We start from the raw sequence: 57,671 nt of genomic DNA, 5'->3' as shown, positions 1-57,671 counted from the left end.
CTTTATTGGTAAATCCCCCCGCGAGAAGAGTCTGACCGTTGTAGGACGTGCTATTGGCGATATTGTCCAAAGACTCCATCAAACGGCTGATGTCGGCCTGAATCGCTTTACGCGACGTCGTTGTCTGACCGTCTTGCGCTGCCTGAGTCGCTTTAGTTTTAATGGTGTCCAAAATCTTAATTTGCTCATCCATCGCTTTGTCGGCGATTTGAACGATACTGATTCCGTCGTTCGCGTTTGAAACCGCCTGACCAAGGGAACTCGCCTGTGAACGGAGCGCATCGGCGATCGCCATACCCGAAGCGTCGTCTGCCGCCGTATTAATACGCAAACCCGAGGAGAGTTTGGAAAGTGCCCCATCGATATTACGGTTGTTCATCGTTGCATTGGCATGGGCGTTCATCGCCCCGACATTGGTATTAATTCTAAAACCCATGATAAATCCTTATTTGGTAGTTTCGCGTCCATGCGCTTTTCAGACCAAATAGAAGCAAAAAGAGTTCCACTATTAAAACAACGGTGCAACCAGATGAAAACTATTCGACTGATTTCGAAAATAAAGGGTAATAAAAAGATTGGGGGAAGAAGAAAGTGGCCGTATCAAGCGGGTACGAAAGGGGAAAGGAGAGTGCCCCAGGGCACTCTCACGGTACTATTGGAGCAATCGAAGGACGTTTTCACAGAAACGTATTACGCAACCGAAAGGTTGCTATACGATCTTGCTACTATTGTAGCAATCTCAATACATTTTGCTGAGTGGCATTCGCCTGACTCATCGCATACGATCCCGACTGCGCAAGGATATTGAATTTGGAGAAATTCGCCGACTCCGCCGCGAAATCGACGTCACGGATTTGAGATTCCGCCGCTTTGACGTTAACCTGTGTCACCGTAATGTTGTTCACGGTAGAGACCAACTGATTTTGAACCGATCCGAGGTCTGAACGGATTTTATCGAGCAATTTGGTCGCCGATTCGGCAATCGTCATCGTCGCCATCGCGCCGCGAAGAGAGGTGACCCCCGCTCCGATACCGGTTGAGATATCGGTCAATGAAGAGGAGTATGCATTCGCACCGATCGACTTCGCATCGGTAGATTCGATATTACCCCGTACACTGCCGAGATTCAGAACCGAAGCGGCCAAAGTAGAAACCCCGGCCCCTGTTCCGGAAACAACGATCGCACGGGCATCCAGACGTGAAAGGGTCAATTGACCGATGTTTTCACCCTGTGTAATACCGGTGGTTGCGGCACTTGCTGAAAGCAAAATAGCACGACCGTCCATTGATTTCAAATGCAACGAACCGCCTTGGTCTACAGATGCTTCAACTCCGGTCAAATCTTTAACCGCATTGATCGCATTGACCAACTGTCCGTCCGAATCGTTTGCTTTCGCGCTGTTAATCGCCCCGATAACGATACCGTTAATCGTAAGCCCTTCGATACTTCCCGCCGCAATCGCTTCAGACATAACCGTCTCAACGCGGTACGATGCACGTACCCCCGTCTGATCTGAAATATTGTTAATCGCGTCAGCTACCTTGTTGATCCCGTTGGCCGCACCGTTACTGACGGTGATCGCCGCCATCGTAATCGATTTGGTACCGGTACTGAAGACCAAAGAAACAGCACCCTCAGCCGACATAGCCACACCCGTCGCAAAACTGGACGTACCGATTTTACTCGATGTTGTATTCCCGATCGAAGCGGTTACGGTCTGGTTGCTGTAGGCACCGACTTGGAACTCTTTATTGGTAAATCCGCCCGCAAGGAGGTTTTGACCGTTGTATGAAGTTGTATTGGCGATATTGTCCAAAGACTCCATCAAACGACCGATGTCCGCTTGAATCGCTTTACGAGAACTGGCCGTTTGACCGTCTTGCGCCGCTTGCGTCGCTTTGGTTTTAATGGTATCTAAAATTTTAATCTGCTCATCCATCGCTTTGTCGGCAATCTGTACGATACTGATTCCGTCATTCGCATTTGAAACCGCTTGACCGAGTGAACTCGCCTGTGAACGGAGCGCATCCGCGATCGCCATACCCGAAGCATCATCTGATGCGGTATTAATACGAAGACCCGAAGAGAGTTTAGACAATGAATTGTCAATATTACGATTGTTCATCGTTGCATTAGCGTGAGCGTTCATCGCCCCAACGTTTGTATTAATTCTAAAACCCATGATAAATCCTTTTATCGCAAGAGGCTAAGCTCTTAAGTTATTTCAGCATCCTTGCTGTTACTAACTATATCGGATAATAAATAAAAAGTTTTAACAGATTTGCCGCTTTTTTTGTTACACTTTCGAAATTATATTAATTATAGAACGGTAAAGGGGCAAAGCCCCCTTGCCTACGCTTGCTGCACATGGCACTGAAGCTTGCCTCTAACGAGGCAGAAAATAACAACATTAGGACCAATTTTTTTGAAACTCATTATTGTAGAGTCTCCGGCCAAGGCCAAGACCATTAAAAACTTCCTCTCCAAAGATTACGAAGTGATTGCTTCCAAAGGGCATATCCGTGATCTTCCCAAAAACCGTTTCGGCATTAAGATCGAAAATGAGACGATCCTCCCCGAGTACCGTGTCAGCGAGGAGAGTACCGCCACCGTCAAGCAAATACAGGAACTGGCCAAAAAGAGCGACACCATCTATATCGCGACCGACGAAGACCGTGAAGGGGAAGCCATCGGCTGGCACATTGCCCATGCGATCGGCAAAGATCCCGAATCACTCCCTAGAATCGTCTTCCATGAGATCACCAAAAATGCGATCACCCATGCCCTCGAAACCCCCCGTTCCATCGATATGGACCGGGTCAATGCCCAGCAGGCACGCCGTCTGTTAGACCGCATTGTCGGCTACAAACTCTCACCGCTGCTTGCCAGCAAGATCCAAAAAGGGCTCTCAGCGGGACGGGTCCAATCCTCTACCCTGAAAATCGTCATTGACCGCGAACGGGAAATCCGCGCTTTTATCCCCGAAGAGTACTGGAGTATCGATACCCTCTTCCGCCCTGATATCGAAGCGACGCTGACCCTTTTCGAGGGGACCAAAATCGACAAACTCACCATCAAAAACAAGGAAGAAGCGGCCCGAATCGTAGAGAGTCTCAAATTTCAACACTACACCATCGGTGAAATCGAAACCAAAGAGCGTAAATCCTCCACCCCTCCGCCGTTTATGACGTCAACGCTCCAGCAAAGTGCCTCATCTCAGCTGGGATTCTCCCCGAAAAAGACGATGATGGTCGCCCAAGCCCTCTATGAAGGGGTCAAAACGCCCGAAGGGACCAGCGGAGTCATCACCTATATGCGTACCGACTCGCTGAACCTTGCCGCCGAAGCGGTCGAAGCGGCGCGCGAACTCATTCTCGATCGCTACGGCAAAGAGTACCTCCCCGCCGCACCGAAAGTGTATGTCAAAAAAGCCAAAGGGGCGCAAGAGGCGCACGAAGCAATCCGTCCGACGATGCTTGCCTTTACCCCCGAAGTCGCAGCCACCTTTCTCAAACCCGATGAGATCAAACTCTACCGCCTGATTTATAACCGCTTTGTAGCCTGCCAGATGAACGATGCGCGGTTTGAACAGCAAAGCATCACATTTGAAAGCCCTGATGCGCAGTTCAGAGCGACCGGGCGCAGACTCTTGTTTGACGGCTTTTACCGTGTCGTGGGAAGCGATGACAAAGACAAACTCCTGCCGCCGTTGACAACCGGCGATCCCATCGATTTGCAAAGCATTGCTACCGAACAGCATTTTACCGAGCCCCCTTCACGTTATTCGGAAGCGAGTCTAATCAAAAAACTTGAATCCGAAGGGATCGGGCGGCCATCAACGTATGCACCGACGGTATCCACCCTGCAAGCACGCAACTACATCGAAATCGAAAAGCGTGCCATAATCCCGACCGAAATTGCCTTTACCGTCACCGAAATGCTTGAAAAACACTTCGAAGAGATCGTCGACGTATCGTTTACCGCAACAATGGAAGAGACGCTTGACGAGATCGGGGAAGAGGGAAAATCGTGGCATAAAATTATCCTCGATTTTTACACCCCGTTCATCGCAAAAATCGATGAGGGGAAAACCTCAATCGTAAGTTTGAAGATGGCCAAGCCGCTGGGACGCAACTGCCCGCAGTGCGGGAGCGAACTGCTGCTGCGTTCAGGCCGTTTCGGTGAGTTTATCGCCTGTAGCGGTTTTCCGAAATGCAAATACACCGAACAAACCGAAGAGAATCAGAAAGAGGGTTCTACCCCTGCGGATGAAATTAGCGAAGAGATGTGTGACAAATGCGGCAGCCCTATGGTGATTAAAAACGGCCGTAACGGCAAATTCCTCGCCTGCAGCGCTTACCCCAAATGCAAAAACACCAAAACCCTCGCGGAGCAAAAAACCTCCGACGTGCCGTGTCCGGAGTGCGGCGGGAAACTGCTGTGGCGTCAGTCACGCCGAGGGGCATTCTGGGGATGCGAACACTACCCGACATGCAAATTTATCTCCAAATTCGAGCCAAGTGACAAAAAATGCGAAGTCGAAGGGTGCGGCGGAGCACTTGCCCCGCGTACCTATCGAAATAAAGAAGTATACGAGTGCACCAAATGCAAAGACCGAACACCGCGAGAAGAGGCAGATGAATAGCATTCAAGCACGCAAGCGTGCGCGGGCCTGCTGCCGAAGCAAAACAAGGGTACCGCTCGGCGAAGTCGATGTTTCCTCGAAACGCAGCGTAGCCGGGCGGGGCTTTGCTCCGTCGGCGTGTCAGGAATCAAAATGAAAATCGGCCTTTTGTCCGATACCCATACCAAAAAAGGGCGTTCCCAAAAAGTGATTGACCATCTTAAAAGGGAAGGGGCCGAATTTTTGATCCATGCCGGAGATATCGTCAAACCGGAAATTCTTCAGCAGCTCAAAGCCAGCGATCTTCGTTACATTGCCGTCTACGGCAATAACGATGCAGCGTTGTATTCCTATCACGACAAATTTCATCTTGTCCAAGAGCCCCATTACTTTAAACTGAGCGGGGTAACATTCAAATTAATGCATCTCCCTTTTTACATGAGCGCCGACGCCGAAGTCGTTATTTTCGGGCATACCCATATCTTTGAGTGCGACTTTAAAAACAAAACCCTGTTTCTCAATCCCGGCGAAGCGTGTGCCAGAGACAAGCCCTATTCAAGCTGTGCCATGCTGGAAGTTACCGACACTGCTTTTAAAGTGATCCACTATTCACGTGCTCTGGGAACGGAAGTTTTCGATGCACGCACCTATTTATTTGAGAGATCCTAATCATGTCCACTAAAATTTTCCTCTGCTCTATCTGTAATATCAACAGCGGCACCTGCAACGAAGACTGCAAATTCTGCTCCCAAAGTGTCAAGTACAAAGCCGATATCGAGCGCTACCGTCAAAAACCGATGGATCAGATTCTGGAAGAAGCACGCCGTCTCGAAGGGTTGGGGGCTCTGGGTTTTTGTCTCGTCACGGCCCAAAAAGGGCTGGATGACAAAACCCTCGAATTTGTCTGCAACGTCGCACGTACCCTCAAACACGAAGTTCCCCGTCTGCGTCTCATCGCCTGTAACGGAACGGCATCTCTCGAACAGCTGCAAGAGCTTAAACGCGCCGGAGTAAGTGCCTACAACCACAATCTCGAAACGAGCCGTGCATTTTACCCTGAAGTGTGTACGACCCATCCGTGGGAGGAGCGGTATGAGACCTGCGAAAACGTCAACCGCTCCGGACTTAAACTCATCAGCGGCGGAATTTTCGGAATGGGAGAGACGCAAGACGACCGCCTAAGTATGCTCCACTCTCTCAAAGAGCTTAATCCCGTCTCGGTCCCCCTCAATTTCTACCACCACAATCCGGCACTGCCGCTGAATCCGAGCCCTCTCTCGGTCGATGAGGCGCTGGAGCTGATCACCCTCTCCCGTAACATTCTCGATCAAGCCGATCGGATCATGATCGCGGGGGGGCGTGAAATCACTTTCAAAGAGCGTCAGCACGAAATTTTTAAAGCCGGAGCCAACAGCATTGTCATCGGCAACTACCTCACAACAGCCGGACGTGAAGCCCATACCGATCTCCGGATGCTTCAGGAACTTGGATTTGAAATTGCCCTCTCACCCGACGATAAGTGAGTTACTGACTTTACGCACCTTTTTCAAAAGGGGCGAAATAGGTCAGTAATCTCCCGTATCCGAAAGATGCGGGTAGCTTCAGGGGGTTGTAGGGACGTCCGTCCCTGCCACTTTCTGGGCTTTGCTCAGAAAGTGCGTAACATCAGTGAGTTATAATAGCAGTAAAGCCAAAAGGGGAGTCTTTCAATGTCACAATCGGTATTGTTGAGCCTTGCCCGTAAATCGATCGAAGAGGTGTTAAGAGCCGAACGGACGATCAATCGGACGGAGTTTTTAGAGAAGTACCCTATTTTAAACGAAATCATGGGGACCCAGATTACCCTCTATCTAAACGATAAAATACGGGGGCGCGCGACGACGCAATCCCCCACCCGTTCGCTGCTGGACGATATCATCTACAACGCCAAGATTGCCGCATTTCAAGATCCCGTATTTACCCCCATCGTCACCTCGGAATATCTCTCCATCGCTATTGAGCTGATACTGTTTACCGCCGAGGGCCCCCTCTCTCATACCGATACCCCTATTTTAAAAGAGTAACGGATATTGGGCGTTGATGTTACGCACTTTCCGGGCAAAGCCCGTAAAGTGGCAGGGACAAATGTCCCCTGCACCCCCCTAAAGCTACCCGCATCTTTCGGATGCGGGAGATTAACCGATCTAACGTCATGCACTTTTCTAATACGGGAGGTGAGACGGACTTAATCCATTTGACGGATGATGTAATTTGCAATGGCGTAACCGTGATTCAATCCAAGGGCAATCGAACCACCCGATTCTTGGGTAATATCTCCGGCGACAAAAAGGCCCGGAATATTGGTCTGATAGTTTTCATCATGCACCGGCTTCCCCTCCTCTTCTTGTATTCCGCTGCTTTGCAAAAATCCGCTCGGGGTCGTCCCGCCGATTGCATAGACCAGACGATCGAATAATTCGGTGTTTCCGCCGCTAAAGAGCACCTTGACTTTTCCGCTTTCGCTTTCAAGTTCCGTAATCTCGGTATTTAACAATGGGCGCACGCACCCTCCCGCTACCGCTTTTTCGATATCGGCCTGATTGGTCGGATTGGCCCGACGGAAAGTACCGCGCCGATAGCAGATACTCACCTCGTTTTTTTCACACAAATCCACCGCATATTCAATCGCCGAATCCCCTCCGCCGACAACCATAATCTTCTCCCCGGCACCGCACTCATCTAGGGTATAATGAATTTGATTTTTAATCGAAGGGGGGATCTTGTAATCGGGTTTGTTCGGTTTTCCCATCCGTCCGATCGTTACGACGACATATTTTGCGTGAATACTTCCGCCGGCGATAAAAACCTCAAATCCGCCTTCTTGTTTAACAATTTTCTGCACTTCCGTGTGAGTCCGAAGCTCCAACGATTCATGATCCAGCAACTGATCGAAAAAATCCAGGGTACTCTCTTTCGTCCCGTCCATAAAATAGATGGTTCCGTCCAGTTCTACCTTCTGCCCTTTCCAATCTTTGTCGACCCGTTTCTTGTCTTTATAAAATTTTCGTATCGTTGCGTTATGGTTCTCGTCTTTTTCCAGCAAAACAATATCGCGCATCCCCAGAACATAACTCTCGATTGCCGTTGCAATTCCGGCAGGACCGGCGCCTATAATGACCAATTCATAATTATTTTTCATACACCGTCTCCATGACAAAAGTAGAGTACTCTATCACAAGAGGGATAAAATTCAATTTATGCTATTATGCTTCGCATGTATTATGTTATCCAGCGCCATCAAGGTGATCCGAAAAAGCACTATCTTGCCTACACTGTTCCAAGATATATCAGTTCTAAAAACAGTCAGAACGTTATATTTGAATTTCAGGTGGAGGGAAAAATCAAACGCAAATGGGCGCCCAAAACCGAAATCATCCTCCTTACCGACAACCGTGAATTGTTTAAAACCACCCTCAACCGGCTTGAAACACTGAAACAAACCCACCTTGAAAAAATTGATACGGCTCAAACACTGCTCAACAATGAACTTTCAGCCCTCCTCACTAGCATGCAAGAAGAGTTTGAAAATATCAAAAAATCGGTTGAGTGACAATTAGCAACCTTTTTTCACACGATTTTAATCTATAACATGCGATACTTCCGTTAACTATATTAACAATAGGCCAAAAAAGTCTTGAGGAGTCTTAAATGATGAAAAAACTAGCTTTGTCCGGTTTGCTTGCTGCAACATTAGTAAGCGGCGCCGAATACAATTATGAAATCAGCCCGATGGCAGGGATCGCTATCCCGAATGACGGACAATGGATGAAAAATCATGGTGTGTACGGTGCAGAGATGCAGTTTAATGAGTGCGGAACCTCTTTAAAACCGGAGCTGTCTCTCCTTTACAGCAATGCCGATTACGTTAACGCCGCAGGCAGTACCAATATTTTCCGTTCCGCCCTGAACGGCGTGTATGAGCTTCCGAAAAGCAACGGCATCACCCCTTTCCTAAAAATGGGTTTCGGGTATGAAATGATGAGCAATCATCAGTTCGACAACCATAACGGAGCGTTTGCCGATGCCGGCGCCGGAGTTAAAATCGGTCTGGCCGAACAGCTTGCGTTGAAACTGGAAGCAATTAAAATGTTGAAAAACAACAACTTTAGCGGTGATAACAACTTGCTGCTTATGGCAGGATTGAGTTTCGCATTCGGTGAAAAGCCACAACCGGTTATCCCGGTAGCCGCTGCGGTAGTTGCGGCCCCGGTGGTCGTCCCTGTACCGGAACCGGTTCCTGAGCCGGTCGTCGTTCCCGCTCCGGTGGTGGTTAAAGCGGCCCCGGTGGTTGCAGCACCGATCGATAGTGACAAAGACGGGGTGTTCGATCCGCAGGACAAATGTCCGAACACTCCGGCCGGGTTCAAAGTGGACACCGACGGATGCCCTGTCATTACCGCCACCCTAGAGTTGAAATTTGCCGTCAATTCCAATGCTGTTGACGCGGAAGGGACCGAAAAAGTAAAAGTATTCGCGACGTTCATGAAAGATATCCCTGAGTATAAAGCGGCCATCGTCGGACATACCGACAGTGACGGGTCGAATGAGTTTAACCAAAAGCTTTCTGAAAAACGGGCGAATCATGTTAAATCAATGCTTGTTAAAGAAGGGGTTGCCGAGAATCGTCTAACCACAAGCGGCAAAGGGGAATCCATCCCGGTCGCTACCAATGCAACCAAAGAGGGGCGTGCGCAAAACCGCCGTATCGAAGTTGAGTTGAGCCGCTAAATTATCTTTATTTTATTCCCGCATCGTGCGGGAACCCTACTTTTTAGCTTTATCTTTGAATTTACCCATAAACTTCTCTATTTTCGGCGCAATCACCATAGCGCAATACCCCTGTGTCGGATGCTCGCTGTAATAATTTTGATGATACCCTTCCGCTTCATAAAACTCCGGAGCCGGTGACAACTCCGTCACTATCGGATCTTCCCAAATTTTCTGCGCCTTTTCAATCGAACAAAGAGCCGCATTTTTTTGCTCTTCATTATAATAATAGATCACCGACCGGTATTGCGTCCCTTTATCGGCCCCTTGGGCATTGAGGGTGGTCGGGTTGTGAATTTCCCAAAAAATTTCCAAAATCTCATCGTAACCGATCACATCCGTATCGTACGTGATTTCTACCACCTCGGCATGCCCGGTAGCTCCGCTACACACCTGTTCATAACTCGGATTTTTGCGGGGGCCTCCGGCATAGCCGCTGATCGCGGCATCTACCCCCTCTACCCGATTATAAACCGCTTCAATGCACCAAAAACATCCGCCCCCCACTAAAGCTTTCCCCTTTTGTCCCATCCTGGTCTCCCTAAATTTTTCACAGATTATCGGCTTTTTTCACTGCAAAGGGGCTCAGACGATTCAGTCAGCTCAAATTTTTAAGTTGCCGGTGCGCACCTGTTATCCTTCGGTAATCTTTTAGCGTTACGATTCGATTGTTACATTACCGGAAAGGAAAAATAATGGAAAAGTTAACACCGTTTGAAAAAATGTTGCTTAAAAAATTGCGTCAATCAAAACGTGGCCGTTGGATGGTCGATTAATCCTCATGGTACGTGCAGGCGTATCTCTTAGCAATCGCTTCTCTAATTGACTTACCTCTCTTCAATTGACTATAATCGTATTATTCATCCATAAAAAAATTTATTCTTGTTATATAAAGGTCTTATGAAAAAAGTCGTGATTTTAGGCGGAGGTATCGCCGGTGTCGAAGCAGCCATATATTGTCGCAAAGCGGGATTTGCAGTGGAGCTGGTCAGCGAACGCGATTATCTGTTCGTCTATCCGATCGCCATCTGGATTCCGGTCTCCACCCTCCCTTTTGAAAAAGCACTTCTTCCGTTATCCCGGTTGGCACAAAAGCACGGGTTTACCCTCACCATCGATCAGGTCCGGGCAATCAGTAGCGCACAAAAGCAGTTTACCCTTGAAAAAGCGGGGGTGCGTCACGAAGAGATCGTCATCATTGCCCTCGGTGCCGGTAAAATGAAACCGCAGGGGGTAGAGCATACCCTCAGCATCTGTGGAGATCCCGAACAATCCCTCCTTCTCAAAGAAAAAATCGATTCCCTTATCGCACAAGGATACGGGAAAATAAACTTTGGCTTCGGGGGGAACCCCAAAGATATGAGTGCCGTACGGGGAGGACCCGGATTTGAACTTTTTTTTAATCTTCACCACCGTCTCAAACGCCTTGGAATACGGGAAAAATACGAGATGACTTTTTTTGCTCCGATGGCGGAACCGGGAGGACGCATGGGGGCTAAAGCCCTCTCTATGTTACGCACGATGTTCGAGTCCAACCGTTTCCACACCCGTTACGGCAAAAAAATCAAACAATTTGAATCCGAAAAAATCATTTTTGAAGACGATACGGTATTAGAAAGCGATCTAACGATGTTTATTCCGGCAGGATCCGGACACCCTTTTATTTTAGAATCCGATCTTCCGAAAAACGGTGCGGGCTTTATCCGGATCGATTCGACGTGTCAGATCGAAGGGGTAGAGGCATGGTATGCGATAGGAGATGCCGCAGCGCTCGAAGGGCCCGAATGGAAAGCCAAGCAGGGGCATATTGCCGAAGTAATGGCCCGCCATGCAGCGCATAATCTCGCCGTCACCTATCTGGGACGAGAGGGGAACAAACAGACCTATCATGAGCATCTGAGTATTATATGCCTCATGGATATGGGGGAGGGTGCCGGGTTCATCTATCGCGATCATACCAAAGCATTTTTTATCCCGATCCCCTTCATCGGGCACGGGATGAAACAGCTGTGGGGACACTACTACAAGCTCTCCAAGAAAGGGATTATCCCGCGAATCCCCGGTCTGTAAAGGGGATCTCATGGAGATTCTGCTTTAACCGGATAATAAAATTGGCCCCGTAAGGGGTATTTTCGACACTTAAATTACCGAAAAAATGTTTCTCGATAATCATTTTTGCCATATACAATCCGATGCCCGTCCCCTGCGATTCAAATTTGGTGGTGAAGTAGGGATCGAAAATTTTGTCTATAATTGACGGAGGGATCCCCCCTCCGGTATCTTCGATCGATATCCGGTAATCAAGCCCCTCTTTATCGCACCGTATCCGAATCATCCGCAATTCATTGTGCTGCTGTTCAATCGCTTCACGGGCATTATTGACGATATTGATAATCACCTGTTTCAGCTCATTCGGATAGATCATGATGGCGATGGTCGGATCAATCTCTTTTTCGATTATAATTTTTTTACGTCTCAATAGCGGTCCCAAAAGGTTTTCAACATCGGCGATAAGGGTATCAATATTGACCAACGACAATGTCCGGTCTTGTTTGAAAAAATTACGGAAATCATCAATCGTCTGGGACATATACTGTATCTGTGTCTCCGCAATTTCAATCGCTTTTCCCGCATTACTGTTGGCATCCATTCCATAGCTCAAATTTAACTGTGTCATGGTTATGCCCAGAATATTGAGCGGTTGACGCCATTGATGGGCAATGGATTCAAGCATCGAACCGATCTCAGCCATCTTCGCCTGCTGCATCAGCAGTTTCTCCTGAACACGATTTTTTTCGACCGCTTTTTCAACCTCATTTTGCAGACGCAGATTAAACGATTCCAATTCATCGGTCCGTTGCCGAACCAGAGTATCCAATCGCCGATTCTTATAGGCAATTAATAAAAAAACAAACAAAACAATAGACGCCACCATCCCGATTTTTTTATAATCGACCGGCTCTTTTTGTTCCATCACCAACCAGTTACCGTGAATTTTTTCGTATTCTTTGGCGGTAACCGATACCAAAACCTTATCGGCAATTACGGCGAGGAGCCCCCAATCACTGCGAAAGCCAAATCCGAATTCATATTGATACGGCGTTTCACCCACTACTTTAAGATGCTTCAAATCATGCCGGTCAATCAGGTAACTGACGATATTAAGCCCCTCTACGCACCCGTAAACCTCTCCGTTAGCCACTTTCTGAAGTGCTTCAAGGGGGGTATCGACCACTACCAAATGCAATTGGGAATAGTGTTCCCGCAAAATCTCTTCGGTTGCATTTCCCCGAACTACCGCTATGGTCTCCCCGTCAAGATCGTACAGATCATTAACATACCCCACCTTGGAATTGGCGACAATAACCATGGACTGCTTCATGTAGGGTTTGGAATAAAGAATATCGGAATGATCTTTTCTGGTAATGGCGGCACAGGAGAGCATATCCAGTTTTTTATTCTCGACCGCTTTGCGCGCATCGCTCCAATGCTGGTAGCTGTAATCGACCTCGAACCGTATTCCTAGCCGTTTTTCCAATACTTTGAGATACGATGCACTGATCCCATAATGCTTCCCCATATCATCTACAAATTCAACCGGAGGGCGCTCTTTATCAATGCCGATGTGAATAACGGGGTGATTTCTGAGCCATTTTTTCTCATTTTCACTTAAATGCACTTCGCTGTTTTTATAGATAATCGGCTCTGCCGAATACAGATCATTCACGATCCCCATCAGCCGATACCCTTGGGCCATCATCTCCAGACGGACCGGATCGAAGGTGCCAAAAGCGACATTGGGGCGGAATGCGAGCTCTTTGAGAACTTTCCCCTCGTAAATCAGACTTTCAAGCGATTTATGTTGCGGATTGTAGTTATGATAGATGATTTCAGCCGTCTCTTCGATGTGATCGAATGCCCAGCGCCATCCTTCCATGCTGGCATTGTAAAATGCCCCCATCCGTTCCGGATGTTTCGTATATTCGTTTTGACTCGAAAACAAAATATCGCTGTAAAAATCGAACCCGTAATCTTTTGGATGGATAGCGCGGGTTTTTACCCCTTTTTTTTCAAGGATAAACGGTTCGTTCGACAGATACGAAGCCATGGCATCCGTTTCATTACGTTCCAACGAACTCGCACTGTAAGAATGGGGCTGATAGATATAATCGTGGGTGCCGATACCGACACTGCGCATCATTGCCTGGATTTCGGCTCCGTTGGCCACATCGCTGGTCAGCATAATCCGTTTTCCCCGCAGATCTTTGGCTGTTTTGATCCCCGAATCTTCCCGAACCAATAACATCATCGGGGAAGATTGAAACATTGCCGCCATCAAAACGATCGGCTTCCCCTTCAAACTGTCGACAATCAGCGACGTATGCCCCACGGCATACTGAGCCTTGTTTTCCATGACCGCCGTCAGTGGGTTAATCTTGCTCCGGGCATCATGAATCGTCACCTCCAAATCGGCATCACGATAATACCCTTTCTCTTTGGCAACATAAAATCCGGCAAACTGAAACTGATGGAGCCAGGAGAGCTGGAGGGTTACCGACTCTTTTGACCATATCGGTGAGGTTAATAGCATAACGATCATCGCACTTTTTATCATATCTTAAGTGTACCGAAACAATTATCTTTTGTCCCTTAGAACCTCTTATGTTCCATTAGGGTAAAATCGCGTTTAAAGAGTGTTATTATCTATACTCACACTTGCCCGATCCGGGCAGAATTTCTATCGAAGGTCATTTATGTCGGTTAAATACACTCTCCTTGAAACCATTCAAAAACGCCCCCTCATCATCGACGGAGCCATGGGAACCCAGCTTCAGGAACGTGCCGACAAGATTCCCGATAGCGCTTGGGAAGGGTTGGAGGGGTGTAACGAACTACTCAATGTCACCTGTCCTGAGGTAATGAGTTCCATTTTTCACGCCTATCTCACTGCGGGAGCCGACCTGATCACCACCAATACGTTCGGTTCTTTTGACTGGGTTTTGGACGAATACGGGATCGGCCACCGCGCCTACGAACTCTCCCGCGCGGGAGCCGCCGTATGCAAAGCCGAATGCGACACATTCTCCACCCCGGAACATCCCCGATTTGTCCTCGGTTCCATCGGGCCGGGAACGAAACTCCCCTCACTCGGACACATTCACTATGATGAAATGTTTACGGGATATTTGGAGTGTTGCTTAGGACTCATCGACGGCGGATGCGATATTTTCCTCCTAGAGACCTGCCAAGACCCGTTACAGATCAAAGCGGCTCTCCACGCCTGTGAAGCCGCCAACCGTGAGCGAGGAACCACCCTCCCCATCATGGTCTCCGTCACGATCGAGCTTGCGGGAAGCATGCTCATCGGAACGGACGCACAAACGATTGCTGCCATCTTGGAGCCTTTCGACATCATCAGCCTCGGATTCAACTGCGGTACGGGGCCGGAACAATACGGCAAACACGTCAAAACCCTCTCCGAAGTGTGGGGAAGAGCGATCTCGGTTCATGCCAATGCGGGACTTCCCCAAAATCGCGGCGGATATTCGTACTATCCGATGGGACCCGATGAGTTTGCCCAGTTTCAATCCGACTTTTTAAACTACGACGGTGTCAGTTTTCTCGGCGGATGTTGCGGAACCACCCCTCAGCATATCCGCGCCCTCGTGAATAAAGTCTCTGCTCTCATTCCGAAAAAACCAAGCGGAACAATGAACCCCTCTATCGCATCGCTCTTCAACACAGTAGAGCTGATCCAAGAACCCTCACCGCTCCTCATCGGGGAACGCTCCAACTCTACGGGATCGAAAGCGTTTCGCGAACTCATCATCGCGAGTGATTACGAGGGGACTCTCAGTGTCGGTCAGGCACAAGTACGTGACGGGGCCCACTGTCTCGATGTTAACGTCGAGTTTGCAGGACGTGACGGTGCGGTCGATATGGCGCACGTTATGCGGCTCTACAACCAAAAAATCCCCCTCCCCCTCATGCCTGATGCGACGCGGGTCAATACGATGGAAGAGGCCCTCAAATGTATCGGCGGAAAACCGATCATCAACTCCGTCAACCTCGAAGACGGGGAAGAGCGTCTGGACGCCATTTGCTCCCTCGCCAAAAAATTCGGAACCGCCCTCGTGTGTCTCGTTATCGATGAAAAAGGGATGGCAAAAACGACGGCGGATAAAATGCGGATCGCGGAGCGCATCTATGATCTGTGTGTCAACCGTCACGGGATCGATCCTAGAAACTTGATGTTCGATATGCTCACCTTTACGGTGGGAAGCGGTGATGTGGAGTACCGTGACGCCGCGATCCAAACCCTCGAAGCGATCCGTCAATTGCACGCCAAGTATCCGAATGTCGGCTCAACTTTGGGGCTTTCGAATATCTCGTTCGGTTTGAGTATGAATGCGCGGGTTTATCTTAACAGCGTCTTTTTACACCACTGTCTCGAAGCGGGGATGACCTCGGTCATCATCAATGTTAAACACATCGTGCCGCTTGCCAAAATGTCTGATGAAGATCGCTCTATCTGTGAAGAACTACTGTTCCATCCCGATGATCAGTCCCTCTTTAAATTTATCAACCATTTCAGCGATAAAACGATCGATAACTCTAAAAACGATGAAGCCTATGAGGCGATGAGTGATGAGGAGAAAATTGCCAAACTTCTCCTTGATGGGGACAAAGAGCGGATGATTCCGTTGGTGGAGAAAACGCGTCACACCATCAACCCCGACCGCATTGTCAATGAGATCCTCATCGATGCGATGAAAGTGGTCGGTGAGCTTTTCGGATCGGGAAAAATGCAGCTGCCGTTTGTCTTGCAAAGTGCCGAAACGATGAAAACGACGGTCGATTATCTCAACCCTTACCTCTCAAAACAAGAAAAAGAGACCGATACCACCCTCGTGATCGGCACCGTCAAAGGTGATGTTCACGACGTAGGGAAAAATCTCGTCGATATCATCCTCTCCAACAACGGCTTTAAAGTGATCAATATCGGAATCAAAACCGAACTCGAAGAGTATTTGGACGTAATGAAAACCAAAGAGATTCATGCCATCGGAATGTCGGGGCTCCTCGTGAAATCAACCCAAGTGATGAAAGACAATCTTGAAATCATGGCTTCCCGTGGGATTACGACCCCTGTTTTACTTGGAGGGGCGGCGCTCACCCGAAGTTTCGTCGATGATTTTTGCCGACCGATCTATACCGGAGCAATCTTTTATTGCCGCGATGCATTTGACGGCGTTATCGCGATGAGTCGGATCGAAAAATACAATGCCGATCCGAGTGTCGGGCTTGATACCCGTTTAGGCGGTGATATGGTTGAGAAGCCGGCCAAAGAGGTGATCGAAGTCATTATCCCCCCATATCATACGCTCAAAATGCCGAGTGCAGTCAAAATCCCGACTCCCCCGTTTTGGGGACGACGGGTGCTTCGTAAAGAACAACTCGATTTTGAGATGGTGTGCGGTTGGATTAACAAACGGAGCCTCTTCAAAATGCACTGGGGATACAAACGCTCCGGCATGGCGGTAGAAGAGTATAAAAAACTCCTCGAGACCAAAGTCTATCCCGCGTATGAGCGAATCAAAAAAGAGATAGTCAAACGGGGCTTATTTGATCCGACTGTCATTTACGGATATTACCCCGTCCGAAGCAGTGATCAAGAGATACTTATTTTCGATGAGAGCTGCGGATGGAATATCGATGACAATGCCAATCGTCAGCCGCTGGACGATGTGATCGGAAATGCTAAATACGTTTTTGAATTTCCACGTCAACGCAAATCCCCTCACCGTGCTTTGAGTGATTTTTTCGCTCACACGAGAGATGATGTATTACCGCTAACGTGTGTTAGTGTGGGGGATAAATTCAGCGAGTACGAAAAAGAGCTCTACGCCAATAATGAGTATTTGGAATACAATCTGGTACACGGTTTTGGGGTGGAACTTGCCGAAGCGTTAGCCGAAGTGGCACACAAACAGATCCGTTTGGATCTTAATATCGCGCATGAAGATGAGGGATACAGCCTACGAGATGTCCGTCTCAACCGTTACGCAGGTGCGCGGTACAGTTTCGGCTATCCCGCCTGTCCGGATCTCGAACCGACTCAGATTATCTTTGATTTGCTCAAGCCTGAAGAGTTTGGAATCACCCTCTCGGAAACGTTCCAAATCCATCCGGAGCAAAGCACAACGGCTCTCGTCGTCCATCACAAAGAGGCGACGTACTATAATATTTAACGCCGTTCGCCCTGAGCGAAGGGTGAATTCATGGTTCGACAAAACATAGGATCAGACTACGTCACTCATCCATTCATTCTGATTGAAGATACCTAAAATAACGATATTGTCACCGTCGATCAAATAGGGAATTGTGTAACCTTTGTGGATTAATTCGCGGTCGCCGTCTTCAGTTGGTCTCCCTTTTCGGGGATGATCTACTAAACTATCCAAATGTTCCATTAACTCATAGTAAAATCTCTCGGCATTTTTCGGATTTGATTTTCCGATGAATTTAACTGCCTGTTTGATCTCTCTTTTGAAGCGATTGGATTTTCTAACTTGCAACAGCGTTGATCTCTTTTAGATAATCTTCGATCTCTTCCATTCCCTCATGCAATGGAGTAGTCTCCATTTTACCGCTTTTATACTCTTCGATACGGCGTTTCACCTCATCCGTATACCACGGCTTTGGGTCTATCGTAACCGCTTCTTCCGGTAAAGTACTCAAAAGTTTTAACGCTTCTTCGGCATAAAGGTCGTTTACTCGTATTGTCATAACGTCCCCTTTTTTGTATTGGGAAAATTATAACACGGTTTGAAAATATTTGGACGTAGACTATGATTAAGAATGCCATTCAAAACATCACTCTTTATTCCCCCACACCTTCTCTATCCATTCCCCCATCTTCGCTGTTACTTTTATACGCGATCTGAACAAAGTCCAGATTCGCTACGCTAACGCTGAGTTCTCTTCGGCAGAGTGCCCGCGCAAAGATGGGGAACTTATTTCTTCCACACCTTCTCTATCCATTCCCCCATCTTCGCTTCATAGCCGCTGTTTTTAAACTCGACAAATTTGAGCGGTTTTGAGAGGTACTTCTGCTCTACCCATCCGCCGAAGTCGTGCGGATAGAGATACCCCTTATGCTGCTGTCGTAAATGTTCGGGAATATCGAGGATTACTCCGTTTTTAACGGCGCTTTGCGCCGCATTGATCGCATTGTAGGCGGTATTGGATTTTGGAGACGCACACAGATAGATCACCGCTTGAGCGAGGATGATTCGCGATTCGGGATAACCGATCATCTTGACGCTCGTCATAGCCGACGTGCAGAGGGTCAGGGCTTGAGGATTGGCATTGCCTACATCTTCGGAGGAGAGGATCACGAGACGCCGTGCGATAAATTCGGGAGGTTCTCCCCCCTCGATAAGGCGGGCGAGGTAATAGATCGCCGCATCGGGATCGGAACCTCGGATACTTTTGATGAGGGCGGAGGCGAGATCGTAATGAACCCCGGCTTCTGAACTCCCCAGCGATTGCGCGGCGGGACGGAGCGATTTGAGCAGCTCCGGGGTTATCGGCTTTTTGAGGGCGCTCCCAACTTCGAGAAGCTTGAGCATCGCCCGTGCATCCCCTCCGGAGCTGGCAATCAGATAATCTTTCCCTGCCTCATCGATCACGAGAGCCTCTTTTTCGCAGGCGATTTCCAACAAATCCGCTAACGCATCAAAAGAGATTCCGTACAACTCAAACAGCAAAGAGCGTGATCGCATCGCCGCCGTCAACGAAAAATAGGGGTTTTCGGTGGATGCGCCGATCACTAACGCACTGTTTTTTTCCATCACCGGCAAGAGCACTTCCTGCTGGTTTTTTGCAAGACGGTGCACTTCGTCGATAAAGATCAGCGGTTTCGTGAGGGCATTGTCGTACTGCTCAAAAATTTTGCGCAAATTTTCAATTTTGAGAGAGGTGGCGTTCAGTTCATAAAACGGGAGGTCCATGACCGATGCGATGATGCGGGCCAGCGTTGTTTTGCCGCACCCGGGAGGGCCGTAAAAAAAAGAGTGGGTTAGATTTCCCCCCTCGACCAATGTACGCAAAGGGGCGCCGACACCGCACAGATGCTCCTGCCCGACCACTTCATCGAAGGTTTGCGGACGAAGAAGGTAGGTAAAATCCATTGTTTAGACACGAGACGGGAACGCAGTCCCCGTCTCTACGCTGAGCGCTAAGCTACTAAAGCTTCGCCACTGCGGGCGAGAGATTCCCATCATCCGGCAATCACTTTGATGATCACTTCACGAGTCTGACGCGGACCGTCAAATTCACCGAAAAAGACCCCCTGCCATTTTCCAAACATCGGGCGTCCTTCGACCACCGGAATACTCACCGATGCTCCCATCCGCGAAGACTTGAGATGGGCCGCCGCATTATCCCCGACATGGCTGTACTTTTCATCACTAGGGACAACTTTGCTCAGTGCCGCTAACAAATCCCGGCGAAGATTTTGATCGGCATTTTCAAACAAAAAGACGCTTCCGGTCGTATGCGGCGTGAATACGACGCATATCCCCTCTTTAATTCCTGATTTGATCACGGCCTCTTTTACTTCAGCACTGATATCCATCAACTGTGTTTTATGGCTCGTCGGAAACTTTAATATTTTCATTTTTTACCCTCCCATTTTCCAAATTTTTTCTCAGGTTTGTATTTATTGGTGGAAAAGGAGTCCTGTTCCGGTTTCGGTTTGGTTTTCTCTTTGGTAGAGGGTTTGCGTTCGGGCTTGCTCTTCTCTTTGGAGAACTTTTTCTCCGGTTTGCGTTCAGAATCGGAGAGTTTTTTCGCCGGAGCGTATTCCCCTTTTGAAAACTTTTTCTCCGGCTTACGCTCCCCTTCTTGAAGTTTTTCGTTCCGCTTTTGTTTCTCTTTGATCGAAGCCGCTTTCTCTACCCCATCCAAAAATGAGCGCAGAGAAGTATATTCGTTACGCTCCAAAAAGCGCACCTTTCCGGTCGGGAGATTGTTAAGCTCTATCCCGCCGAAGCTCAGCCGCTTCAAATCGACCACTTCGGCATTAAAATGGGCAAAAAATCGGCGGAGTTCACGGTTTTGCCCCTCTCCGATGGCCACTTTTAAAATCGAGTAATCCCCCTGATCTTTTTGTACCTGATAGGCATAAAAGGGGGCAAAATTCATCGACTCCGTCGTTGAAAGTTCATGGGCTCCCGCACTCGCGTCGTCGAGCTCCAGCCCCTCACCCATCGCCACTTTCATCGCTTCGGTAACGGGCCCTTTGATTTTGATCCGGTAAACCCGTTCCATCTTGGAGGTCATCAGAGCCGTCGCGACCCGTGACGCGTCGGTCAGGAGAAGGAGCCCTTCGGAAGCATAGTCGAGCCGACCGACGGGGATAAAGTGACGGTAGTTTTTCGAGAGCGAATCGTAAATGGTTTTACGGTTTTGCGGATCTTTTTTGGTCACCAGCTCTCCGCGCGGTTTGTTATAGACAATCACCGTAAATTGATCGTTCGGAACAATCTTGTTCCCGCTGACGGTTACATTGGCATGACGTTCGTCCACCTGAACTGCGGGATTTTTTTCAATCTCTCCGTCAATCCGGACATATCCGTCCAAAATAGCCTGATCCGCCTCACGGCGTGAATAGGTTGAATAGTGGGCAATGAATTTATTAAGGCGCATCATGAGATACCTGCTTCCACGAGGGTATGAAGATGCAAAGCACCTTGGATAACGCCGGCAGCATCGGTCACCACCAGCAACTGTATTTTTTTATTCTCGATCAATACCAGCGCGTCCGAAGCCAGCATCGTCGCATCATTAATCGTCAACGGATGGAGAGTCGCAAACCCTTTGGCCGGAGCGTCAAGAGAAAATGACGGACTCAGCAGTGCGCGACGAATATCGCCGTCACTCAACAGTCCCGACAATTTCCCTTCGCCGTTTTGCAGCAGGACCGTTCCGAGTCTCCCTTCACTCAGGGCCAGAATCGCCTCTTTAAGCGAAATCTCTTCATCCACGATAGGGAGGTTTTCCGTCCGCATCAGATCGCTTACTTTGACAAACAGCCGTTTGCCCAGAGCACCGCCGGGGTGAAACGAAGCAAAATCCTCTTTCTTAAAATTTCGCGCCCTCATCAGGCACACCGCCAACGCATCGCCCATCGCAAGGGTCAGAGTCGTCGAACTCGTCGGGGCAATATCCAAAGGGCACGCTTCTGCCGCAACGCTGATGTTAATCACCTCATCGCTGTAGCGCCCGAGGGTTGAAGCGCTGTTTCGGGTCATCCCGATCAGCGGAATAGCGAATCGTTTGATGTGCGGCAGGATCGAGCTCAACTCTTCGCTCTCACCGCTGTAGCTGATGGCGAGCACCGCATCATCCGGCCCGATCATCCCCAAATCGCCGTGAAGCGCTTCGGTCGGATGGAGAAAAAAACTCGGCGTCCCGGTCGAGGCAAACGTCGCGGCGATTTTGGCACCGATCAGCCCCGATTTACCGACCCCCGTTACTACCAGCTTCCCTTTGCAGGCAAAAATGATCTCCACTGCACGGGTGATCTCATCACCCACCCGTCCCACCGCTTCATTCAGGGCGTTCGCTTCGATTTCAAGTGTCTTTTTGGCTATTGCGATATAATCGTTGTTCATAAAAATATTATACTCCAATAACCCTTTAAAACAGGTGTAGAATCAATGCAAAACCTTTATTTCGAAGTCTCCACCCTCGACCGACGGAGCGTTGAAAACTTTGCCCTGAGCGAAGAGCTCATGATGGAACATGCGGCAATCGCCATCGAACGCTCCATCCGCGATCGTTACGATCCGGGTTCTTCCATCCTGATCGTCTGCGGAAGCGGTAACAACGGGGCCGACGGACTGACTTTGGCACGCCTGCTGGAGGGGGATTATCCCCTTACGCTCCATCTCCCTTTCGGTGCGAGCTCTCCGCTTTGCCGCCTTCAGCGGGAACGTCTGGAAAAACTGGGGATACAAAATGAAACTCCCGGGGAGCACTACGATGTCATCGTCGATGCCCTCTTCGGAAGCGGTCTAAGTCGCCCTCTCGGCCCCGGTGCCATTGATCTTTTGGATTCTCTCAATACGATGAACGGGTACAAAATCGCCTGTGACGTCCCCAGCGGTCTCTACCCCGACGGCACGGCCGATAGCCACGTTTTTTACGCCGATCTTACCGTCACGATGGGGGGGCTCAAACGCTCTCTCTTCAGCGATACGGCCAAGGAGATCGCGGGAGAGATCACCGTTGCCGATCTCGGCATTCATCGTAAGCGCTATGAGCTCCCAAGCCCGTGGCAGCTTCTGGAAAAAAGCGATTTGCGATTACCCGTCCGAACCCGTATCTCGACGCACAAAGGGAGCTACGGCCATCTGGCCGTCGTTTGCGGCGAAAAAACAGGGGCTTCCGTCATTGCCGGTTCTGCGGCACTCCGCTTTGGAACCGGACTCGTAAGCCTCATCAGCAACGAAAACGTCTCCCTCCCCTATGATCTGATGCAGAGCCATTCGCTTCCCGAGACGACGACGGCTATCGCACTCGGGATGGGGCTGGGGGTCGAGTTTTGCGATGATGAATTGACCCACTTGCTGGACAATTCCCATCCCCTTGTACTGGATGCCGATATTTTTTATCATCCGATGTTTCCAAAACTTCTGGATAAAAAAGAGATTATCCTCACCCCCCATCCCAAAGAGTTTACCCAAATTTTACGCGTATGCGCTCTCGCCGATATTGATGTAGCGACACTCCAGAACAACCGTTTTTCGTATGCGCAACGGTTCTGTGCCGCCTATCCCGATACCGTATTGGTTCTCAAAGGGGCCAATGTCATTATCGGCCGGAACGACCGCTTCTTTATCAATCCGCACGGTACCGTCGCTCTGGCAAAAGGGGGAAGCGGCGATGTCCTCTCCGGCCTCATCGGTGCCCTTTTGGCACAAGGGGGCGATGTACTGGATGCCGCGATTCAGGCCTCCCTCGCCCACACTCTCGGAGCGCAGAGATGGGATCGGCACAATTATGCCCTCACCCCTTTCGACTTAATCGATACCATCAGCGCCCTCTGCCTCGAACAAAACAGCCGGCATCACCGTACCCGACAAGGTAGTGCCGAAATTTCAAAAGGAGTCCAATGAAACGAATCGTCATCCTCTTTAGCGGCGAGGGGACCAACCTCGCCAATCTGATCAACAAAATCCATCTCAAACATGCGGCCATTGTCTGCGCCATCACCAACAATCCCGATGCCGGAGGGATTGCCAAAGCCCGCGCTGCCGGGATCCCGGTCGAAATTCTCGATCACACCCTCTTTGAAAGGCGTGAAGCTTACGATGAGGCATTGGTCGACACCATCCGCGACTACAATCCCGATCTCGTCGTACTGTGCGGATTTATGCGGATTTTAACCCCCGTCTTTACATCACAAATCCGATCCATCAACCTCCATCCGGCCCTCCTTCCCGCTTTTAAGGGAGCACGCGCCATCGAACGAAGTTTCGAAAGCGATGAGAAGGTATGCGGGGTAAGCGTCCACTGGGTCACCGACGAACTCGACGGAGGAGAGATAATCTTGCAAAAAAGTTTTACCAAAAATTCTTCGGATACTTTAGAAGAATTTTCGGCTAAAATTCGCGAAATTGAGCATGAGATTCTCCCCCTCAGCGTAGTAAAAATTCTCAACGATTAACGAATAAAGGACAACGATGCACACTTTACAGATCGGAAAATATACTCTCGGCAGCCGCCTTATCGTCGGTAGCGGCAAATACGACTCGTTTGAAACGACCAAAGCGGCAACCCTTGCGTCAGGATCGGAGCTGATCACCGTAGCGGTTCGCCGCCTCAACATTACCAATCCGAACGAACCGAACCTTCGCGATACCTTTGCGGGGACCAACGTCAAATTCCTCCCCAATTCCGCCGGATGTACCACCGCCGAAGAGGCCATCACCCTCTTTCGCCTCACCCGTGAAGCGACGGGAATCGACCTGATCAAACTCGAAGTGATCGGGGATACCCAAAAAACCCTCTATCCCGATGTGCTGGAGACGATCAAAGCGTGTGAAGTGTTAGCACGTGACGGATTTACCATTATGGCCTACACCTCAGATGATCCGATCATGGCACGCCGTCTCGAAGATGCGGGTGCCCACGCGATTATGCCTCTTGCCGCACCGATCGGAAGCGGACTGGGTGTCCAAAACCGCTATAACATCGTGTTTGTACGCGAAGCGGTCAAAGTCCCCATTATCGTCGATGCGGGAATCGGATGCGCTTCGGATGCGGCATTGGCAATGGAGCTGGGAGCGGATGGAGTATTGACTAACACCGCGATTGCGCAGGCACAAAATCCGATGATGATGGCTGAAGCGATGAAGAATGCGGTGATCGCAGGGCGTCTCAGTTACCTCGCGGGGCGAATCGCTAAACGCCCCTATGCAACGGCTAGTTCACCCGTCGATGGGATGATCCAGTTTTAATACCTGACCTTTCCTTTTGAAAAAGGGTAAAAGCGCAGTAATCTCCCGCATCCGAAAGATGCGGGTAGCTTCAGGCATCAGCTGATAAAAGATACCCTGCTAAAATCAGTTCCTTATCGGTGTATTTTTCCATTTTGGAAAGAAATCTTTATTTTTTTTACAAATTTCAAAAAAACTCTTGACATTTGACCGAGTTTCAAATATAATTTCGCCTCACTAATTAAGCATTAGTTGCTGATTAGGAAGGTCGGGGCGTAGCTCAGTATGGTTAGAGTACTTGGTTTGGGACCAAGGGGCCGGAGGTTCGAGTCCTCTCGCCCCGACCATGTTTTGTTTTGTATCATTTCAAACCGATTTTTACATAGATGGTGGAATTAGCTCAGTCGGTTAGAGCATCAGGTTGTGGTTCTGAGGGTCGTGGGTTCGATTCCCATATTCCACCCCATTTGTTTCTGGTTTGAAACTCTTCTGATACGCGATGTTTTAGAAGGATTGTGCGTTCGTAGCTCAACTGGATAGAGTAACGGACTTCGGATCCGTAGGTTATAGGTTCGAACCCTATCGGGCGCACCATGTTAACTCTCGCGTCCTTAGCTCAGCTGGATAGAGCAATGCCCTTCTAAGGCATCGGTCAGAGGTTCGAATCCTCTAGGGCGTACCACCTTAGATTTTTATGCGCGGATGTGGTGAAATTGGTAGACACGCCAGACTTAGGATCTGGTGCCGCAAGGTGTGAAGGTTCAAGTCCTTTCATCCGCACCATCGGTCGAAAAACCCCTACTGTAGGGACTTCGGTAGATTTTATCTTCCTTCTTTTAAGAAATCTCAAAAATCATTTTTTACTACAAGCTCTATTATTAGCTCATACTTTTCAAAGCAAAGTAATTTTCTTTCTTCAACTGCAAATTAAACTTTTCAATCTTAATTATTCTACTTTTTGAATGTACTTGCCACTTTTGCGTTTTAAATATAATTACCTCTATTTTAAGTATACTATAGCCTCACAGCATAACCATTCGACAATGCTAAAACAAGGTTGAAAAAATGACCAAAGAACGCGTTGCAACGATTCGTTTGACACTCTTATTTTTAGCAGTTATGGTGAGTTTAGGCCTGTCCTTTTGGCTAACCAGTCTGAATTTGCGATTCGTGAATGTCCCTTTACATACAATGATGGAATCTGTTGTCGCCATTCTTTCCCTACTCGTCGCTTTTTTTATCTACAAATTCGATGAAGGGGATAGCCGTTTCGACCGTTATCATGCACTCGCCCTCTCGCTGATCGCGATCGGAATGCTTTCGTTTTTTCACGCCGCCAGTCCGGAGCACTCGGTATTCGTTTGGCTTTATGTGATGGGAAGAATATTGGGATCGCTCCTTCTCTTGAGTCTTTTTCTTCCGGAGAGACAACTCTCTACTCCCATTTTTCGAGCACTTCCCTATGGAGTCATCGGGGTGTCGGTCAGTATTGCCGTGGCACTTCTTTTTCTCAGTATGGTACTCCCTGCAAGTGAGTTGAACCGAGAATTTAATATCTGGGAGAAGTGGGCCAATAACCTCTCGGCTCTCTTCTTTTTTCTGGGCTCTTTGGTTTTTTTCCGCCACTACCGTCGTGAGTATCAAGATGCCGATTTTTATTTCGGCGCATTGCTGCTGCTCCTTTCCTCCGCTTCGTTTTATTTCCAGTTTTCCCATCTGTGGGACGGAGCATGGTGGTATTGGCATTTTATCAACGTCTGTGCGTTTGGTCTCATCCTCTACTATTACATCGGTTATTTCGACGAACAGAAAAAACAGTGGATGGAGAGCAAAATCGATGAGGAGAGAATCAAATTCGTGGCCACGTTTGAGCAAGCCGCCGTCGGCATCGCCCATGTAGCACCGAATGGATCATGGCTGAGAGTCAATCACAAACTCTGCGACATTGTCGGTTACAGCCGTGAGGAGCTGTTAGCATTAACATTTCAGGACATTACCCATCCTGACGATCTCCAGATTGATATGGGATACGTCAACGAGATGCTTATGCGTAAACGGACAAGTTATAAAATGCGAAAGCGCTATTTTCATAAAAATGGTTCTATCGTGTGGATTGATTTGAGTGTCACGTTGATATGGAAAGACGAGAGTACTCCTGATTTTTTTATCGCTGTCATCGTCGATGTGGGAGAAGAGGTAAATGCCAAAGAAGCACTTCAAACCCTCAATGCCGAACTGGAGCACAAAGTATTTGAGCGGACAGCGGCTCTTCAAAATACGTATGATGAGATGGAAGCATTCACCTACTCCGTGTCTCATGATCTACGCTCACCGCTTCGGGCGACCGACGGTTTTTCTCAGGCACTCCTCGAAGACTACGGGGAGAAACTGGACGAGACGGCCCGTGATTATCTCTCCCGTATCCGCGCGGCAAGCCAAAAGATGGCGCGGCTTATCGACGATCTGCTCCAACTCTCCCGTCAAACGCGTACAGATATGAAACCCCAAACGATAGATCTAGGATCAATGGCGCGTAAAATCACAGCGGAACTCTCGACGCAAGAGCCTGAAAGAGCGATTAATATCATCATCGGCGAGGGATTGAATGCCTACGCCGATCCCCATCTGATGAACGTCGTCTTGACGAATCTACTGGACAATGCGTGGAAGTACACCTCTTTACATTCGCATGCTGTCATTGAGTTTGGATCGATGATCGAAAATGGCGAAATAATCTTTTACGTTCGCGATGACGGAGCCGGTTTTGATATGGCGTACGTCGATCAACTTTTCAAACCGTTTCACCGTCTCCATAGCGCACAAGAATTTCTGGGAAACGGGATCGGGCTGACAATGGTAAATCGGATTATTAAGCGTCATTTCGGGCGAGTTTGGGCACAGGGAGAGGTGGAAAAAGGGGCAACAATCTATTTCACCCTCGGACTGAATAGCAAGAATCAATCTACACAGGAGCACTAATTATGACTACCAAATATATCCTTCTCGTCGAAGACAATCCTGATGATGTTCTTCTCACCCGCAGAGCACTTACAAAAGGGCATATTATCAATGAGCTGCGAGTTATGGAAGATGGTGCCAAAGCACTTGATTATCTTTTTGGTAAAGGGGAGTTCAAAGGGCGTGATACCGCCGACTCTCCCGGACTGATACTCCTCGACCTGAAACTTCCCAAAGTGGGAGGATTCGAAGTACTCGAAGCGATCAAAACAGATCCCTTCCTAAAACGAGTTCCGGTCGTCATCCTCACCTCCTCGCGCCAAGAAGAGGATGTTGTGCGAGGGTACGACATGGGGGCAAACAGCTACATCCGCAAACCGGTCGATTTTGAAGTATTTGTCGAAACAGTCGCGCAGATGGGGATGTATTGGCTCATGATGAACGAAGCACCAACGGAGTGATGCAGATGGAGAAAGAGCCCCTTCGTATTTTGATAATTGACGATTCACCGGACGATACTCTCCTGCTGGAGCGGGAGCTTCGCAAAGCGGAGTGGGAGATTATCCTCAGACGAGTCGACACTGGTGAAGCTATGATGCAGATGCTAGAAAAAAAATGCTGTGATCTCATTCTCTGCGACTATATGATCCCCGGATTCGGAGGGATGGAGGCACTGGAGATTTTCAAAACCTACAATCTGGATATCCCTTTTATTATGATATCGGGAAAAATTACCGAAGAGATGGCGATTGAAGCACTCCTAAACGGGGCACAGGATTTTGTCCTTAAACAAAATCTCCCCCGTCTCATCCCTGCTATCCGTCGGGGGATCGAGCGTATTAGGATCATTTCCGAGCGTAAACAGGCAGAGGAATCTCTTAAGAGTGAAGTGCATCGCCGCCGCCGAATGATGGAAAGTTCGAATGACGGCATTGCTATCTTTAACCAGAGCCATCAACTCGTCGAAACCAACGGCCGTTTTGCACAGATGCTGGGCTATACGATGGATGAGATGCTGAGACTGCATATCTGGGATTTTGAAGCGACGATGAGTAAAGAGCAGATATGCCAGAATTTTGCGGACATTTCGACAATCAATACGACGATCGAGACCCGCCATCGGCGTAAAAACGGCACCGAGTACGATGTCGAGGTGAGTATCGGCGGTGCGGTAGTGGATGGCGAGGCGATTTCTTTCACGATCAGCCGGGATATCACCGAACGCAAAGAGGCAGAAAAAAATCTGCACAACAGCCTGATCGGAACCGTCCGCGCTATCTCCGATATCGTCGAGATGCGCGATCCCTACACGGCGGGGCATCAAAAACGGGTCGCATCGCTTGCCTGTGCCATTGCTAGAGAGCTGGGAATGGATGAAGATCAGATAGAGGGATTGGCTCTGGCGGCACAGATCCACGACGTCGGGAAAATCCAGATTCCTGCCGAAATCCTCAGCAAACCGACCCAGATCACCGAGATCGAGTATATGATGATCAAAACTCATCCCGAAGCGGGATACCAAATACTCAAAGATATCCAATTCCCCTGGCCAATAGCAGAGATGGTTCGCCAGCATCACGAAAAACTCGACGGTTCGGGTTATCCACACGGATTGAAAGAGGAAGATATCCGCTTGGAGTCACGTATTCTGAGTGTTGCCGATATTGTCGAAGCAATGGCGTCGCATCGTCCGTACCGTCCATCCCTTGGGATCGAAGTCGCGCTTGAAGAGATTTTACATGAGAGGGGAACCAAACTCGACGCGGCCATCGTCGATGCGTGTATCGCGCTGTTTAGAGAGAATCGGTTTACCTTTTAAAGGGCATAAGATTCACTTTTTTTGCGACCGTCCCATCCGGATGGTTGTACCATCCCGGATCGGTATAATCCCCTTTTCCTTGAGCTTTGCGAACTTTTACGAGGGTGAACATCCCCCCCATCTCGATCGGACCGAACGGCCCTTCTCCGCTCATCATCGGCAAAGTATTTTCAGGCAGTTTCATCCCCATCTCTCCCATATCCTGCATCTCCGCCATCCCATTTTTACCCATGGGCATATACATATACTCGGGCATTAAATCGCTGATTTTTTCGGTGAGGTCGTCTTGTTTGACCCCAAGCATATTGGGGACACTGTGCCCCATAGGTCCCATCGTGTGATGCGACTTATGGCAATGCAGTGACCAGTCCCCCTCTTCGGTAGCGATAAATTCAAAGGCTCTCACCTGCCCCACGCCGATATCGATGGTCACTTCAGGCCAACGGGCCCCTTTTGGAACCCATCCCCCATCGGTACACGTCACCTCGAACGGATGGCCGTGCATATGGATCGGATGGTTCGTCATCGTAAGGTTTCCGACGCGGATACGGACACGGTCCCCGACCCGGACATTCATCGAGTCGATCCCCGGAAAGACACGGCTGTTAAAACTCCAGATATTAAACTCGGTCATGGTTGAAGGATTAGGGGTATAGGTTCCCGGCGCTACGTCGTAGCCGGCAAGGAGAAAGCAAAAATCACGGTCTGCTTTATGCTCTTTTGGACTTTTGGGGTGAACGATGAACATCCCCATAGCTCCCATCGCTATCTGCACCATCTCATCGGCATGAGGGTGATACATAAACGTCCCGCTTTGGCGGAGGGTAAACTCATAAACATATGTCTCTCCGGGTGCGATCTGCGGCTGAGTCAACCCCCCGACCCCGTCCATCCCGTTAGGGAGAATCAATCCGTGCCAATGGATCGTCGTGTGTTCGGGGAGCTTGTTCGTGACGATCAGCCGCACCCTATCCCCCTCCACCGCTTCGATCGTCGGTCCCGGAGAGGTCCCGTTGTATCCCCAGCAGTTGACCACCATCCCCGGAGCGAATTCCCGCACAACCGGTTCGGCAACGATACGGAACTCTTTAACCCCCTCTTTCATCTCATAGGGCAAACTCCAGCCGTTGAGGGTGACGACGGGGTTGTAATTTTTCCCCTCTTGAGGTGTAATGACCGTAGCGGGAGAGAGGACCCGTTTCGGATCTCTGACGAGAGTCAGTTGGCGTTTAGGGATGGATAAGGGAGCGTGAGCGCTATGATCATCTTCTCCGCCTTTAAGCGAAGAGGGCAAACCGGCAGATGCGAGTAACGTTGCTCCAAGCCCTAAAAAATCGCGTCTATTTTGTTGCATGATACGCCCCTCCTAATACATACACTAAATCCGCTTCCGTTTTTTGGTATTCCCCTATCGCATTGACGGCCCCTATCTTCGCCTCGCTATAGCGACGCTGATCGGCTAGAAGTTCATAAATACCATCCAACATACCGTTGTAGTAGCGCTGAGTCTCTTCCATAATATTTTGGTTGACTTTTACGATTGCGGATTGATACTCATCCGCGCCGTCATAGGCATAACGGCTCTGCGCGTAGGCTTCACGGGTCTGACTTCGGACATTTACCGCTATTGCATACAGCCGTTGAACACTTCGGTTATAGAGGGCTTGAGTACGGCTCAAACGGGCCTCTCCCATGTCAAACATCGGAATGGGAATTTTAATCCCGATTGTAGTGAAACGTGCCGAATCGGTACTTTTTTCTCCTCCCCCTTCTACGGTTACTTCGGAGAGAAGACGGGTATTTTCGGTATATCCCGCCTCTTTCGCCGCATATTCGACCGCTTTCATAGCTGCGGCAATATCAAGACGATTTTTAAGGGCGAGACGTTCAAGCCCCTCGCTTTTTGGAAACGGTGCCGAAAGCATCAGCCCCTTGGTATCCAGTTTATAATCGGTTTGCTCCGCGTAGAGCCCCATCATTTTAGTAAGGGCTTCGCGCGCTATGGCATTTTCCCGATTTAGACGAATCGATTCAAGCCGTGTACGGCTGTATTCATCCTGAATCTTCAAAAAATCTCGTTTCGAAAGGTTACCTGCCGTATATTGGCGTATTGCAAGCTGAACCGATGCTTCATGCGATTTGAGGACGTCACGGTTCAATCGTACCGCCTCTTGTGCGACTTGTGCATCGATATAGATCTTTTTCGCATCCCGAACGGTTCTAAGCACTTCATCCCCGACACTCAGTTTCGTCTCCTCCAGCGCCAAACCTCCGAGCTCTTTACGCAAAGGGATCCAGAGCAAATCCAAAAAGGCCAACTCCAGCGTCATACCCGACGTACGGACCCCCCCGCCGTGCCCGATCGAATACCCAAGCAACGGGTTGGTCATTAAACCGGCCTGTACAAGGTCGCTTTGGGCAATCCCTATTTGCTCATACGTTTGCTGCAAAGTACGGTTGTTAATGAGGGTAATACGGACCGCGTTTGCTTCGTTGAGCGGTTCTTTCAGGAGTGCATCCACACGCATCTTGGCTTCATCTACGTCCCGGGAGGTTTTAAGCCAGATGAGGGGTTCTGCTCCGCGAGTAGCCGTCATTTGATTCATCGAATCAAATACTTCCTGTTGAGAGAGTGTTGAACACCCCGACACGACCAATAGGGCTGCCAAGGATACGGCAATCTCTTGTCTCATTTTTGACCACCGCGACGTGTTGCGTTTTGATCGTGTTCCTGAAGACGCGCTTCTTCAAACAGATTGATCGGAGGATTCACCGGAGCATAAACGCTCTTACCCTCTTTAACGTCCACGGAAATAGGGGAGGTAACCCCTTCCGCCGCACCCGGAGAGAGAATGAACACCATGGTTAAGAGATACGCCGCGTATTTCATTGCTTTTTCATCCGTACGATGACATTTTTCCCCTCTTTTTGGATAAATTCAAAATCAACCCGATCTCCCACGTTCAAAGGATGGGTTAATTCATGATCGATCACTTCAAAGGGCATACTCATGGAAGGCCATTTAAGCAGAGGGATCGGATCGTGAAAAATACGCAAATTTTCGTGGTTATCGGCAATCGATTTCACCGTTCCGCTGCCGTGAATGGTGAGATCCGACACCGCTGTAGTTTTTACATGGGAATGATTTTCGTCCATCTCCATACCCCACGCCATCGGGCTCACGGCCCATACACCCATACACACAACGGTAAGAATTTTTGTTTTCATGCATAAACTCCTGATGTAATTTTCAAACCAGTTTATCCCATATACCCTAACCGTTATTGAATCTAATAATAACGGTATTAATACACAAAACCGATTCCGACGCCCGCTCTCTTCCCTTCCTGAGTACTGTCACGATACTCCGCTTTGGCAACGACACGGGGGGTGAGGTACCAATTAAAGCCCGTTGCGTATGCCGATCCCCCTAGTCCGGTCGCCTCCATCGTTTGAGCCGGACGGGCATACTCGGTATGGCCGAAGAAGATCACCTCCCGTGTCGAACGGGCAAAATATTGACGTCCGATATCATAGCCGATTGTCAGACTGGCCCCTTCGGCACGTTTGTCGACCGTTACACCCGAGGGGAGAGTATCGATATCGCTGATCCAGCCGCGCGAAGCGATGGCCATCGCTTCCCATCCATTCTCAAAATGTGCCGATACATGCGCTTCGACAAGGGTTGCGGAGGCACTTGATCCCAATAATGGAGTCGTAACCACGCTCCCCCCCACTAAAACGTTCCCCATCGTCCCATAATCGATCCGGGCAAGCCATCCGGGTTTCCCGTCCCCTCTCAAATGGGACTCTTTCCCCTCCCGTATCCAGCTCTTTTTCTGAAGTTTGGAAGCTTCCATACCGCTCATCACCCCGGCAATTACTGTAAACTCTCCGAAACGGCGTTTCACAAGGGCGGCGCTCTCATGCCATTCGGCGGGAATAATCAAATGCTCGACGCGTGAAGGTTCCAGCGTCAAAAAGTAGATCGGTTCATGATAAAGATTGTACAAACCGATGGGCATATGCACTTTACCCAAAGAGAGGCCCGTCTCCCCATTGACGCGAAGGTCCAAAGAGAGGGCTTCAAGCTCTGCTTCAAACATCCCCCCCTCTTCGGAAGGGTGTTGAAAACCGATAGCGACACAAAGCTTTGCGTTATCCGAAAAGTGCAGCGTCGGTTCCACCATCATATCCGCAGATGCGTTGCTCCGCTCTCCCGGTTGTGAGAAGAAAAAACCCTCCCCGTACCCCTCAACGCTCAAACGCTCTTGTGAACCCCAAGCCGCCAAATGTATGACGCAAAGCATCATCAAAATCGGAAATTTCACTGTCACCCTTTTTATTTTTGATAATCATACGCAATATTATATTAATACAGGATAAATGATAACGATTATTACTCTTTTATTTACCCCTCTTACCGGCACTGTCCGGATAGAAAAACCCCCTTGATATATGACCTTACGCACTCGATTCGTTTTCCGTCATCCTTTGGCTAAACAGGTGCTTCAATGGGAGTTAATCTCCCGCATCCGAAAGATGCGGGTAGCTTTAGGGGGGGCGTAACATCAGTTATACAAGAAATTCCCGCTGTCGCGCGTGTTTGTGCCGGAAATCCTCAAAACTCTCCCGAAGTTCCTCAAACAGACTTCCGTAGGGAGCCGCCTCACGGTTGAGCGCATACTCCTCAATCAATGCGGCGATATCGGACAGGGTTGACAATCGTAAATTTCCGGCGGCCCCTTTGATGGTATGCGCCTGAGTTTTGATCTCCTCAAAATCGAGTCGATCTATCGCCTCTTCCAACGCCTTAAGCCGCGCGGGGGTACTGCTCTCAAAGAGATCAAAAACCCGGACGAGAACCGTATCGGGGAGATTCAGCCTCTCTTTGGTATCTGCATACAGGCTCTCTTCCTTTTCGTCCATCCCGGAAGCGGAAGAGATCTCAATCGAAGCTTTCCCCAAAAACCGTTCCAGTGTCTCTACCAGAAGATTCGGATCAATCGGCTTGCTTAGATAGTCGCTCATCCCGGCGGAGAGAAAACGCTCCCTGTCCCCCTTGAGGGCATTGGCCGTCAACGCGATAATCGGAATATCCGGATGGTTTTGTCGGATCATACGGGTCGCTTCGATCCCATCCATAATCGGCATATTAACATCCATAAACACAAGATCGTACCGGTTCTTCTCTATCAGCAAACACGCCTCTTCTCCGTTCACCGCAAAATCGGGGGTAATCGCGTGTATCTCCAGCAGCGCTTCGATCAAAATCCTGTTCACCTCATAATCCTCGGCAACCAGAATACGGCGGTTCTTCCATTGTTTGACCCCTCTCTCGTACGAGACGCTCCGTACCCCTCCCACACCGATGGAGAGGAGGGTATTATAGAGGCGGGAGGGGCAATTGTCATAATCTTGGATCGTACGGACGTACTCCGGATAATTTCGCTTCGATGATCCGATCAGGACAATGTGGCTAAAAGATTTTTCCGCCGCAGCCACGAATCGATCTACCGCACTCTCCTCAAATGTAATGATAACATCACACGCATCGTCACGCACCTGCGCATCCAATCCGTTTTCATCGCATTCACGATAGGGGAGGCCAAACCCTTCAAGCTGTCGCTTGAGGGGTTCATGCTGAGGAGAGGAAGAGCGGATAATACCGACCTTGAACGGTGCGAATTTCGCAGCGATCACCTCTCTGGGATCCGATTCTTCGACCTCTAGGTCAAACCAAAAACGGCTTCCGACCCCTTTTTGACTCTCCACCCTTAATCTCCCGCCGAAGAGCTCCACCAGTTTCGAACTGATGGAGAGCCCCAGACCGGTCCCTCCGAACTGACGGGTCGTCGAACTGTCCTCTTGGGTAAAAGGGGTAAATATGGCCGATAATTTCTCCGGGGCGATTCCGATTCCGCTATCTTGCACACTGAATCGGAGTCTCTCTTTTTCAGAGGGGAGGGTGATTTTGCTCACCTCAACCGTAACACTCCCCCCCGCCTTGGTAAACTTGAGGGCATTGGAGATCAGGTTGCCCATCACCTGTTTGAGGCGGAGAATATCGATATTAATGCTCTCGTTGAGAGTAGAGTCCAATCGGACCCGATAATCAACCCCTTTTTCATGTGCGATGGGGAGGAACAATGAAAACGCATTTTCAAATTCGACAAAAGGGTTGATCACCACTTTCTCCAGCAGCAGATTTCCGCTCTCGATTTTTGAAAGGTCCAGAATATCGTTAATGACCCCCATCAGCGTTTTACTCTGATCGGCGATGATCACCGCCTGCCGGTGATTCTCGTGGGGCAGGTTCGCATCGCTGAGGAGCTTGGCAAATCCCATGATTCCATTGAGCGGGGTGCGTATCTCATGGCTCATATTGGCCAGAAACTCCATTTTCGCCATCTCGCTGCGCTGCGCCTCCTGCCGAAGCCGCTCTTCGCGTTTCGTTGTTTCGACAAGCAAGGTGACATCTTCACCCAGTCCGATAAACTCAAGGATTTTCCCTTTTTCGTCAACAATGGGGCAAATGGTAATGTTCACATAATACGATTGACCGTTCTTCGCCCGATTTTGCAAAGCACCGTGCCAGATTTTCCCTTTTTGGATCATCGTCCACAGCTCTTTAAACAAGGTTCCGGGTGCATCGGGATGGCGGATGAGGGTATGGGACTTTCCGATCAGCTCTCCCTCTGTATAACCGCTGATCTCGACAAAACGGGGATTGACGTAGGTCACGATCCCCTTATGATCGGTTTTAGAGACAATCATATTCTCATCAATCGCTTTTTTATACTGTTCGAGGACCAAAGTGGAACGGTTATAGCGATAGATATACCACATCAGCATCGCCAGAAGTACGGCAATGATAATCAACAGCTCTATCAACTGACGGACGGTATCGGCGAAAAACGTATGATCGGAGGAGAACTCTACCATATAGGCGGCTTGATTATCGCCGATCTCATGAACCGGTTTAAGGATCAGGAGCGAATAGTTTCCCTGATAATAGAGTTTTAACCCCTGCAGCTTCTCTTCCCCCACCCCTTTTTGAATCCTCTCACGGTTATTCTCAAGAAATCCTTTCAATTCCCCCCTCTCAAATCCGGTTGCCCCCTTCTCCAGAGCGCTCTCCTTATCTTCGAAATAGGCCGAACCGAACGGCGAGTCACGGTAGTATTCGCCTATCTGGGTCGTTGTCGCCTTGCTCTCCTGAAGGGAACGTTTGATCACAAACGTATACGCGCCCGGGTTCTGTCGCATCGCCTGTTTTTTCAAGGCGACAAAAGGATAGGCAACCTCTACGGTACCGACAAATTTTCGGTGATGAAACAGAGGATAGATCGTCCGGAATCCGTCAAACACTTTACCCGTTTCAAAGGCTGCCGTTTTTTTCTTTGTTTTTTGCGCGATGACGATACTCGGACGGGCAAGTGAAAGCGAATCACCGAATTTTTCGGGTTTATGAAGGCGTAAAAAAGCAATTTGATCCGGCAAATGAAAAAAAAGGATCCGAACATCAAAATTTTTAAGCGATCGGTATGTCGCTTCGGTAAGGGTCCTCAGTTTCTGACGCAATACAGCCTGTCGAGAGGGATCGGCATGAACCGCTTCTTCCATAATGGCAGTAATTTCGGGACGCTCAAGGAAAAGGGCATAATAGCTGTCGATCATTTTGCCCTGCATCGACTGATACTCTTCCATCCGCTGATCAAATTCGCGGACATGCGCCTCAATGTAGGTGCGGTTTTGCGTTTCATAGCGCGAATAGAGGATCATCGTGACCGCCGCCATTAAAACGACATAAAGGGCAATAAAAGAGACAACCCGCGTTCTGCTCCACTCTACCATCGTCATTCCTTATAATTACTTACACTCACCTTCTCTTAACCGGTGTTGTAAGGGGAGTTAATCTCGCGCATCCGAAAGATGCGGGTAGCTTCAGGGGGGTGCAGGGGACATTTTCCCTGCCACATTAGGGACTTTGTTCCTAATGTGCGTAACATTAGTTAAAACGATTATATACTAAAAATTGCTATAATTATTTTAATGGAAATCTCATCTTCATCCGGGTCAAGCCCTTTTTATACCTATCAAAACGACAAAGCCCAAAAAGGGGGAGAGTCCTCTTCATCTATTAAAAAATCGGCTGCTGCTAACCAATTAAACTCCGCAGAGCTCGCTCAGGTTGCCAAACTCTCCGTTATCGATACCAAAGTACGTGCCCACGAAGCGGCCCATATCGGTGCGGGTGGAGGTGTAGTCAACGCAGGGGCCTCCTACAGTTATGCCCAGGGGCCCGACGGGAAGATGTATGCCGTCGGCGGAGAAGTGCCGATCGATCTCTCCGAAGGAAAAACCCCCGGCGAAACCGTCCAAAAGGCCCGGCAGATCGTTGCAGCCGCAATGGCCCCGGCTGACCCGAGTCCGCAAGACTACAAAGTCGCCGCATCCGCATCGGTCATGGAGCTGCGGGCCCATATGGAAGAGACGCAGCAATTGCAGGAAAAAGTGAAGGGGAAAGAGGCCTATTCCCAAAACGGCCTGAGCGCCGTTACAGCCAATGGGCAATCAGCGGAAGGGTCACCAGCGATACCATAATCCCGTATCCGACCAATGCCGCGCTCAGTTCCGGCGCAAATCCCGACGCGATCGCCAGTGCTCCGGCCGTAATCATCGAGGGCATCCCCGACTCCAGGACGGCCGTTTTTAACGCCAGAGGCTCCACGTTCATCGCATGCAAAATGCCAAACGCAATCAGAGGCATCACCAGAAGTTTCAAAGCCAAAGCTTTGGAAAACATCCGGTAATCGACCGCCCCTCCCAGTCGGAGCGAATACCCTACCGAAATCAACGCAACGGGGACCAGTGTCGCAGAGAGAATTTCGAGGTAGGGGATCGCCTTTGCGGGCATTTCGCCAAAAAGCAGCGCACCGATCAAAACGATAAACGGCGGAAACACAAGGAGCTTTTTCAGGATCAGCCGTTTGTGGACCGTTCCGCTCTCATAACGGGAAATGATGACACTCCCATACAGCGACAGCATCAGAAAGGTCCCGAACTGGTCGTACATCAAGACGTACCCGATCGCGTCGGGGCCCAAAAGGGTCTTGACAATCGGTATCCCCACAAAGGAGGTGTTGCCCAACGGTATCACCAGCAACAAGGCCGCCCGAACCTGCGGAGGCTCCTTTCTCGTTATAACCATCACCAAATAGACCATAATCGGCAAAAGGATCCACGGGATCATAATCACCCCCAAAGCCGAAAGGTCCAAATGGGTTTTCGGCACCTGTAGCAGCACCGTTGCCGGAAGAGAGACATAAATGACGAAAAAGTTGAGACTTTTCGAAAAATCGGCAGGGGCGTCAACCCGTTGAAGGAGTATCCCGATCACCAGCAGCGCAATAATAAAACCGAACTGCTCCATCGCCCCTCCTACCCTTTAGTGATGCGAATACTAATCACCTCCCCCTTTGGATTCTCTAAAAGAGCGTCGATTCTCTCTGATACGGGTTGGTAACAATCGATATTAAGAACTGAGCGTAGCGTACGCACCTTGTCTAAACACGTGTAAAAAGCTCAGGAATCTCCCGTATCCGAAAGATGCGGGGAGTGTTTCGCATAGAAAACACTAATATCAAATTTGCCTTCTTGATAAGAATAAATTCCATGCAAATAAACAATTAAAGCTACTTATCGAAACATACTCAATTAAAAATGTGATAAATAACTTAAAAATATAACTAAATAGATTATATATTACTATTATTTGTAGAATATAAATTATAAATGGAGTAGTTATGAAAACGATAGGAAGTGTCTTAATCGTTCTTTTAGTATTAGCCGGATGCAGGGAGAATACCACAACAAGCTCTAATGGGGAGCCAACGGTTGAATACGCGTCTAACAGTGCGGCATCCAAAGAGATACAGAACTTTACCAATGCAGATTGGCTTTATGAGGAATATTTTGGAGAATATGGTTTTCCTATTGAATTCAAAGAAGCTATTATTGATGATATCAAGATGGTTGCCAATGGGTTTGCACTGATGTTCGCACAAGGTCAAGATGTAGACAGTGCCATTAGTGAATTTAAAGCCGGAATGATGATACTTCAAGTGTCGGGTCAGTTTAATGAAATGTTGTCGCAAATGAAACAAGATTTCAATAGCAGTGATTATGATTTTAACCAGTCTAAGGTAGCGTTTGAGCCTATGACTCTTGAACCAAAAGGTGAGTTGACATCAGCTGAAATTGAAAGAATTAAAAAGGTCCACGAAGAAGCAAAAAAAGTAGATGAAACGTATAGGAGGGAGCAAGAGGAGCTTGTAGTAAAATATAATTTGCCGTATGCCTTAGAAAATAGAGCTTCAAAATATGTGATCTATTCGCAATCAATGAAAGGCGGTGGCGGGAAAAGCAGTACACCGACTCCTGCACCAGCAGTTAAAAAACATCAATCAAATATTTCTGATTGGCATTTGGAGCCTGGAGACATTATGTGGACGGACGGTGCCGGAGGTATAGGACATATGGCAATTTTTACCACTTACAACAATTGTGTAATCAAAAATATTTGGCACGAAGATTTATCAATTGTTGAAGCAAATACGGATGGTGTTAAGGAAAAGTTTGCGTTAATCCAATGGCAAAATTTATACGATACCGTTCGTTCGTATTATTATTACAATGGGACGAACTATGATTTGGCGACGAGTTCTATGAGTGATGACAGGAGACGAACGATTGTAAGATTTGCACGGGCGAAAATAGGACAACCTTACAACTGGAATTTTTTCAATAAAAAGGCAGATGATAAAACATACTGCTCGCAATTGGTCTACAGCGTATATAAAGACAGCTGGACGGAACCGATTGATCTCGATAGCGATGGCGGATTTATTGTGTGGCCAAATGATATTATCACCCATAAAAATATCGTTATGCGAGATCAAACGAGGAAAATATGATGGACTACAAAGTATGGATCGTTACAATCGTTCTTTTATTTATGACAAGTGGGTGTAGCACTAAAGAGGAACGAGCGGAGGTCAAAGAGTGCGGCAACAGCTTTGTGGTTTCGGATACAGAAAATATCTTTCTTTTTGAATACGATACCGACACGTCTCGCATTGTCAAGCGTATGGAATACAAACCAAAGGAGACTTTTAATCAGGCTGCATACAGCTGTGAACTTCAAAAAATAATTATTGCTTATTCTTTTAGAGGGATTAGTCGCAGTATCGGAGGTCTTGAGGTTGTGGATATGAACAAAAAAAGTTACCATAAAAATATCAAAGACAGCCCATCAAATTTTGTTTCCCATAAAAATGGCTTGTTAATTGAGACTGAACTATTTCATGCCGAGCTTCCTGCCAAAGAGCTTGGGGATATCCCCGATATACGGGAGTCTGACGGAAAAGAAATTTTCATTTATACCCATTATATTACATTAGAAGATATTGACAACGGCACTTTTTCTCCCACCAAGTCCTATCGGATTCGACCCCGTTTGGGTGAGGGAACCCATGTTTATGGCAACCATTTGTATGGTTCCCGTGATGGACATCTTTATAAAGTCGATTTGAAAACGGGCAAACGGGAACTGTACAGTGATTTTACAACCACTTTCAATCTATTTTTAGAGGGTGATGAGGGGAGTTTTTATGTTCCGAAGGTAAAGGAAAAACCTATCGTATGCGAACATGGAGAACACGGTGACTTTAATGAAAGCCAAATGCCAAAAGAGTGGCAAAAGTCTGCAAAAATATGGAATAGTATGGACGATAATGCCCTGTACCGATTTCACAAGGATAGCAAAAACGGTCAGTGGAAACACGACAAATATACGGATCTGCCGGATGGGATTCGATTCAAGATGGTCGTGGGCGATGATATATACTTTTTTACCAATAATAAAAAAGTGTTAAAAATCAACCCTGTTACGGGCGCTAAAGCACAATATCCGTTTGAATTTAGCAATACCTTTTCAAGCATTAATTATATAGAAAATCATTTTGTAGTGTTGGTACCAAAGAAAAACGGGACGAGCGTATATATAATAAAAAAAGATTTTTCCAAAATGTCGGCTCCATTTCATATAGACTATTTTGCGACGCATGTTGGCGGAATATCGACTCATCTTAACTATCATGAGCATGCGGCACTTAGTGAATGAGACGTATTTTAATAACCCTATTAATGTTTTATAGCGCAAGTGCCACTGAAGTGCTGTATTGGTTTGATGAAGATCGAAAAAAATATGTGAAGAGAGAGTATTTTGATGCAAAATTGGATGCTTATGTGTACTCATCGTCGCATACTTCTTCTAAAAAAATGATATTAACACAAGGAGTTGTTATTTGTTTTTTGGACACACCGAGTGAATTCATTCTAAAAGAAATAGAAACTGCTTATTCACTTGCGCTGATCAAAAAAATAGATATTGGAACAACCTATTATCTTTTTAAAGTAGGGGATAAAGAAAAATCATTATCAGTTGCAAATGAAATAAAAAAGGATAAAAGAATTCGATACGCTTATCCTGATTGGCAAATAATTTTCTAATGAAACAGCTATGGATAAGTTTTTTACTGATATTACTTTTATACGGTTGTAAAAGTGAAGATATACAAAATGACTATGTCGAAGATCCTCTTCGTAAAGATCAATGGTATATTTCAGGGGTCAATTCAGAAACCGATATTGAGCATATTAATTTGAATCAGACCCAATATAGTGGCAAGGGGGTTTTGATATCACTCGTTGATAACGGGATAGATATTTCACATGAAGATTTAAAACCAAATATAGGTATAGGCAACTACAGCTACCTGCCCAAAGAATATAATTTTGAAGAAAAATCAGATCATGGTACAGCATGTGCCGGTATTATTGCTGCCGTTAAAGGTAACGGTAAAGGGATCAGAGGCATAGCACCCTCTGCAAAAATTATTGGATTTAATGCATTAAGACTTGCAACCATAAGCAATTTAGCAGATGCTTTGATTCGGGGAAAAAATAGAGTCTGGATTAGCAATAACAGTTGGGGAGATATAAATAGCTGGGGAGAGCCATTGGCGCTGAAAAAACTCATGGAAGAGGCTTTAATCGAAGGTGTAAATAAAGGACGGGATGGGAAAGGGATAATCTATGTTTTCGCGGCAGGAAACGGTGACAATATTGTTAATGATTTACCGATAGATAATGTCAACTACAGCGGTTTGGTGAACAATCGATATACCGTGCCTGTTTGTGCCGTAGACGAATATGGAAAAAGAGCATTCTATTCGGAAAAAGGAGCGACTTTAATAGTTTGTGCTCCCTCAAAAGGAAGCGTGAGTGGGCGAGGAATAACAACAACGGATGTTCAAGGTAAGCATGGCTACAATCCTCTTTATTTTAAAGATGATTATTTGGATCAAAATTACACCAAAAGTTTTGGCGGTACATCTGCGTCCGCACCAATAGTCAGTGGTGTAATAGCATTAATATTAGAGGCTAGACCTCAGTTGACGTGGCGAGATCTTAGGGTTGTATTAGCAAAAAGTGCTAAAAAAAATGATATTCATGACAATGATTGGAGGATGAATAGCGCCGGTTATCATGTTAATCACAAATATGGTTTTGGTTTGGTGGATACCGATGAGGCTATTCGTATTGCGTTACAACATAAATTATTGGAAAAAGAGCAAATTTTTGAGTATGAAAAAAATGTAAGTATGATTATTCCCGATGGTTCTAATGAAGGGATAAGTGATGAAATATTTGTAGATAATACTCTACAAATTGAATTTATTGATATTATATTTGATGCAAGTGATCATCCTAATTTAGGAGAATTGGATGTTATCTTAACTTCTCCAACAGGTACCACTAGCGTTTTAGCTGAACAGCACAATACGCTATTTGATGTTTTTGTCTATAATCACTGGCGTTTTGGAACAATGAGGCATCTAGGAGAAAATACAAAAGGTATATGGAAAATCAAAGTGGTAGATAAAAAAAGTGGAAATACAGGTACATTTTTTAAGTGGAAATTAAAATTTTATGGTAATAATTCAGATACATAGAGAAATTAACTACTGACCCTTGCCGTACCAAAAAGATTACCATCTGATGTTACACACTTTTCGGGCTTTGCCCGAAAAGTGTGTAACATCAGTTAAAAGGACTCCCCAAAGAAAAAATCCGCTAAGATACTCCCCATTTTGATGAGAGGATTCTCTTATGGTTGAACGATACACATCCCAAAAAATCCCTTTTTCCACCATTCTCCGATGGCAGTTCACCAAATACCTCTCCCCCCGTAGCGAGGATAAACATAATCTCTTCGTTCAGACCCACGATTCCCTTCCCGACGGAGATTATGCCATGTGGATGGGGCATGCGTCTCTCTGGCTCTCTTTAGCCGGTACGACCCTCACCATTGATCCGGTATTCGGCGATATACCCATGCACAAACGTCACACGCCGCTTCCGGTTCCTGTCAATACGCTGCATGCGCAGATCATCCTCATCACCCATGCCCATTATGACCATTTTGACCGATCTTCCGTCCGTATGCTCCTCAAACACAATCCTGAGGCGGTTATTGTCGCTCCGATCGGGTTTTGGCGCTATTTAAACAAAGAGATTGAACGGGAGCGGTGTCTTGAACTGGAGTGGTGGGAGTCGGTGATGATCGGGGGGCTTTTCATTACCCTCACCCCGGCCAGACACTGGAGTAAACGGACCCCTTTTGATACCAACAAAGCGCTATGGGGGGGATACGTCATCCAAAGCAAAGAGCACTGTCTCTATCACAGCGGCGACACGGCACAAGGGGGGCATTTCAAAGAGATTGCGGAGCGTTTCGAGATCGACGAAGCCTTTCTCCCCATCGGAGCCTACCGGCCCGAGTGGATCATGCGCCACAACCATCTCAATCCCCAAGAAGCGATCGATGCGGCCATCGATCTAAAGGCCAAGAGCCTCATCCCGATTCACTACGGGACGTTCAGCCTCTCCGACGAACCGCTTCATGAGCCCAAAGCGTGGTTTGAGCATCGGATTGAGACCAATCCTCCCCCTTTTCGGGCGAAGCTCCTCGAAATCGGGGAGATTTACCGTTTTAACGACAAATCGACGTTCACATCAACCTGATCGCGTACCGTCAAAAACATCAGTTTAATCGGTTTGATCCCGTAATCGCTCATCTTAAGGGAACCGGTCGCTTTAATGTGGACCTTATTCCCCTCTTGGGCGATATTTCCCTCGAAATTCATCGCTTTGGTGACGCCGTGGAGGGTCATCATCCCTTTGAGCGTATAGTTCCCGTCCCCTTTGACAACGACATCCTTGATCTCAAATACCGCTTTGGGAAACAGAGCCGATTCGACCGCCTCTTGCATATGCTCATCACGCTTTTTATTATCGCTCATAAGAGAGAGCATCCCGATTTCTACCGAACCGTGCAGGGTCGCCGGAGCATCGTCCATCACCAGATGGGAGGTCGCTTTCTTGGTCCACGGATCGATCGTACTGTCACCGAATACCTCCGTATGCGCTTTAATCAATCCCGACTCAAACGTCAAATTGCCTGCATACACCGAAGCGGCCAATAAAACCGCCAAACTCAATTTTGCTATCATGATACTCTCCTGAAATTAGATGAATAAATAAGTATATAAACCGCCAATACCGCGACCGCAATCCACAGCTGATGGTAGAGGGCGACCGCATTGGCCGCCGATGCGGCAACCCACCCCACTCCGACCATCGCGATCGCAATGTGGCGAATATTGTGCATCGCGATCAGCGTGCGAAATAACAAGACATTATAATAGGAAATGACGATAGGATAGACAACCGCCAGCCCCGGAGGGTAATGCATGTAGTATAAAGCGTAACTGATCACAAACAGTGCCCAGATGATCCATCCCTGCCGCTTTAAATTCTCCCCGTACCGATACGCCAGATAGACGCCGACGAGATGGGATACGATAATGAGCCCCGTGTAATCGCTCCAGATATCCATCCCTTCCGATCGGCTCAACGTCTCAAAAAGGGCCGAATCGGTAAAAATCCACACCATCATCATCGCCACGATCCGTCCGTCCAGCCTCTTTTCACAGGGGCGAATCTCTGAGGGGAGGGGGCTAAAACGCAACGCGACGATCGAAATAAGGGGCAAAAAGATCGCAATATCGCCCCGAAGGGCGAACGGATACGTGTACAATGCCGTCCCCACCGTATACGAAATCGCCAATCCGAACGCCAGTTGACGTTTGCTCTGCGTCCCGAACAAGTAGAGGAGCAGCGGAGTCGTGTACCCCACCACAAAGCCCAGAACCAGCAAAACCCCCAGTGAATAATTGGGGTAAAACCAGGAGAGCATCACCTGGATTCCGAACAAAAAGCACAGCTCCGTTTTAATCCCGAGATGGCGCCAGTAGGCACTCAGCAAACTCCCGACAACCCCCCCGATCGGGAGGGTAAAAAGCTCCTTGATATCCGAATCGAACGCCCCGACAACCCCTGTTTGCGCGATCAGAAGGTAATAGAGGAGCTGTGAGCTCAGAACGATAACCAGAAGGTTCATTTTCTATCCCGCAGCACAAGCCAGTACAAAAGCCCGTACGCTCCGTCATACAAGGATACAAGCAAAGCAATCCCATCCAAGATCCCCGCAAGATAGAGCGAAGCGAACGTAGCCGACACCACCAGCCGCAATGTTGCGCTGATTCCCGCCAGCCGGTCGGCATCGCCGTCCATCCCGTTCCAATGGAGGATCCCCGTTCCGATCATAAAGGCGAAAACGACATACTCGTACGTACCGCTGAAATGAAATCCCAGAAGGTTAAAAATCACCCCTCCGAAAACAAGGAGGAGCGCCCCTCCCGCCGCATCACTCAAAAAGCCGTTCAGATGGTACCATTCAAGGGGGGTACGCAAAGGGCGATACAGGCGCCGGACCAAAACCGTCCCCGCCAAAACGACAAGCCCCGCCCCCATAATCGAACGCAGCAGCCAAAACGGCTCAACGCTTCCCCCCACCCATCGTGCCTCGATGCTTCCGGCGACGCTAAGAGAGAGGGCCATCAAAAGGATCAGTACACTCCATCCGATCGCAAAAAAACGGTTGAATATCTCTCCCGCCAAACGGTGCGCGACGCTGAGCCCCATAAAAGCGACCCCAAGCCCCATCGCGATATGGGCATGCCCGACGACGAGATCGTTACGGTGGATCAGCTCCCGAATTTCGGGGATAAAGAGGATATTCCCCTCCACATCGACCAAAGCAAACGCGAGAATCGAGAGGATCAGATAGGGGTTAGTTTTAAAACTCACCCCCGCATCCCGGAGCCATATCCACAACAGCGGCAGATAAAGCAAGGTGAGATACTGAAAAATCCACTCTTCGGTGTAACTCAGGGGATGGACAAAATTGCGGATGGCCAACGAGACGATATACCCCCCCAGCGGAATGATCCACAACCCTTTCCCTGCCGGGACGAACGGACGGGTCGCATTGAGTTTGATCAACAGATAGTAGATCGGAATCAGCGCAAAGCTCATCCCCAGCGTATTGTCCCCGTGCGGCCCCACCAGCGTCTGTTCCACCTGCCCGTACTGAGGGTTCATCAGTACCAGCAGCAGCAGCGGGGCGACCACCACCGCCGCAAGGGAGATATTGACCCAAAGGGGCCGTTTTTCATACCGTCGGAGGGCATCGACCAAGGCCAAAAGGTAAAATATCCCGCTCCCCGCCAGGATGAAATTGAGCTGATAGGGAAAATCGTAAAACGGAAGCCCCCGGATATTTCCGAACAGAATCGACATCGTCATAAAAAGCAAAAAGAGGTTCCACACCGCAAAATAGCGGCGCAGATGGGAGAGCCCTTTTTCACTCAAAACCCCCTCCTGTTCAAACAGGGCAAACGGAAGGAGAGAGAGGATCAACGGAAAAAACCCGTACAGCATCTGCGAGATATGAAGCGAACGGGCACGCTCGGGGGAGAGGAGCGTTGCGTTGGCGTCCAGACCGATCATCTCCAGCGAATAGACCAATCCCGCCAAAAGCCCGAGGGTGAGCCAAAACAGCCCTAACGGGAGTTCAGCGTGTAATAACTTTTTTAACAACGCCATCCTCCATTTCGATAATCGTGTCGGCAAACTCGGTGATTTTTTTGTCGTGCGAGGCGACGACGAACGCCGTCCCCTCTTGTGAAAACTGAGCGAACAGCTCATATACGCCGAGGGCATTTTTCGTATCCAGATTTCCCGTCGGCTCGTCGGCAAAAACGACCCGGGGACGGTTGATCAGAGCACGCGCGATCGCGGCACGCTGCCGTTCCCCCCCCGAAACCTCATCGCTGTAGCGCCCGCCCAGACGTTCGATCCCCAGACGTTCCATCAGCGGATCGATCTGATCGGCATATTCCGCCAACGCGGCCAGCGCGATATTCTCCCGCAGGGTCAAATAGCCGATCAGATAGTGAAACTGAAACACGAATCCGATTTTGCGGCGACGGAACGTGTCGATATTTCCCAACGCATCCAGACCCTTCCCCTCATACCGCACCTCTCCGTGAGTCGGATGCAAAAGGGTGGAGAGGATCGAGAGGAGCGTCGTTTTGCCGCTGCCGCTTTCGCCGATGATCGCGACAAATTCCCCCGGGCGGATCGTGACGTCAACCCCCTTCAGAACCTGTTCGCGCCCGTAAAAGTGCTCCAGAGATTTCCCCTCGATCGTCATTGCGACCCCTTGTTGATCAAGCTGATCGGATCGATCCGGGAGGCATAGAGGGCCGGCAAAAAGGTCCCGGCCAACGCCATCGCCACCGAGACGACAAAGACGTTGATCACCATTGCCGCACCGATTTCACCGTTGATGTACCCTTGAAATTTATCGGCATGCTTGATCACGTCCAATACCCCTTCGCTGATCCCCCATGCTGCAAAAAATGCGGCAACGGAGATGATCAGCGTTTCACTCAAGAGACGGAGAATAATCGTCGTGCTTGAGAGGCCGATGGAGCGCATGATTCCAAACTCCGCCCTGCGGTCATTGACCACCATGCTCATCATGCTCACAATCCCCAAAATCCCCATCAAAAATGCCATCGCTCCGATCACGTCGGAACTGGTCCGGATAATTTTGAACTGATTGTACGAATCGATAAAACTGTCGGTGGTTTTTGCCTCAAGATCGGGGTTCAGGGCATTGATCTCTCGAATGAGAGAATCGCTTTTCCCCAAATCGTTCAGGCTGATGAGAAAAATAGAGGCGCTTTTATGAAACAGCTCCCCCCCCTCATCAAGCCCCATGACGACGCCGCCGTCTTCAAATCCGATCCGGCTTTTGAACACGCCGCTCACCCGAAACTCTTTTTTGGAGAGGACAATCGTGCGAGGGTGTTTGAGGGTATCGTCAATTTTTCTCCCCAAAATCACCTCCCCTCTTTTCGGATGCCTCCCCTGAGTCAGCGCATAGCTCTTAAAGCGCGTTTCGCTCACACCGTAAATCGCGACAATCGGCAAAGCATCGACGGGAGCGGCTCCCAAGATGAGGGCATTCACCTCTTTCACCCCCTCAAAACCGGTAATCGTCTGCGTCAGGGAACGGTTGATATCGCTGAAAAAGGTATCGGCAATCCCTCTTTGGGTGACGATGATGTCCCCGTCCGTTTTCAGCATCGCCGAATACATCCCGACGACCCCCTCGGCAATCGCCCCGATCAGAAAGATAGCGGCAATCGAAACGCTCATACTCATAAAGATAAGGGCCGTTTTAAACCGGTTTTTACGAAGGGCTTTGAGGGGGGTTATCACGGTTCAATCGCCTGCTTCAGTTCTGCTGCGGAGGTGATGTAGCGGATGGAGCGGAGAAAATTCCCCTTGAACGTCATCACCGTCACTTTCTCCTCTTCGGAGGGAAATTTAAGCCCCAGCTCTTCGTCTTGAATCAATAAGACCGTGTGGGGATATTTTTGCATTTTCGGCAACGCAAACGCTTTGGTAATAAAATTCGGCATTTGACTGATGTCGGCGATAAAAGCCGCATTGTTTTTCACAAGATACCCTTTATCCTGCGCGGACAGATACTCATTGACCATCGCACCCGTCCCTTTTTCAAACGCCATAATCAGCTTTTCGGGCATGACTTTGAGCGCATGGCGTTTCCCGAACTGATCTTTAAGATCCAACGGTGTGACCGATTGTCCAACGCTATAAGGGGCCCCCCATACACTCACTGCCAAAACCAATCCCATAATCGCTTTTTTCATACCTATCCTTCTCACCATTTTTAGTTGCTTATTGTGGCACAGTTTGTTTAAAAAAATAGTACCGTTTGATTATGAATTTTTGATGATTTTTAGGTAACCGCGACGATCGTCACGGCTTTATAGAAACTGATGTTACGCACCTTGCCCTAGCAAGTGCAACAGGGGGAATTATTCTCCCGCATCCGGAAGATGTGGGTAGCTTTAGGGGGGTGCAGGGGACAAATTGTCCCTGCCACTTTACGGGCTTTGCCCGGAAAGTGCGTAACATCAGCTAAAAGGAGAAAATAGGCTATTTGTGGCGCATTTCGCTGATAAGATCCAAAATCTGATTGTGATGTTCCAACGTCAGATGAAAACTCTCATCCATCACCTTCTCAAGATGGTTCATCTCGGTCAGGGTAATCCCGAACGGATCTTTTTTCTCCGTTTTGACTCCCCCTGCGCTTAGGGTGATATTATCGAGTTTTTTCGCTGCATGACGGAGAAAATAGGTGAGAAAATACCCTCCCGAATGATCTTTCTCGATCGCCACAACCGCGTAAGTCGCCTTGCTCCCCTCGAACGTTGTATTGGGGAGAAGCGTTTTAAAATCCTCGATTGCCAGATACCCGACATAGACCTTGGTATAGATATCGTGGTAGCGCTGTGTCGCCCCCCGGTTAAAAAATTCAAGGTCTAACGGAGCTTTACCCCGCAATGAGCGTAACATCCATGTCAGGGTAGCATAATATTTAAACGATGCCGTTTTGATCTCTTCGGCATGGGTGATTTTAGGGCTCAAAATACGGCGCATCGGTTCACGCGGCGATTTAACGCTGAGGCGCTCAAAAATATGACGGGCACTGTAAGGCTGAGTCAGCCAAACCGACGCAAACAAAGGGAGGTCCGATGTCCCCGTCGCCCCTTCATTGAGTACCAGAAGCGCTTTCACCTGATAGCGGGGAAAGAGCACTTCCAACAGGGCACGCTTTTTACGGAGCCGTTTTTTGAGGTTGCTGACCGATTTTACCAGGGTCATCTCCACAAAATAGAGCTCTTTGTCGGTAAAGAGGAGTCCGTCAAATTCACCGATCTCTTTGTGCCGGGCACGATAAATGATCTGCCCTTTCCAACTCACCGACAACGCATCGCTTTGCGCACGGGTACGGTGCTTGTGAGGCCCTTTGATGATAAACCTTTTAATTTGCGGCTCATTCGCCGCATAACGGAGAAGCTTTTCGTAAATATAGTTCTCGTACACTTCCCCCTCGAATGAGCGAAAAGCACTGATATAGGCTTCATCCTCCATGTTCAATCCCTTGGCTTCAAGGGAGAGAAGATGGTCAATATTGTAGTCATAGTAAAGGAGATTATCTCCGAGTTCCTCATCACCCGAAGGAATCACTGTATCGTTAATCGTGAGCATCAAACTCTTTTATAGTTTATATTAGGGTATTAAATAAATACCGATGAGATTTTACTTTATTTTAGATAATAAATTAGAGCGATTCTACAATTGCATTCGCTATTTTATGCAGGGGTAATTGTTTTTCAACCGCTCCGAGTTCATACGCAACTTTCGGCATCCCGTAAACCACACAGCTTGCCTCATCCTGACCGATCGTTTTTGCCCCCGCATGACGCATCGCCAACAGCCCTTTGGCCCCGTCAGCCCCCATTCCGGTCAATAGTACGCCGATCGCATTGGCACCTGCGATTTTGGCAACCGAGTGAAAAAGGACATCCACCGAAGGTTTGTGCCCGGAGACCTTCTCACCGCTCCCGATCTCGACATAATAACGGGCCCCCGAACGTCGTACCACCATATGGTAATCCCCCGGCGCGATCAAGACGACCCCCGGAGTAATCGAATCGCCGTTTCGCGCTTCACGAACTTCCATCGTGCAGATACCGTTGAGCCTCTCGGCAAAGGGGCCCGTAAAATTGGCCGGCATGTGCTGAACGACAATCGTCCCGGGGCCGTTTCTCGGCAATGCCATCAGCAGATCTTTAAGGGCTTCGGTCCCTCCGGTTGAAGCACCGATCGCCAAAATTTTATGGGTCGTCTCTGCCAGCGAGGTCGTATTGGCCTGCTGCAGCGATCGCAGAACATGCTGCTTGACGTGGACCTTGGCGGCGATTTTTATTTTGGAGATGAGTTCGTCGCGCATCTCCTCTTTGCCGTCATAAATATGCGAATGGGGTTTGGGGACAAAATCGACCGCCCCCGCTTCGAGTGCATCCAACGTTGTTTTTGCCCCGGCCTGCGTCAGCGAAGAGACCATAACTACCGGTATCGGCATATAGTGCATCAACCGTTTCAGAAAAGTAATCCCGTCCATTCGCGGCATCTCGACATCCAGACAGATGACGTCGGGGCGGAGTTCCACGATTTTATCCCGGGCGATGTATGCGTCCGCAGCGGTCCCCACCACGTGAATCGTCGGCTCCGATTCGAGAATTTCGCTTAAAACGGCCCGTGCCGTGGCACTGTCATCCACGATAAGCACTTTGATCGACATCGTTTATTCCCCCTCTACTTCGCTTCGCGCGACGTATTTCAGCAAAATTTTCCCCCGTTCCAGATCAAACTGGATTTTTCGCCCGTTGCGTCCCCCGACATCCTGAGCCGCAATCGGTATTTTATACTCATGGAGAATCTCTTTGGCAACCATAATGTTTTTTTCACCGATCATCATCGTATTCGAAAGGGGACCCACATTCAGCGATGCCCCCCCGAACACTTTTGCCTCCATCCTGCTGGGATGCGACCCTTTTGAAATCATCATTTCAATCAGTTTCGGAATGGAGATGTTTCCGAACTTCGGCGATTGCAATCCGTTGCCGTTCCAAAACGGAAGGAGGTAGTGATTCATCCCCCCCATCCCAAGCCGCGTATCATACAAACAGACGGCGACGCACGATCCCAACACCGTAGAGATGGCGGAGGGGGAGTAATCGATATGCAGCTGACCGACATGGATAAAAGTAGAACTCCCCTGAATCATTAAAGCTCAATTGCATCATCAAAGGATTCAAAGAAAAAATCGTTTGATCCAAATGCTTCGGAATTTTCCAAAGCGGTTTGAAGCGGCAAATCCACCATAAACGTCACCGAAGTGCCATCGGTTTGATAATCGATAGAGCCGTCCATCAGTTCGCTTAAATCCCGGACGATACTCAGCCCGAGTCCCAGTCCGTGCGCCCCTTCGGGTCCGGCGGCAAAACGGGTATAGACCTGTGCTTTGTACTCCACTTTGGGCCCCTCCCCGTCATTCTTGACCGAAATATGCAATCGCGAATCGTTCTCACGGACGGTGATAATGACATTGCCCTTCTCTTTTCCGTAATTGCAGGCATTATCGATCAGATTACGGAAGATCAGATAGAGCCGTTGCGGATCGCCCACAATCTTTTGCTCCACCGTGTTCTCCACACTCATCCGAATCTGTTTCTCTTCAATCGTATAGCGCAACGCTTTGATTGCCTCATCGACCAAATCTTTAATATCGACCGATGCATAGCTGATATCGACTTCACCGTTCTCTATCTCTGCGGCGGCAACCAGATTTTGGATCCGAAAATCGAGCGTCAATGCCTGTTCATGGACCAATGCGTAGATGGTTTCGAGTTTCAAATCGTTCTGCGGTTTCAAATGGGGGATCATGCTGAGTAAAACCGCGATCGGATTGTTCAGGGCATTGGCCACCAGAGATAAAAAACGGGATTTCGCTTTTCCGCTGTCAATCAGCTGTTTATTAAGATCCAAAATTTTACGGCTTAAAAATTCAATCTCCGAATAGGTGTTTTCACACTGTTCCCCTTTGCAACTGAAGCACTCTTCCATGGTCTATTTTCCCTTTTATTTACTATCTGATGTTATACACTTTCCGGGCAAAGCCCGGAAAGTGGCAGGGACTAAAGTCCCCTGCACCCCCCTGAAGCTTCCCGCATCTTTCGGATGCGGGAGAGATAAGCAACCTGATGTTACGCACTTTTCGGGCAAAGCCCGGAAAGTGGCAGGGACTAAAGTCCCCTGCACCCCCCTGAAGCTTCCCGCATCTTTCCGATGCGGGAGATTAACCGCTCTGATGTTATGCACTTTTTTAGAGTCGTTGATAAATCGACGACCCTATCAGTTTAAACGTCTCGCGCTGGCTTGTCAGCGATTCCGAACTCCCCAGGAACAAAGGGGCGCCCGGAGAGAGGACCCTGCCGAATCTGCGGACAAGTTCCTGACGGGTCACATCGTCAAAATAGATCATGACGTTGCGGCAAAAAACCATATCGAATCTGTTTTTGAAAAAAAACGGATCGGTGACCAGATTGTACAGACGAAACGTCACCTTCTCCCGTAATTTCGGGACGATTCGATAACGGATTCCCCTCTCGTCTTTCAGTTTTTCAAAAGAGCGAAGAGCAATCTCTCGCGGGAGAGACTCAACCTGTTTGGCTTCATAGCTCCCTTCGATCGCTTTTGCCAGTACTTTGGAAGAGATATCGGTCGCCAGAATCTTGATATCCCATTGATCAAAATCGCTCAAATGGTGTTGCAGGAACATCAAAATCGTATACGGTTCCTCTCCGCTGGAACACCCTGCCGACCAGATACGGATCTTTTTCTCCCGTTTCGACGCCGTCAATTTCGGCAGATAGCTCTCCAGCCACACCCACTGTGCCGATTCTCTGAAAAAAGAGGTGACGTTGGTCGAGATCGCACTGACGAAAAAAGAGAGCTCCTCACCGCTCTCATCGTGTACGAGATAGTCGTAATACTCCCGAAAGCTCTTCAGCCCCAAATGGTTGAGCCGCTTGTTCAGCCTCCCTTTGACCAGGGTGCTTTTCTGTCTTGAGAGGGAAATTCCCACTTTATCATAAATGTAACGGCGAAAAAGTTCGAACTCTTCATTTTTTAGTTCAATTTCCACCACGCGATGCCTCTATCAGCGGGCGCAGTTCATCGACATTGAGGATCAACGCGATGTCGCCGCTCCCCAGAATCGCTCCGCCGGAGATCTCTTTGAGCTTTGCGAGAGCTTTGCCCAGCGGTTTGATGACCACCTGCTGACGTCCGACCAGTTCATCGACCATGATGGCGATCCGTCCCGCTTCGGTTTCGACGCAGACGAGTATCCCCTCCCACGGTTCGATCCGTTTTGTCGGGAGGTTAAATACGTCGCTGAGGCGGATCACCGGGATATGCTGACCGCGCATACTGACGAACTCCCCTTTCTCTTTGAGGGCATGGACGATCTCACGTTCGGGGCGGAACGATTCGACGACGCTGAGCGTCGGGATGATATAGATCTCCCCCGCCGCCTGTACGAGCATTCCGTCGATGATCGCCAGGGTGAGGGGGAGGACCATGGAAAAGGTGGTCCCCTCCCCCTCTTTGGATTCGATTTCGATTTTTCCGCGCAGTTTTTCGATCGAGGTTTTAACGACGTCCAACCCCACGCCGCGCCCCGAGAGGTCGCTGATCGCATCGACGGTCGAGAATCCCGGCTGCATGATCAAAGAGAAGAGTTGGGAGTCGGTGAGGTTTTCGTCTCCGCTGACGACCCCCCTCTGAACCGCTTTTTGGAGCACTTTCTCTTTATTGATCCCCCGTCCGTCATCGCTGACGCTGATGACGATACTGCCGCTTTTGTGGTAGGCACGCAAGGTGATGTTCCCTTCGGCGTTTTTCCCGACTGCAATGCGTTCGTCGGCGTTGGCTTCGAGGCCGTGGTCGATCGCGTTGCGGATGATATGGATCAGCGGATCGGAGAGGCTGTCGATCATCGTTTTATCGATTTCGGTCTCTTCCCCCTGAACGTTCAGGTGGAGCTCTTTGAGGGTTTTTTTGGAGGTGTCGCGCACCACCCGTTTCATCTTATCGAAGGTATCACGGATCGCGACCATCCGCAGAGACATAACCCGGTCTTGTATCCGTTTGGTGATCTTGGAGAGGGTCTCGATGGCACGGCTGATCGATTCGTCTTCGATCACGCGGATCTTATCGTTCTGGGCGATGAAGTTTTGGGCGATAACCAGCTCCCCCACCGAATCGAAGAGTTCGTCAAGTTTGAACGTATCGATACGGATCGTCGATTTGGAAGCGGTGACGCTCGGGGTATCAGATCCCCCCCTCCGGTCCGATTGCCGCCGGTCGGGAATCTCCCGTTTCTCTACCACGGGCGCAGCCGGTTCTTCAGCGGTTTGATCAGCAACGGCCGCGTCATCGTTTGCAGCCGCTGCATCGGCAACCATCACGTCGATGGGGGTGATGGCGTATTCATGGTCAAATAAAAATTCGAAATTTTCCCTAACCTCTTCGATCCCCTGCGGCGTAAGAAGGAGGGTCACCACTTTTTTAATGCCGTTCTCATCGCATGCGAACCGTTCAAGGGGTTCAATCGTCTCCATATCGAAAAAGCTCTCCATCGATACCGCTTTCTCCCCCAACAGGGTGAGAAAAAGGAGATGGTCAAACCCCCGTTTATAGCAGTCCTTATCGAGGGTCAGTTCGACTTTATAGAGGGTTGTCCCTTCGGTTTGCTGCGTTTGGAGGAGCTCTATCGTTTTGGCGATCTCCCTATCCATCCGTTCCTCACAGCTGAAAGTGAATTCGGACGCCAAATCCGGCAACGCTTCGGCAACCGTTTCGATCATTGCGGGAGAGGGGGCATCCTTTTTCGACGCGATCAGCGCTTTGATTTTTTCCAGACACCCCTCGTACCCGTGCGGCAAATCGGGGAGGGCGTCGAGTTCACACGTCATCACCTCGGTGATGATATCGACACTGTCGACAAACAGCCCCAGCTGATCTTGGGATATTGTATCATGGGTACTTCGGTAATAATCGAGGACGTCTTCGAAGTGGTGGACAAATTCTCCCAGACGGGTGAAACCAAAGGCGTTGGCATTCCCTTTGAGGGTGTGGACTCCCCGGAATATTTCGTTCAGCAGGTCGAAATCCTCCGGATTCTCTTCGAAGCGGAGGATATCGACATCGAGCTTTTCGATGATCTCCCCTGCCTCTTCGATAAAGATCGCTTTGACTTGTTCTTGTTTAGTCATGACACATCCAATGCAGTGTTCCATAGCCCTCCGAGGTGGTCGATCCCTTTTCGATAAAAGGGATCGACACCTCCGGCCGGGTCCGTTTCAAACTCACCAACAACGAAATCAGAGCGCTGCTGCGCACCGGCAGAGCCTCTTCGATCTCTATGGTTTCAATATACTCCAGACGAGGACGGACAAACTGTTCGAATGCCCGGATCTCTTCCATCGACATCTCCGGCTCGATGGTCAGCACGTCACCGTCGAACTGCATCTCAGAACTCTTTCAAGTCGTCCTCATGCAGAGGGAAGATCTCATCGGCTCTGGCCGAAGCGCCTCTGCGTTGAGGAATTTGAGCGCTTTTACGCGGGGCGCTTGAGGGTTTGAGTTCCAGAGAACTGCGTTGTTGCCGTTTCGGCGGGTTGACATGCGATTCGCTCTGCATCCCCACCATTTGGGCCAGTACGGCAATCGTCTCCATCATTGCGCTTGCTTGGGCGTTGAGCTCTTCGGCGGCGGCGGCCGCCTCTTCGGAGTTGGCGGCCACTTGTTGGGTCACTTGATCCACTTGTCCCATAGCCTGATTGATCTGGTTCATCCCCTCTGCTTGTTCACGGCCGGAGATGGAGATCTCACCGATCAGGTCGG

Annotated in this window: 51 protein-coding genes, 5 tRNA genes and 1 pseudogene (1 of these 57 running past the window's edge); 25 read left to right on the top strand and 32 right to left on the bottom strand. The window is 48.9% G+C overall.

Features of this window, described 5'->3' with window-relative positions:
• Together M0P91_RS00285 and M0P91_RS00280 are read right to left on the bottom strand one after the other, a co-directional pair.
• Positions 1–436: the start of a flagellin B gene (locus M0P91_RS00285; RefSeq protein WP_295062834.1), read on the bottom strand. Its footprint begins 1,019 nt before the window's first position; only the first 436 of its 1,455 coding nucleotides appear in the window; its start codon is at positions 434–436; its stop codon lies off the left edge, out of view.
• Between the two features lie 289 nt (positions 437–725).
• Positions 726–2,183: a flagellin B gene (locus tag M0P91_RS00280; protein ID WP_295062831.1), complete on the bottom strand. Its 1,458-nt coding sequence runs from the start codon at positions 2,181–2,183 to the stop codon at positions 726–728.
• Positions 2,184–2,426: 243 nt separating this feature from the next.
• Here M0P91_RS00280 and topA point away from each other — a divergent pair, with 243 nt between their 5' ends.
• The 4 genes from topA (at position 2,427) to M0P91_RS00260 (ending at position 6,688) form a co-directional block, all read left to right on the top strand.
• Positions 2,427–4,646 carry a type I DNA topoisomerase gene (topA, locus tag M0P91_RS00275; RefSeq protein WP_295062829.1) on the top strand — a complete coding sequence of 740 codons (2,220 nt, stop codon included), beginning with the start codon at positions 2,427–2,429 and terminating at the stop codon, positions 4,644–4,646.
• Between the two features lie 132 nt (positions 4,647–4,778).
• A complete protein-coding gene (locus M0P91_RS00270; protein ID WP_295062826.1) occupies positions 4,779–5,294 on the top strand; it encodes a metallophosphoesterase family protein in 516 nt (171 codons plus the stop codon).
• 2 nt (positions 5,295–5,296) lie between these two features.
• Positions 5,297–6,148, top strand: a complete 852-nt coding sequence (locus M0P91_RS00265) for a biotin synthase (RefSeq protein ID WP_295062823.1) — start codon at positions 5,297–5,299, stop codon at positions 6,146–6,148.
• A gap of 186 nt (positions 6,149–6,334) precedes the next feature.
• On the top strand, positions 6,335–6,688 hold the full coding sequence (locus M0P91_RS00260) for an AMMECR1 domain-containing protein (RefSeq protein ID WP_295062822.1): 354 nt from the start codon (positions 6,335–6,337) through the stop codon (positions 6,686–6,688).
• Positions 6,689–6,849: 161 nt separating this feature from the next.
• On the opposite strand, the gene M0P91_RS00255 is transcribed toward M0P91_RS00260, so the two are convergent.
• On the bottom strand, positions 6,850–7,803 hold the full coding sequence (locus M0P91_RS00255) for an NAD(P)-binding domain-containing protein (protein ID WP_295062819.1): 954 nt from the start codon (positions 7,801–7,803) through the stop codon (positions 6,850–6,852).
• 66 nt (positions 7,804–7,869) lie between these two features.
• On the opposite strand from M0P91_RS00255, the gene M0P91_RS00250 reads away from it, so the two are divergent.
• A complete protein-coding gene (locus M0P91_RS00250; protein WP_295062817.1) occupies positions 7,870–8,214 on the top strand; it encodes a hypothetical protein in 345 nt (114 codons plus the stop codon).
• Positions 8,215–8,312: 98 nt separating this feature from the next.
• Positions 8,313–9,392, top strand: coding sequence for an OmpA family protein (locus M0P91_RS00245; protein ID WP_295062814.1), 1,080 nt, complete (start codon positions 8,313–8,315; stop codon positions 9,390–9,392).
• Positions 9,393–9,428: 36 nt separating this feature from the next.
• Here the strand turns inward: M0P91_RS00245 and msrA are convergent, their stop codons facing one another.
• Complete coding sequence (gene msrA / locus M0P91_RS00240) at positions 9,429–9,962, bottom strand: peptide-methionine (S)-S-oxide reductase MsrA (RefSeq protein ID WP_295062811.1); 534 nt, start codon at positions 9,960–9,962, stop codon at positions 9,429–9,431.
• Between the two features lie 369 nt (positions 9,963–10,331).
• On the opposite strand from msrA, the gene M0P91_RS00235 reads away from it, so the two are divergent.
• Positions 10,332–11,501 carry an FAD-dependent oxidoreductase gene (locus tag M0P91_RS00235; RefSeq protein WP_295062808.1) on the top strand — a complete coding sequence of 390 codons (1,170 nt, stop codon included), beginning with the start codon at positions 10,332–10,334 and terminating at the stop codon, positions 11,499–11,501.
• Here M0P91_RS00235 and M0P91_RS00230 read toward each other — a convergent pair.
• A complete protein-coding gene (locus tag M0P91_RS00230; RefSeq protein WP_295062805.1) occupies positions 11,476–14,046 on the bottom strand; it encodes an ABC transporter substrate-binding protein in 2,571 nt (856 codons plus the stop codon). The two genes, M0P91_RS00235 and M0P91_RS00230, sit on opposite strands and share 26 nt — an antisense overlap.
• A 139-nt stretch (positions 14,047–14,185) precedes the next feature.
• Between M0P91_RS00230 and metH the strand changes: the two genes are divergently transcribed.
• On the top strand, positions 14,186–17,683 hold the full coding sequence (gene metH / locus M0P91_RS00225) for a methionine synthase (RefSeq protein ID WP_295062802.1): 3,498 nt from the start codon (positions 14,186–14,188) through the stop codon (positions 17,681–17,683).
• A 51-nt stretch (positions 17,684–17,734) separates the two neighbouring features.
• On the opposite strand, the gene M0P91_RS00220 is transcribed toward metH, so the two are convergent.
• The 6 genes from M0P91_RS00220 to M0P91_RS00195 form a co-directional block, all read right to left on the bottom strand.
• Positions 17,735–18,010 carry a type II toxin-antitoxin system RelE/ParE family toxin gene (locus M0P91_RS00220; RefSeq protein WP_295062799.1) on the bottom strand — a complete coding sequence of 92 codons (276 nt, stop codon included), beginning with the start codon at positions 18,008–18,010 and terminating at the stop codon, positions 17,735–17,737.
• Positions 18,000–18,221, bottom strand: a complete 222-nt coding sequence (locus M0P91_RS00215) for a hypothetical protein (RefSeq protein WP_295062796.1) — start codon at positions 18,219–18,221, stop codon at positions 18,000–18,002. Before M0P91_RS00215 ends, M0P91_RS00220 begins: the two co-directional genes overlap by 11 nt.
• 227 nt (positions 18,222–18,448) lie before the next feature.
• The gene (locus tag M0P91_RS00210; RefSeq protein WP_295062794.1) at positions 18,449–19,627 is read right to left on the bottom strand and encodes a replication-associated recombination protein A; all 1,179 of its coding nucleotides are present in this window, start codon (positions 19,625–19,627) and stop codon (positions 18,449–18,451) included.
• Between the two features lie 89 nt (positions 19,628–19,716).
• A complete protein-coding gene (locus M0P91_RS00205; RefSeq protein WP_295062790.1) occupies positions 19,717–20,115 on the bottom strand; it encodes a secondary thiamine-phosphate synthase enzyme YjbQ in 399 nt (132 codons plus the stop codon).
• Positions 20,112–21,149, bottom strand: a complete 1,038-nt coding sequence (locus M0P91_RS00200; RefSeq protein WP_295062787.1) for a pseudouridine synthase — start codon at positions 21,147–21,149, stop codon at positions 20,112–20,114. Before M0P91_RS00200 ends, M0P91_RS00205 begins: the two co-directional genes overlap by 4 nt.
• A complete protein-coding gene (locus M0P91_RS00195; RefSeq protein WP_295062786.1) occupies positions 21,146–22,114 on the bottom strand; it encodes a KpsF/GutQ family sugar-phosphate isomerase in 969 nt (322 codons plus the stop codon). The genes M0P91_RS00200 and M0P91_RS00195 overlap by 4 nt, the downstream gene beginning before the upstream one ends.
• Positions 22,115–22,159: 45 nt before the next feature.
• Between M0P91_RS00195 and M0P91_RS00190 the strand changes: the two genes are divergently transcribed.
• The 11 genes from M0P91_RS00190 (at position 22,160) to M0P91_RS00140 (ending at position 29,720) form a co-directional block, all read left to right on the top strand.
• Entirely contained in the window at positions 22,160–23,620 is a 1,461-nt protein-coding gene (locus tag M0P91_RS00190) for an NAD(P)H-hydrate dehydratase (RefSeq protein ID WP_295062783.1), read from the top strand.
• A complete protein-coding gene (purN, locus tag M0P91_RS00185; protein ID WP_295062780.1) occupies positions 23,617–24,171 on the top strand; it encodes a phosphoribosylglycinamide formyltransferase in 555 nt (184 codons plus the stop codon). The genes M0P91_RS00190 and purN overlap by 4 nt, the downstream gene beginning before the upstream one ends.
• A gap of 16 nt (positions 24,172–24,187) precedes the next feature.
• Complete coding sequence (locus M0P91_RS00180) at positions 24,188–24,964, top strand: thiazole synthase (protein WP_295062778.1); 777 nt, start codon at positions 24,188–24,190, stop codon at positions 24,962–24,964.
• Positions 24,965–25,212: 248 nt separating this feature from the next.
• Positions 25,213–25,290: transfer RNA gene (locus M0P91_RS00175), tRNA-Pro, on the top strand.
• A 42-nt stretch (positions 25,291–25,332) separates the two neighbouring features.
• Positions 25,333–25,409: transfer RNA gene (locus tag M0P91_RS00170), tRNA-His, on the top strand.
• Positions 25,410–25,460: 51 nt separating this feature from the next.
• Positions 25,461–25,537, top strand: a tRNA-Arg gene (locus M0P91_RS00165).
• Positions 25,538–25,548: 11 nt separating this feature from the next.
• Positions 25,549–25,625 (top strand) — tRNA-Arg (locus tag M0P91_RS00160).
• A 16-nt stretch (positions 25,626–25,641) separates the two neighbouring features.
• Positions 25,642–25,726 (top strand) — tRNA-Leu (locus tag M0P91_RS00155).
• Positions 25,727–26,134: 408 nt separating this feature from the next.
• Positions 26,135–27,922, top strand: a complete 1,788-nt coding sequence (locus M0P91_RS00150) for a PAS domain S-box protein (RefSeq protein ID WP_295062775.1) — start codon at positions 26,135–26,137, stop codon at positions 27,920–27,922.
• 2 nt (positions 27,923–27,924) lie between these two features.
• Complete coding sequence (locus M0P91_RS00145; RefSeq protein ID WP_295062772.1) at positions 27,925–28,362, top strand: response regulator; 438 nt, start codon at positions 27,925–27,927, stop codon at positions 28,360–28,362.
• Positions 28,329–29,720, top strand: coding sequence for an HD domain-containing phosphohydrolase (locus M0P91_RS00140; RefSeq protein WP_295062769.1), 1,392 nt, complete (start codon positions 28,329–28,331; stop codon positions 29,718–29,720). Before M0P91_RS00145 ends, M0P91_RS00140 begins: the two co-directional genes overlap by 34 nt.
• Here the strand turns inward: M0P91_RS00140 and M0P91_RS00135 are convergent.
• The 6 genes from M0P91_RS00135 to M0P91_RS00110 form a co-directional block, all read right to left on the bottom strand.
• Entirely contained in the window at positions 29,710–31,074 is a 1,365-nt protein-coding gene (locus M0P91_RS00135; RefSeq protein WP_295062766.1) for a copper oxidase, read from the bottom strand. The two genes, M0P91_RS00140 and M0P91_RS00135, sit on opposite strands and share 11 nt — an antisense overlap.
• Positions 31,061–32,413, bottom strand: a complete 1,353-nt coding sequence (locus M0P91_RS00130; RefSeq protein WP_295062764.1) for a TolC family protein — start codon at positions 32,411–32,413, stop codon at positions 31,061–31,063. The genes M0P91_RS00135 and M0P91_RS00130 overlap by 14 nt, the downstream gene beginning before the upstream one ends.
• The gene (locus M0P91_RS00125; RefSeq protein WP_295062761.1) at positions 32,410–32,610 is read right to left on the bottom strand and encodes a hypothetical protein; all 201 of its coding nucleotides are present in this window, start codon (positions 32,608–32,610) and stop codon (positions 32,410–32,412) included. The genes M0P91_RS00130 and M0P91_RS00125 overlap by 4 nt, the downstream gene beginning before the upstream one ends.
• The gene (locus tag M0P91_RS00120; RefSeq protein WP_295062758.1) at positions 32,607–32,948 is read right to left on the bottom strand and encodes a copper-binding protein; all 342 of its coding nucleotides are present in this window, start codon (positions 32,946–32,948) and stop codon (positions 32,607–32,609) included. Before M0P91_RS00120 ends, M0P91_RS00125 begins: the two co-directional genes overlap by 4 nt.
• A gap of 77 nt (positions 32,949–33,025) precedes the next feature.
• Positions 33,026–34,051 (bottom strand): hypothetical protein, encoded by a 1,026-nt coding sequence (locus M0P91_RS00115; RefSeq protein WP_295062755.1) that lies wholly within the window; start codon positions 34,049–34,051, stop codon positions 33,026–33,028.
• Between the two features lie 244 nt (positions 34,052–34,295).
• On the bottom strand, positions 34,296–37,577 hold the full coding sequence (locus tag M0P91_RS00110; RefSeq protein WP_295062752.1) for an ATP-binding protein: 3,282 nt from the start codon (positions 37,575–37,577) through the stop codon (positions 34,296–34,298).
• Between the two features lie 198 nt (positions 37,578–37,775).
• Between M0P91_RS00110 and M0P91_RS00105 the strand changes: the two genes are divergently transcribed.
• Positions 37,776–38,327, top strand: a complete 552-nt coding sequence (locus M0P91_RS00105; RefSeq protein WP_295062749.1) for a putative metalloprotease CJM1_0395 family protein — start codon at positions 37,776–37,778, stop codon at positions 38,325–38,327.
• On the opposite strand, the gene M0P91_RS00100 is transcribed toward M0P91_RS00105, so the two are convergent.
• The gene (locus M0P91_RS00100; RefSeq protein WP_295062746.1) at positions 38,281–39,156 is read right to left on the bottom strand and encodes an AEC family transporter; all 876 of its coding nucleotides are present in this window, start codon (positions 39,154–39,156) and stop codon (positions 38,281–38,283) included. The genes M0P91_RS00105 and M0P91_RS00100 overlap by 47 nt on opposite strands.
• 373 nt (positions 39,157–39,529) lie before the next feature.
• Here M0P91_RS00100 and M0P91_RS00095 point away from each other — a divergent pair, with 373 nt between their 5' ends.
• From M0P91_RS00095 to M0P91_RS00075, 5 genes are all read left to right on the top strand, one after another.
• Entirely contained in the window at positions 39,530–40,699 is a 1,170-nt protein-coding gene (locus M0P91_RS00095) for a YiiX/YebB-like N1pC/P60 family cysteine hydrolase (protein ID WP_295062743.1), read from the top strand.
• Entirely contained in the window at positions 40,699–41,907 is a 1,209-nt protein-coding gene (locus M0P91_RS00090) for a hypothetical protein (protein WP_295062740.1), read from the top strand. The genes M0P91_RS00095 and M0P91_RS00090 overlap by 1 nt, the downstream gene beginning before the upstream one ends.
• A complete protein-coding gene (locus tag M0P91_RS00085) occupies positions 41,904–42,296 on the top strand; it encodes a hypothetical protein (protein WP_295062737.1) in 393 nt (130 codons plus the stop codon). The genes M0P91_RS00090 and M0P91_RS00085 overlap by 4 nt, the downstream gene beginning before the upstream one ends.
• Positions 42,296–43,801: a S8 family serine peptidase gene (locus tag M0P91_RS00080; RefSeq protein ID WP_295062735.1), complete on the top strand. Its 1,506-nt coding sequence runs from the start codon at positions 42,296–42,298 to the stop codon at positions 43,799–43,801. Before M0P91_RS00085 ends, M0P91_RS00080 begins: the two co-directional genes overlap by 1 nt.
• 157 nt (positions 43,802–43,958) lie before the next feature.
• Positions 43,959–44,873, top strand: coding sequence for an MBL fold metallo-hydrolase (locus M0P91_RS00075; RefSeq protein ID WP_295062732.1), 915 nt, complete (start codon positions 43,959–43,961; stop codon positions 44,871–44,873).
• Here the strand turns inward: M0P91_RS00075 and M0P91_RS00070 are convergent.
• The 14 genes and pseudogenes from M0P91_RS00070 to M0P91_RS00005 form a co-directional block, all read right to left on the bottom strand.
• Positions 44,834–45,361 (bottom strand): YceI family protein, encoded by a 528-nt coding sequence (locus tag M0P91_RS00070; protein ID WP_295062729.1) that lies wholly within the window; start codon positions 45,359–45,361, stop codon positions 44,834–44,836. The genes M0P91_RS00075 and M0P91_RS00070 overlap by 40 nt on opposite strands.
• Positions 45,358–46,311 carry a hypothetical protein gene (locus M0P91_RS00065; RefSeq protein ID WP_295062726.1) on the bottom strand — a complete coding sequence of 318 codons (954 nt, stop codon included), beginning with the start codon at positions 46,309–46,311 and terminating at the stop codon, positions 45,358–45,360. The genes M0P91_RS00070 and M0P91_RS00065 overlap by 4 nt, the downstream gene beginning before the upstream one ends.
• Positions 46,308–47,852 (bottom strand): hypothetical protein, encoded by a 1,545-nt coding sequence (locus tag M0P91_RS00060; RefSeq protein ID WP_295062723.1) that lies wholly within the window; start codon positions 47,850–47,852, stop codon positions 46,308–46,310. Before M0P91_RS00060 ends, M0P91_RS00065 begins: the two co-directional genes overlap by 4 nt.
• Positions 47,827–48,468, bottom strand: coding sequence for an ABC transporter ATP-binding protein (locus tag M0P91_RS00055; protein ID WP_295062720.1), 642 nt, complete (start codon positions 48,466–48,468; stop codon positions 47,827–47,829). The genes M0P91_RS00060 and M0P91_RS00055 overlap by 26 nt, the downstream gene beginning before the upstream one ends.
• On the bottom strand, positions 48,465–49,544 hold the full coding sequence (locus M0P91_RS00050; RefSeq protein ID WP_295062717.1) for an FtsX-like permease family protein: 1,080 nt from the start codon (positions 49,542–49,544) through the stop codon (positions 48,465–48,467). The genes M0P91_RS00055 and M0P91_RS00050 overlap by 4 nt, the downstream gene beginning before the upstream one ends.
• The gene (locus M0P91_RS00045) at positions 49,541–49,999 is read right to left on the bottom strand and encodes a hypothetical protein (RefSeq protein ID WP_295062714.1); all 459 of its coding nucleotides are present in this window, start codon (positions 49,997–49,999) and stop codon (positions 49,541–49,543) included. Before M0P91_RS00045 ends, M0P91_RS00050 begins: the two co-directional genes overlap by 4 nt.
• A 289-nt stretch (positions 50,000–50,288) precedes the next feature.
• Positions 50,289–51,404: a hypothetical protein gene (locus tag M0P91_RS00040; protein ID WP_295062711.1), complete on the bottom strand. Its 1,116-nt coding sequence runs from the start codon at positions 51,402–51,404 to the stop codon at positions 50,289–50,291.
• Positions 51,405–51,477: 73 nt separating this feature from the next.
• A complete protein-coding gene (locus M0P91_RS00035) occupies positions 51,478–52,500 on the bottom strand; it encodes a chemotaxis response regulator protein-glutamate methylesterase (protein ID WP_295062708.1) in 1,023 nt (340 codons plus the stop codon).
• Between the two features lie 3 nt (positions 52,501–52,503).
• Entirely contained in the window at positions 52,504–52,986 is a 483-nt protein-coding gene (locus tag M0P91_RS00030) for a chemotaxis protein CheD (RefSeq protein WP_295062705.1), read from the bottom strand.
• On the bottom strand, positions 52,986–53,825 hold the full coding sequence (locus M0P91_RS00025; protein WP_295062702.1) for a HAMP domain-containing sensor histidine kinase: 840 nt from the start codon (positions 53,823–53,825) through the stop codon (positions 52,986–52,988). The genes M0P91_RS00030 and M0P91_RS00025 overlap by 1 nt, the downstream gene beginning before the upstream one ends.
• A 259-nt stretch (positions 53,826–54,084) precedes the next feature.
• Positions 54,085–54,906 carry a protein-glutamate O-methyltransferase CheR gene (locus M0P91_RS00020; protein WP_295062699.1) on the bottom strand — a complete coding sequence of 274 codons (822 nt, stop codon included), beginning with the start codon at positions 54,904–54,906 and terminating at the stop codon, positions 54,085–54,087.
• On the bottom strand, positions 54,896–57,040 hold the full coding sequence (locus M0P91_RS00015) for a chemotaxis protein CheA (RefSeq protein WP_295062696.1): 2,145 nt from the start codon (positions 57,038–57,040) through the stop codon (positions 54,896–54,898). The genes M0P91_RS00020 and M0P91_RS00015 overlap by 11 nt, the downstream gene beginning before the upstream one ends.
• Positions 57,033–57,296 (bottom strand): hypothetical protein, encoded by a 264-nt coding sequence (locus M0P91_RS00010; RefSeq protein WP_295062693.1) that lies wholly within the window; start codon positions 57,294–57,296, stop codon positions 57,033–57,035. The genes M0P91_RS00015 and M0P91_RS00010 overlap by 8 nt, the downstream gene beginning before the upstream one ends.
• Before the next feature lies 1 nt (position 57,297).
• Positions 57,298–57,671, bottom strand: a pseudogene (locus tag M0P91_RS00005) (chemotaxis protein); the annotation flags it as partial.

Origin of the sequence: Sulfuricurvum sp., assembly GCF_023229695.1 — a bacterium.
Classification (GTDB): Bacteria; Campylobacterota; Campylobacteria; order Campylobacterales; family Sulfurimonadaceae; genus Sulfuricurvum.
Note: the sequence above shows the minus strand (reverse complement) of the source record. Positions and strands in the feature narration are given on the sequence as shown.

What these genes read in the sequence shown, in the direction of transcription:
- M0P91_RS00280 (WP_295062831.1), bottom strand. Translation starts at nt 2,183, where the DNA reads ATGGGTTTTAGAATTAATACAAACGTTGGGGCGATGAACGCTCACGCT.
- M0P91_RS00270 (WP_295062826.1), top strand. Translation starts at nt 4,779, where the DNA reads ATGAAAATCGGCCTTTTGTCCGATACCCATACCAAAAAAGGGCGTTCC.
- M0P91_RS00265 (WP_295062823.1), top strand. Translation starts at nt 5,297, where the DNA reads ATGTCCACTAAAATTTTCCTCTGCTCTATCTGTAATATCAACAGCGGC.
- M0P91_RS00260 (WP_295062822.1), top strand. Translation starts at nt 6,335, where the DNA reads ATGTCACAATCGGTATTGTTGAGCCTTGCCCGTAAATCGATCGAAGAG.
- M0P91_RS00255 (WP_295062819.1), bottom strand. Translation starts at nt 7,803, where the DNA reads ATGAAAAATAATTATGAATTGGTCATTATAGGCGCCGGTCCTGCCGGA.
- M0P91_RS00250 (WP_295062817.1), top strand. Translation starts at nt 7,870, where the DNA reads ATGCTTCGCATGTATTATGTTATCCAGCGCCATCAAGGTGATCCGAAA.
- M0P91_RS00245 (WP_295062814.1), top strand. Translation starts at nt 8,313, where the DNA reads ATGATGAAAAAACTAGCTTTGTCCGGTTTGCTTGCTGCAACATTAGTA.
- msrA (WP_295062811.1), bottom strand. Translation starts at nt 9,962, where the DNA reads ATGGGACAAAAGGGGAAAGCTTTAGTGGGGGGCGGATGTTTTTGGTGC.
- M0P91_RS00235 (WP_295062808.1), top strand. Translation starts at nt 10,332, where the DNA reads ATGAAAAAAGTCGTGATTTTAGGCGGAGGTATCGCCGGTGTCGAAGCA.
- M0P91_RS00230 (WP_295062805.1), bottom strand. Translation starts at nt 14,046, where the DNA reads ATGATAAAAAGTGCGATGATCGTTATGCTATTAACCTCACCGATATGG.
- metH (WP_295062802.1), top strand. Translation starts at nt 14,186, where the DNA reads ATGTCGGTTAAATACACTCTCCTTGAAACCATTCAAAAACGCCCCCTC.
- M0P91_RS00215 (WP_295062796.1), bottom strand. Translation starts at nt 18,221, where the DNA reads ATGACAATACGAGTAAACGACCTTTATGCCGAAGAAGCGTTAAAACTT.
- M0P91_RS00210 (WP_295062794.1), bottom strand. Translation starts at nt 19,627, where the DNA reads ATGGATTTTACCTACCTTCTTCGTCCGCAAACCTTCGATGAAGTGGTC.
- M0P91_RS00205 (WP_295062790.1), bottom strand. Translation starts at nt 20,115, where the DNA reads ATGAAAATATTAAAGTTTCCGACGAGCCATAAAACACAGTTGATGGAT.
- M0P91_RS00200 (WP_295062787.1), bottom strand. Translation starts at nt 21,149, where the DNA reads ATGATGCGCCTTAATAAATTCATTGCCCACTATTCAACCTATTCACGC.
- M0P91_RS00195 (WP_295062786.1), bottom strand. Translation starts at nt 22,114, where the DNA reads ATGAACAACGATTATATCGCAATAGCCAAAAAGACACTTGAAATCGAA.
- M0P91_RS00190 (WP_295062783.1), top strand. Translation starts at nt 22,160, where the DNA reads ATGCAAAACCTTTATTTCGAAGTCTCCACCCTCGACCGACGGAGCGTT.
- purN (WP_295062780.1), top strand. Translation starts at nt 23,617, where the DNA reads ATGAAACGAATCGTCATCCTCTTTAGCGGCGAGGGGACCAACCTCGCC.
- M0P91_RS00180 (WP_295062778.1), top strand. Translation starts at nt 24,188, where the DNA reads ATGCACACTTTACAGATCGGAAAATATACTCTCGGCAGCCGCCTTATC.
- M0P91_RS00150 (WP_295062775.1), top strand. Translation starts at nt 26,135, where the DNA reads ATGATGGAATCTGTTGTCGCCATTCTTTCCCTACTCGTCGCTTTTTTT.
- M0P91_RS00145 (WP_295062772.1), top strand. Translation starts at nt 27,925, where the DNA reads ATGACTACCAAATATATCCTTCTCGTCGAAGACAATCCTGATGATGTT.
- M0P91_RS00135 (WP_295062766.1), bottom strand. Translation starts at nt 31,074, where the DNA reads ATGCAACAAAATAGACGCGATTTTTTAGGGCTTGGAGCAACGTTACTC.
- M0P91_RS00130 (WP_295062764.1), bottom strand. Translation starts at nt 32,413, where the DNA reads ATGAGACAAGAGATTGCCGTATCCTTGGCAGCCCTATTGGTCGTGTCG.
- M0P91_RS00125 (WP_295062761.1), bottom strand. Translation starts at nt 32,610, where the DNA reads ATGAAATACGCGGCGTATCTCTTAACCATGGTGTTCATTCTCTCTCCG.
- M0P91_RS00120 (WP_295062758.1), bottom strand. Translation starts at nt 32,948, where the DNA reads ATGAAAACAAAAATTCTTACCGTTGTGTGTATGGGTGTATGGGCCGTG.
- M0P91_RS00110 (WP_295062752.1), bottom strand. Translation starts at nt 37,577, where the DNA reads ATGGTAGAGTGGAGCAGAACGCGGGTTGTCTCTTTTATTGCCCTTTAT.
- M0P91_RS00105 (WP_295062749.1), top strand. Translation starts at nt 37,776, where the DNA reads ATGGAAATCTCATCTTCATCCGGGTCAAGCCCTTTTTATACCTATCAA.
- M0P91_RS00100 (WP_295062746.1), bottom strand. Translation starts at nt 39,156, where the DNA reads ATGGAGCAGTTCGGTTTTATTATTGCGCTGCTGGTGATCGGGATACTC.
- M0P91_RS00095 (WP_295062743.1), top strand. Translation starts at nt 39,530, where the DNA reads ATGAAAACGATAGGAAGTGTCTTAATCGTTCTTTTAGTATTAGCCGGA.
- M0P91_RS00090 (WP_295062740.1), top strand. Translation starts at nt 40,699, where the DNA reads ATGGACTACAAAGTATGGATCGTTACAATCGTTCTTTTATTTATGACA.
- M0P91_RS00085 (WP_295062737.1), top strand. Translation starts at nt 41,904, where the DNA reads ATGAGACGTATTTTAATAACCCTATTAATGTTTTATAGCGCAAGTGCC.
- M0P91_RS00080 (WP_295062735.1), top strand. Translation starts at nt 42,296, where the DNA reads ATGAAACAGCTATGGATAAGTTTTTTACTGATATTACTTTTATACGGT.
- M0P91_RS00075 (WP_295062732.1), top strand. Translation starts at nt 43,959, where the DNA reads ATGGTTGAACGATACACATCCCAAAAAATCCCTTTTTCCACCATTCTC.
- M0P91_RS00070 (WP_295062729.1), bottom strand. Translation starts at nt 45,361, where the DNA reads ATGATAGCAAAATTGAGTTTGGCGGTTTTATTGGCCGCTTCGGTGTAT.
- M0P91_RS00065 (WP_295062726.1), bottom strand. Translation starts at nt 46,311, where the DNA reads ATGAACCTTCTGGTTATCGTTCTGAGCTCACAGCTCCTCTATTACCTT.
- M0P91_RS00055 (WP_295062720.1), bottom strand. Translation starts at nt 48,468, where the DNA reads ATGACGATCGAGGGGAAATCTCTGGAGCACTTTTACGGGCGCGAACAG.
- M0P91_RS00045 (WP_295062714.1), bottom strand. Translation starts at nt 49,999, where the DNA reads ATGAAAAAAGCGATTATGGGATTGGTTTTGGCAGTGAGTGTATGGGGG.
- M0P91_RS00040 (WP_295062711.1), bottom strand. Translation starts at nt 51,404, where the DNA reads ATGCTCACGATTAACGATACAGTGATTCCTTCGGGTGATGAGGAACTC.
- M0P91_RS00035 (WP_295062708.1), bottom strand. Translation starts at nt 52,500, where the DNA reads ATGTCGATCAAAGTGCTTATCGTGGATGACAGTGCCACGGCACGGGCC.
- M0P91_RS00030 (WP_295062705.1), bottom strand. Translation starts at nt 52,986, where the DNA reads ATGATTCAGGGGAGTTCTACTTTTATCCATGTCGGTCAGCTGCATATC.
- M0P91_RS00025 (WP_295062702.1), bottom strand. Translation starts at nt 53,825, where the DNA reads ATGGAAGAGTGCTTCAGTTGCAAAGGGGAACAGTGTGAAAACACCTAT.
- M0P91_RS00015 (WP_295062696.1), bottom strand. Translation starts at nt 57,040, where the DNA reads ATGACTAAACAAGAACAAGTCAAAGCGATCTTTATCGAAGAGGCAGGG.
- M0P91_RS00010 (WP_295062693.1), bottom strand. Translation starts at nt 57,296, where the DNA reads ATGCAGTTCGACGGTGACGTGCTGACCATCGAGCCGGAGATGTCGATG.